Annotated in this window: 49 protein-coding genes and 3 pseudogenes (2 of these 52 only partly in view); 22 read left to right on the plus strand and 30 right to left on the minus strand. The window is 70.6% G+C overall.

The window, feature by feature from the left end; translation table 11 throughout:
* Positions 1-749 carry the 5' end (the start) of an AfsR/SARP family transcriptional regulator gene (locus tag ABN273_RS32965; RefSeq protein ID WP_349452986.1) on the minus strand. It extends 2,110 nt beyond the left edge of the window, so the window shows 749 of its 2,859 coding nt (coding positions 1-749); it begins with the start codon at positions 747-749; its stop codon lies off the left edge, out of view.
* Between the two features lie 110 nt (positions 750-859).
* On the opposite strand from ABN273_RS32965, the gene ABN273_RS32970 reads away from it, so the two are divergent.
* Together ABN273_RS32970 and ABN273_RS32975 are read left to right on the plus strand one after the other, a co-directional pair.
* Positions 860-1,627 carry an AfsR/SARP family transcriptional regulator gene (locus ABN273_RS32970; RefSeq protein ID WP_349452987.1) on the plus strand — a complete coding sequence of 256 codons (768 nt, stop codon included), beginning with the start codon at positions 860-862 and terminating at the stop codon, positions 1,625-1,627.
* Between the two features lie 200 nt (positions 1,628-1,827).
* Positions 1,828-2,835, plus strand: coding sequence for a GDSL-type esterase/lipase family protein (locus ABN273_RS32975; protein WP_349452988.1), 1,008 nt, complete (start codon positions 1,828-1,830; stop codon positions 2,833-2,835).
* A gap of 6 nt (positions 2,836-2,841) precedes the next feature.
* On the opposite strand, the gene ABN273_RS32980 is transcribed toward ABN273_RS32975, so the two are convergent.
* Positions 2,842-4,569, minus strand: coding sequence for a glycoside hydrolase family 35 protein (locus tag ABN273_RS32980; RefSeq protein WP_349452989.1), 1,728 nt, complete (start codon positions 4,567-4,569; stop codon positions 2,842-2,844).
* A gap of 118 nt (positions 4,570-4,687) precedes the next feature.
* Between ABN273_RS32980 and ABN273_RS32985 the strand changes: the two genes are divergently transcribed.
* A complete protein-coding gene (locus tag ABN273_RS32985) occupies positions 4,688-5,512 on the plus strand; it encodes a helix-turn-helix transcriptional regulator (RefSeq protein ID WP_349452990.1) in 825 nt (274 codons plus the stop codon).
* 164 nt (positions 5,513-5,676) lie between these two features.
* On the opposite strand, the gene ABN273_RS32990 is transcribed toward ABN273_RS32985, so the two are convergent.
* The gene (locus ABN273_RS32990; protein ID WP_349452991.1) at positions 5,677-6,393 is read right to left on the minus strand and encodes a hypothetical protein; all 717 of its coding nucleotides are present in this window, start codon (positions 6,391-6,393) and stop codon (positions 5,677-5,679) included.
* A gap of 514 nt (positions 6,394-6,907) precedes the next feature.
* On the opposite strand from ABN273_RS32990, the gene ABN273_RS32995 reads away from it, so the two are divergent.
* The 6 genes from ABN273_RS32995 (at position 6,908) to ABN273_RS33020 (ending at position 12,867) form a co-directional block, all read left to right on the plus strand.
* Positions 6,908-8,005, plus strand: coding sequence for a glycoside hydrolase family 16 protein (locus ABN273_RS32995; RefSeq protein WP_349452992.1), 1,098 nt, complete (start codon positions 6,908-6,910; stop codon positions 8,003-8,005).
* A gap of 324 nt (positions 8,006-8,329) precedes the next feature.
* The gene (locus tag ABN273_RS33000) at positions 8,330-8,719 is read left to right on the plus strand and encodes a hypothetical protein (protein ID WP_349452993.1); all 390 of its coding nucleotides are present in this window, start codon (positions 8,330-8,332) and stop codon (positions 8,717-8,719) included.
* 46 nt (positions 8,720-8,765) lie between these two features.
* Positions 8,766-9,779 (plus strand): LuxR C-terminal-related transcriptional regulator, encoded by a 1,014-nt coding sequence (locus ABN273_RS33005; RefSeq protein ID WP_349452994.1) that lies wholly within the window; start codon positions 8,766-8,768, stop codon positions 9,777-9,779.
* On the plus strand, positions 9,760-10,806 hold the full coding sequence (locus ABN273_RS33010; RefSeq protein WP_349452995.1) for a LuxR C-terminal-related transcriptional regulator: 1,047 nt from the start codon (positions 9,760-9,762) through the stop codon (positions 10,804-10,806). The genes ABN273_RS33005 and ABN273_RS33010 overlap by 20 nt, the downstream gene beginning before the upstream one ends.
* 55 nt (positions 10,807-10,861) lie before the next feature.
* Positions 10,862-12,196, plus strand: coding sequence for a cytochrome P450 (locus ABN273_RS33015; protein ID WP_349452996.1), 1,335 nt, complete (start codon positions 10,862-10,864; stop codon positions 12,194-12,196).
* A 128-nt stretch (positions 12,197-12,324) separates the two neighbouring features.
* The gene (locus ABN273_RS33020; protein WP_349452997.1) at positions 12,325-12,867 is read left to right on the plus strand and encodes a hypothetical protein; all 543 of its coding nucleotides are present in this window, start codon (positions 12,325-12,327) and stop codon (positions 12,865-12,867) included.
* A gap of 26 nt (positions 12,868-12,893) precedes the next feature.
* Here the strand turns inward: ABN273_RS33020 and ABN273_RS33025 are convergent, their stop codons facing one another.
* From ABN273_RS33025 to ABN273_RS33075, 11 genes are all read right to left on the minus strand, one after another.
* A complete protein-coding gene (locus ABN273_RS33025; RefSeq protein WP_349452998.1) occupies positions 12,894-14,480 on the minus strand; it encodes an alpha/beta fold hydrolase in 1,587 nt (528 codons plus the stop codon).
* Positions 14,481-14,602: 122 nt separating this feature from the next.
* Positions 14,603-16,105, minus strand: a complete 1,503-nt coding sequence (locus ABN273_RS33030) for a multicopper oxidase family protein (RefSeq protein ID WP_349452999.1) — start codon at positions 16,103-16,105, stop codon at positions 14,603-14,605.
* Positions 16,106-16,160: 55 nt separating this feature from the next.
* Positions 16,161-18,038 carry a sensor histidine kinase gene (locus ABN273_RS33035; RefSeq protein ID WP_349453000.1) on the minus strand — a complete coding sequence of 626 codons (1,878 nt, stop codon included), beginning with the start codon at positions 18,036-18,038 and terminating at the stop codon, positions 16,161-16,163.
* On the minus strand, positions 18,035-18,640 hold the full coding sequence (locus ABN273_RS33040) for a response regulator transcription factor (RefSeq protein ID WP_349453001.1): 606 nt from the start codon (positions 18,638-18,640) through the stop codon (positions 18,035-18,037). The genes ABN273_RS33035 and ABN273_RS33040 overlap by 4 nt, the downstream gene beginning before the upstream one ends.
* 110 nt (positions 18,641-18,750) lie before the next feature.
* Complete coding sequence (locus ABN273_RS33045) at positions 18,751-20,211, minus strand: three-helix bundle dimerization domain-containing protein (protein ID WP_349453002.1); 1,461 nt, start codon at positions 20,209-20,211, stop codon at positions 18,751-18,753.
* Between the two features lie 217 nt (positions 20,212-20,428).
* Positions 20,429-21,478, minus strand: coding sequence for a glycerophosphodiester phosphodiesterase family protein (locus ABN273_RS33050; protein WP_349453003.1), 1,050 nt, complete (start codon positions 21,476-21,478; stop codon positions 20,429-20,431).
* A 63-nt stretch (positions 21,479-21,541) separates the two neighbouring features.
* On the minus strand, positions 21,542-21,775 hold the full coding sequence (locus ABN273_RS33055; RefSeq protein WP_349453004.1) for a hypothetical protein: 234 nt from the start codon (positions 21,773-21,775) through the stop codon (positions 21,542-21,544).
* A 10-nt stretch (positions 21,776-21,785) separates the two neighbouring features.
* A complete protein-coding gene (locus ABN273_RS33060; RefSeq protein WP_349453005.1) occupies positions 21,786-22,898 on the minus strand; it encodes an inorganic phosphate transporter in 1,113 nt (370 codons plus the stop codon).
* Between the two features lie 142 nt (positions 22,899-23,040).
* Positions 23,041-24,312 carry a M1 family metallopeptidase gene (locus ABN273_RS33065; protein WP_349453097.1) on the minus strand — a complete coding sequence of 424 codons (1,272 nt, stop codon included), beginning with the start codon at positions 24,310-24,312 and terminating at the stop codon, positions 23,041-23,043.
* Positions 24,309-28,121 (minus strand): Pls/PosA family non-ribosomal peptide synthetase, encoded by a 3,813-nt coding sequence (locus ABN273_RS33070; protein WP_349453006.1) that lies wholly within the window; start codon positions 28,119-28,121, stop codon positions 24,309-24,311. The genes ABN273_RS33065 and ABN273_RS33070 overlap by 4 nt, the downstream gene beginning before the upstream one ends.
* A 505-nt stretch (positions 28,122-28,626) precedes the next feature.
* On the minus strand, positions 28,627-32,148 hold the full coding sequence (locus ABN273_RS33075) for an alpha-N-acetylglucosaminidase TIM-barrel domain-containing protein (RefSeq protein ID WP_349453007.1): 3,522 nt from the start codon (positions 32,146-32,148) through the stop codon (positions 28,627-28,629).
* Between the two features lie 149 nt (positions 32,149-32,297).
* Here ABN273_RS33075 and ABN273_RS33080 point away from each other — a divergent pair, with 149 nt between their 5' ends.
* A complete protein-coding gene (locus ABN273_RS33080; RefSeq protein WP_349453008.1) occupies positions 32,298-33,557 on the plus strand; it encodes an ROK family transcriptional regulator in 1,260 nt (419 codons plus the stop codon).
* Between the two features lie 159 nt (positions 33,558-33,716).
* Here ABN273_RS33080 and ABN273_RS33085 read toward each other — a convergent pair.
* Positions 33,717-33,899 (minus strand): annotated as a pseudogene (locus tag ABN273_RS33085) (molybdopterin cofactor-binding domain-containing protein); the annotation flags it as partial.
* 53 nt (positions 33,900-33,952) lie between these two features.
* On the opposite strand from ABN273_RS33085, the pseudogene ABN273_RS33090 reads away from it, so the two are divergent.
* A pseudogene (locus ABN273_RS33090) lies at positions 33,953-34,635 on the plus strand (Tn3 family transposase); the annotation flags it as partial.
* 254 nt (positions 34,636-34,889) lie between these two features.
* Here ABN273_RS33090 and ABN273_RS33095 read toward each other — a convergent pair.
* Complete coding sequence (locus tag ABN273_RS33095; RefSeq protein WP_349453009.1) at positions 34,890-35,573, minus strand: helix-turn-helix domain-containing protein; 684 nt, start codon at positions 35,571-35,573, stop codon at positions 34,890-34,892.
* Between the two features lie 274 nt (positions 35,574-35,847).
* On the opposite strand from ABN273_RS33095, the gene ABN273_RS33100 reads away from it, so the two are divergent.
* Positions 35,848-36,834 carry a hypothetical protein gene (locus tag ABN273_RS33100; protein WP_349453011.1) on the plus strand — a complete coding sequence of 329 codons (987 nt, stop codon included), beginning with the start codon at positions 35,848-35,850 and terminating at the stop codon, positions 36,832-36,834.
* A 102-nt stretch (positions 36,835-36,936) separates the two neighbouring features.
* Here ABN273_RS33100 and ABN273_RS33105 read toward each other — a convergent pair whose 3' ends face one another.
* Positions 36,937-37,086: a hypothetical protein gene (locus ABN273_RS33105; protein WP_349453012.1), complete on the minus strand. Its 150-nt coding sequence runs from the start codon at positions 37,084-37,086 to the stop codon at positions 36,937-36,939.
* A 190-nt stretch (positions 37,087-37,276) separates the two neighbouring features.
* On the opposite strand from ABN273_RS33105, the gene ABN273_RS33110 reads away from it, so the two are divergent.
* The gene (locus ABN273_RS33110) at positions 37,277-37,498 is read left to right on the plus strand and encodes a DUF4158 domain-containing protein (protein ID WP_349453013.1); all 222 of its coding nucleotides are present in this window, start codon (positions 37,277-37,279) and stop codon (positions 37,496-37,498) included.
* A 76-nt stretch (positions 37,499-37,574) separates the two neighbouring features.
* Here the strand turns inward: ABN273_RS33110 and ABN273_RS33115 are convergent, their stop codons facing one another.
* Positions 37,575-38,237, minus strand: a complete 663-nt coding sequence (locus tag ABN273_RS33115; protein ID WP_349453014.1) for a response regulator transcription factor — start codon at positions 38,235-38,237, stop codon at positions 37,575-37,577.
* Complete coding sequence (locus ABN273_RS33120; RefSeq protein WP_349453015.1) at positions 38,234-39,370, minus strand: sensor histidine kinase; 1,137 nt, start codon at positions 39,368-39,370, stop codon at positions 38,234-38,236. Before ABN273_RS33120 ends, ABN273_RS33115 begins: the two co-directional genes overlap by 4 nt.
* 142 nt (positions 39,371-39,512) lie before the next feature.
* Between ABN273_RS33120 and ABN273_RS33125 the strand changes: the two genes are divergently transcribed.
* The gene (locus tag ABN273_RS33125; RefSeq protein ID WP_349453016.1) at positions 39,513-40,610 is read left to right on the plus strand and encodes a serine hydrolase domain-containing protein; all 1,098 of its coding nucleotides are present in this window, start codon (positions 39,513-39,515) and stop codon (positions 40,608-40,610) included.
* Positions 40,604-42,103 carry an alpha/beta hydrolase gene (locus tag ABN273_RS33130; protein ID WP_349453017.1) on the plus strand — a complete coding sequence of 500 codons (1,500 nt, stop codon included), beginning with the start codon at positions 40,604-40,606 and terminating at the stop codon, positions 42,101-42,103. The genes ABN273_RS33125 and ABN273_RS33130 overlap by 7 nt, the downstream gene beginning before the upstream one ends.
* A 37-nt stretch (positions 42,104-42,140) precedes the next feature.
* Here ABN273_RS33130 and ABN273_RS33135 read toward each other — a convergent pair whose 3' ends face one another.
* Positions 42,141-42,392: a hypothetical protein gene (locus ABN273_RS33135; RefSeq protein ID WP_349453018.1), complete on the minus strand. Its 252-nt coding sequence runs from the start codon at positions 42,390-42,392 to the stop codon at positions 42,141-42,143.
* A 258-nt stretch (positions 42,393-42,650) separates the two neighbouring features.
* Entirely contained in the window at positions 42,651-43,034 is a 384-nt protein-coding gene (locus tag ABN273_RS33140) for a site-specific integrase (protein WP_349453019.1), read from the minus strand.
* A 116-nt stretch (positions 43,035-43,150) separates the two neighbouring features.
* Between ABN273_RS33140 and ABN273_RS33145 the strand changes: the two genes are divergently transcribed.
* Positions 43,151-44,083 carry a MerR family transcriptional regulator gene (locus ABN273_RS33145; RefSeq protein WP_349453020.1) on the plus strand — a complete coding sequence of 311 codons (933 nt, stop codon included), beginning with the start codon at positions 43,151-43,153 and terminating at the stop codon, positions 44,081-44,083.
* Between the two features lie 103 nt (positions 44,084-44,186).
* Here ABN273_RS33145 and ABN273_RS33150 read toward each other — a convergent pair whose 3' ends face one another.
* On the minus strand, positions 44,187-44,798 hold the full coding sequence (locus ABN273_RS33150; RefSeq protein ID WP_349453021.1) for a TetR/AcrR family transcriptional regulator: 612 nt from the start codon (positions 44,796-44,798) through the stop codon (positions 44,187-44,189).
* Between the two features lie 136 nt (positions 44,799-44,934).
* On the opposite strand from ABN273_RS33150, the gene ABN273_RS33155 reads away from it, so the two are divergent.
* Positions 44,935-45,156 carry a hypothetical protein gene (locus ABN273_RS33155; protein ID WP_349453022.1) on the plus strand — a complete coding sequence of 74 codons (222 nt, stop codon included), beginning with the start codon at positions 44,935-44,937 and terminating at the stop codon, positions 45,154-45,156.
* Entirely contained in the window at positions 45,153-46,718 is a 1,566-nt protein-coding gene (locus ABN273_RS33160; RefSeq protein ID WP_349453023.1) for a carboxylesterase/lipase family protein, read from the plus strand. Before ABN273_RS33155 ends, ABN273_RS33160 begins: the two co-directional genes overlap by 4 nt.
* Before the next feature lie 390 nt (positions 46,719-47,108).
* Here the strand turns inward: ABN273_RS33160 and ABN273_RS59720 are convergent.
* A pseudogene (locus tag ABN273_RS59720) lies at positions 47,109-47,318 on the minus strand (hypothetical protein); the annotation flags it as partial.
* Positions 47,319-47,620: 302 nt separating this feature from the next.
* Positions 47,621-48,862 (minus strand): MFS transporter, encoded by a 1,242-nt coding sequence (locus ABN273_RS33170; RefSeq protein ID WP_349453024.1) that lies wholly within the window; start codon positions 48,860-48,862, stop codon positions 47,621-47,623.
* A gap of 99 nt (positions 48,863-48,961) precedes the next feature.
* Between ABN273_RS33170 and ABN273_RS33175 the strand changes: the two genes are divergently transcribed.
* The gene (locus ABN273_RS33175; protein ID WP_349453025.1) at positions 48,962-50,047 is read left to right on the plus strand and encodes a DUF5937 family protein; all 1,086 of its coding nucleotides are present in this window, start codon (positions 48,962-48,964) and stop codon (positions 50,045-50,047) included.
* 337 nt (positions 50,048-50,384) lie between these two features.
* Here the strand turns inward: ABN273_RS33175 and ABN273_RS33185 are convergent, their stop codons facing one another.
* Positions 50,385-51,482: a zinc-dependent alcohol dehydrogenase gene (locus ABN273_RS33185; protein ID WP_349453026.1), complete on the minus strand. Its 1,098-nt coding sequence runs from the start codon at positions 51,480-51,482 to the stop codon at positions 50,385-50,387.
* Between the two features lie 26 nt (positions 51,483-51,508).
* On the opposite strand from ABN273_RS33185, the gene ABN273_RS33190 reads away from it, so the two are divergent.
* Positions 51,509-52,081 carry a TetR/AcrR family transcriptional regulator gene (locus tag ABN273_RS33190; RefSeq protein ID WP_349453027.1) on the plus strand — a complete coding sequence of 191 codons (573 nt, stop codon included), beginning with the start codon at positions 51,509-51,511 and terminating at the stop codon, positions 52,079-52,081.
* Here the strand turns inward: ABN273_RS33190 and ABN273_RS33195 are convergent.
* Both ABN273_RS33195 and ABN273_RS33200 read right to left on the minus strand, forming a co-directional pair.
* The gene (locus ABN273_RS33195) at positions 52,040-52,507 is read right to left on the minus strand and encodes a tautomerase family protein (protein WP_349453028.1); all 468 of its coding nucleotides are present in this window, start codon (positions 52,505-52,507) and stop codon (positions 52,040-52,042) included. The two genes, ABN273_RS33190 and ABN273_RS33195, sit on opposite strands and share 42 nt — an antisense overlap.
* 291 nt (positions 52,508-52,798) lie before the next feature.
* Complete coding sequence (locus tag ABN273_RS33200) at positions 52,799-53,161, minus strand: hypothetical protein (protein WP_349453029.1); 363 nt, start codon at positions 53,159-53,161, stop codon at positions 52,799-52,801.
* A gap of 188 nt (positions 53,162-53,349) precedes the next feature.
* On the opposite strand from ABN273_RS33200, the gene ABN273_RS33205 reads away from it, so the two are divergent.
* Entirely contained in the window at positions 53,350-53,907 is a 558-nt protein-coding gene (locus ABN273_RS33205; RefSeq protein ID WP_349453030.1) for a DinB family protein, read from the plus strand.
* On the opposite strand, the gene ABN273_RS33210 is transcribed toward ABN273_RS33205, so the two are convergent.
* Positions 53,908-54,120, minus strand: coding sequence for a hypothetical protein (locus ABN273_RS33210; RefSeq protein WP_349453031.1), 213 nt, complete (start codon positions 54,118-54,120; stop codon positions 53,908-53,910).
* 126 nt (positions 54,121-54,246) lie between these two features.
* Between ABN273_RS33210 and ABN273_RS33215 the strand changes: the two genes are divergently transcribed.
* On the plus strand, positions 54,247-54,411 hold the full coding sequence (locus ABN273_RS33215) for a hypothetical protein (RefSeq protein ID WP_349453032.1): 165 nt from the start codon (positions 54,247-54,249) through the stop codon (positions 54,409-54,411).
* A gap of 815 nt (positions 54,412-55,226) precedes the next feature.
* On the opposite strand, the gene ABN273_RS33220 is transcribed toward ABN273_RS33215, so the two are convergent.
* A complete protein-coding gene (locus ABN273_RS33220) occupies positions 55,227-55,409 on the minus strand; it encodes a hypothetical protein (RefSeq protein WP_349453033.1) in 183 nt (60 codons plus the stop codon).
* Positions 55,410-55,727: 318 nt separating this feature from the next.
* On the minus strand, positions 55,728-56,953 hold the 3' portion of the coding sequence (locus ABN273_RS33225) for an MFS transporter (protein WP_349453034.1). The gene runs 46 nt beyond the window's last position; 1,226 of the gene's 1,272 nt are visible here — the last part of the coding sequence; its start codon lies off the right edge, out of view — the gene reads right to left on this strand; it ends in the stop codon at positions 55,728-55,730.

Consider the following 56,953-nt stretch of genomic DNA (forward strand, 5'->3'; position numbering starts at 1 on the left):
GCGTCGAAGCGGTTGCGGCGCTCCTGTTCCCGCTGGAGGATCCCGGCCCGTGCGCGGCGCAGCTCCGGCCCCGGATCCAGGCCGAGCTCCTCGGCGAACACCCGGCACGCCTCGTCATAGGCGGCCAGTGCCTCCCTGGGTTGCCCCGAGCGGTCCAGGGCGTCGATCATCCTGCTCCACAGGGACTCGCGCAGCGGGTGTTCCGCCAGCAGCCCGCGGACCTCCCCGGCGATCAGGGCGTGCCTGCCGAGCCTGGCCAGCGTGTCGGCGTACTCCTCGAAGACGGCCAGCCGAAGCCCGTCGAGCCGGAGCCGCTCCGCCGCGATCAGCGATGACTCCGGCACGTCCGCGAGCGCCCCTGCCCGCCACAGGCCGAGGGCCTCCTGGAAGCGTCGCACGGCACGGTCCAGGTGGCCGGCCTCTGCCAGTTCCCGTGCCAGGGCGGCGAGCTGCTCGAAGACCTGGGCGTCCGACGAGGTGTCCTCGAGCCCCAGCCGGTACCCGCCCGGCTCCCTGACCAGCCCGCCGACGCCCTTCCCGCGCAGCCGGGAGATCAGCGAGTGCAGGGTGCTCTCGACACTCCGTGGCGGCGCCGTGCCCCACAGCTCATCGACCAGGCGTTCGACGGGAACGGTCCGCCCCGCTCTGATCAACAGGATCGCCAGCAGCGCACGCTGCTTGGGCGCGGTCAGCGGCACCCGTGAGCCGTCGTGCCAGAGCTCCAGAGTCCCGAGGATCCGGAATTCCACGCTGCCCCCTTGAGCGCGCAAGCCCCGCGCAAGCCTGGTCTGGCAGTTTAGATCTAGATCGGCGCCGTCCGCTAACACGGATTCGGCCTGTCCCTATTCAGGAGGTGGTCGTGCTCCCGACGTCCCGTGGACCCCAGGTCGGTCTGCTCGGCCCGGTCCAGGTCGTCCGCGGCGACGGCGTGGTCCCGGTTCCGGCACCGAAGCACCGCGTCGTTCTCGCCATCCTCGCGATCAACTCCGGCCGCCCCGTCTCGGCGGACCGGATCATCGAGGAGCTCTGGCAGGGCTCCGAGCCCAAGTTCGCCCGCAAGACGTTGCAGGGATACATCTGGCGGCTGCGCCGCGTTCTCGGCGAGGACCTGCTCACGCGAGGGGGCGGCTACGAACTGCGCGGCACCCCGCAGGGGACGGACGCCGCCCGCTTCGAGCGGCTGCTGGCCGAGGGTCAGCGGGCGCTCCGAACCCGTGCACCGAGCCTGGCCCGCGAGCGGCTGGACGCGGCGCTGGCGCTCTGGCGCGGGCCCGCGCTCGCGGACGTGCCTGCCGGCCCGATGATCCGGGCGCACGCCGACCGGCTGGAGGAGGCGCGACTGCTGGCCGTCGAAGCCATGCTGGAGGCCGATGTCGAACTCGGCAGGCAGGCGGCGACGATCCCCGTGCTTCGCGAACTCACCGCCGCGCACCCGCTGCGCGAGTCGCTGCACGCGCTGCTCATGCTCGCCTTGTACCGGTCAGGACGCCAGGTCGAGGCCCTGTCGGTGTACGCCGGCCTGCGGGCGACGCTGATCAGCGAGCAGGGCCTGGAGCCGGGCAGGGCGGTGCGGGAGCTCCATCGGAGAATCCTCGCGGCCGACCCCGCCCTCGACTGCGCGCTCTAGGCCTGCGGAGATGGTGAAACTTTCACCGGGAACGGGCCGCCGACCTGCCCGGAGGCGAACCGCCGGGCGCCGCGCAGGCAGTCTCGTTGACGATCGTTCCTGACTTCGAGTCCACTTGATCGAACCGCACCACTGCCAGGTCCTTCCCGCAGGCTCGCCCCCATCGTCGCGCCCAGAATCGGACTCTCATGAGGACACGCATGAGGACACGGCTGCTGCTGAGCTCGCTCGTCGTCGCCCTGGTCACGGCGCTCACGCCGCGAGCCGAGGCGGCGGCGGGCGACGGCTCCCCCACCGACGCCAACATCTCCTTCACCGGGCGGTGGGACACCTCCGCCGCCACCGCGTACGTGCCCTACTGGGCGGGCGCCTATCTCACCACCGGCTTCACCGGCAGGACGGTCAAGCTGAGGCAGCGCAACACCATCGACCTCTACTACAGCATCGACGGCGGCGCATGGGTCTACATCCAGAACGTGCGCGGCACGGTCAACCTCACCCCGGCGCCGCTGGCCGCGGGGAACCACACCTTACGCGTCTCCTATCGGGTCGTCGCGGGGTCCTACCACGGTGACGCCGTCTTCCAGGGCCTCGTGCTCGACCCGGGAGCCACGACGTACGCGACCGCGGTCCCGCCCAAGCTGATCGAGTTCGTCGGAGACTCCATCACCGTCGGCACGACCACCTCCAAGAACGCCCTGACCGCGTACGGCTGGCTCATCGGCGAGCGCCTCGGGGCCAGGCACACCCAGATCGCCCAGGGCGGCGCGTGCCTGGTGGCGACCGCGGACGGCTGCGTCGGCCTGGAGGCGCGCTTCCCCAAGCTGAACCCCAACGCCGACACCCCGAACTGGAACTTCTCCCGCTACCAGGCCAACGCGGTAGTGATCAACCTGGGCACCAACGACGTGGGACACGGCGTGAGCACCACGACCTTCCAGGCGTCCTACACCCACCTGCTGCAGGTGGTCAGGGCGGCGTACCCGGCGGCGGCGATCTTCGCGCTGGAGACCTTCACCAGGCGGTACGCCACGCAGACCCGGGCCGCGGTCGCCGCCCGCAACTCCGCGGGCGACGCCAACGTCTACTACGTCCCCACCGAGGGCTGGCTGACCAGCGCGAACATGTCCGACAACGTCCACCCCAACGACAGCGGCCACGTCGTCATCGCCGATCGCCTGGCGCCGATCATCGCCGGCCGGCTCTGAGCCGCGTCACCCCAGGTCTGCTTCCTCCCGGATCTCCAGGGCCGTGCCGGGCCGATCCAGCTCGAGCAGCACGATCTCGTTCTGCCCGGCCCGCAGCAGCGGCGCCGGGACGTAGAGCGTGCGCTGCGGGCCCTTGTCCCAGTAGCGGCCCAGCAGGACGCCGTTCACCCAGACGTACCCCTTGCTCCAGCCGGGCAGCGCGAGGAACGCGTCGGCGGGCTCGGCGACGTCCAGCTCGCAGCGGAAGAACGAGCGGGCCTCACCGATCACCTCCGAGCGGAACGGCACCGCCGAGACGTCGCCCAGCGGGATCGGCGTCGCGGTGCCGCCGTGCAGATACTGGTGCTGGTGCAGCACCCCGCCGAGCAGCCCCTTCCGCTCACCCATCAGCGGCCCGTAGTTCGGCCTGCCCATGGATTCCACCAGCAGTTCCACGGTGGCGGGGCCGGGCACCCGCACTTCGGGCGCCGGCTGGTCCCGCTCCAGCACCGCGACGAACTCGCCGTCCACGAAGAGGTGGGCGCGGTCGCGCAGGTCCGGCACGGTGAGCGGGTGCGGCTCGCGGGGCCCTGGCACGTCCATCCGGTAGAGCACCAGGCCGTGGTTCAGGCCCAGTTCCTCGAACGACGGCGGGACCGGGGCCGTCACCTCGGGCAGGGCGATCGCCTCCAGCGCGTCGCGCAGCCGTGCCGACGCGGTGGGCGCGAACGTCGCCGGCGGCAGGGTCGCGGGCGGCGGCGGCACGTCCGGCAGGTCCTTCGCGTAGCGCGACAGCACCTCCCGGTAGCGCCAGTACTTGTCCGTGGCGGCGCCACGCTCGTCGATCGGCGCGTCGTAGTCGTAGGACGTCACGATCGGCCGCCACTCTCCGGACGCCATCTCGCCCGTCAGGTTCGCCCCGGCCCAGGTGCCGGGGTTGCTGCCGCCGTGCGCCATGTAGAGGTTGACCGAGGCGCCTGCCGCGAGCACGCGTTCGAGCACGTCGGCGGCGTCCTCGGCGTCGCGCACGACGTGCTGCTGCCCCCAGTGGTCGAACCAGCCGCCCCACAGCTCCATGCAGAACAGCGGATCGCCGGGCCGGTGCGCGCGCAGCGTGGCGAACGCCTTCTCCGGGTCGGAGCCGAAGTTCACGGTGGCCAGCACGCCGGGGAGGGTGCCGCCGGTCAGGAACAGGTCACTGGGGCCGTCGGAGGTGAAGAGGGGGACCTCGACGCCGCGAGCGGCCAGCCCGTCGGCCAGGTGGCGCAGGTAGGCGCGGTCGGTGCCGTAGGAGCCGTACTCGTTCTCCACCTGCACCATGATCACATTGCCGCCCCGGGTGACCTGGCGGCCGGCCACCTCCGGGATGATCCGGTCGAGGTACCGGTCAACGTGCGCGAGGTATTCGGGGTCGCTCGTCCGGATCCGGCCGGTGATCCAGGCGGGCAGGCCGCCGTTGTCCCATTCAGCGCAGATGTACGGCCCCGGCCGCACGATGGCCAGCAGATCCCGCTCGGCGGCCGCGTCCAGGAACGCTCCGAGCTCCGCCACCCGGTCGAAGACGCCGGGACGGGGCTCATGCAGGTTCCAGGGCACGTAGGTCTCGACGGTGTTGAGCCCCATCGCCCTGAGCATGGCCAGGCGGTGCCGCCACTGTCCGGGGTGCACGCGGAAGTAGTGCAGCGCTCCCGACAGGACCCGGAACTCCTCCCCGTCCAGCCGGAACGCGCCCGCCTCTATCGTGAAATTACGCATTTGTCCTCTTTCGGGTAGGCTTTCGCGGTCCCGAGCATGGCCGAGCGGGCGGCGGCAGGCCATGGACAAACCGCTGGCATTTATTGGATTTGACGTGTGCGCTGGGGAGAACGGACCGATGGCGTTCCGGCAGTGGATGCGGTACCTCACACCGGACGCCCGGCACCGCCGGCTGGGGCTGGTCTGCCTCGGCGTCGGCCACCAGCAGGGCATGCTGCCCGTGGTGGGGCCGCGCGTCCTGCCCCACCACGTCGCGGTGGTCGTCGACGAGGGGTCGGGCTGGTTCTCGCAGGCGGGCGGGCCAGCCACAGAGGTGGAGGCGCCCGCGGTCATCTGGCTGCTGCCCGGCGTCGAGCACCATTACGCGCCGCGTGCCCCCGGCTGGAGCGAGTGGTTCGTGGACTTCACCGGACCCGCCGCGCACGCCTACCAGGACCTGGGCTTCGTCGATCCGGAATGTCCGGTGACACCGCTCACGACCGCCGGGCCGGCCGTGCACGCCATCGGCCGCATCGCGCAGGCCGTCCGCCGCGGCGGGCCCTACCTGGAGGTGGAGACGTCGGCCATCGTGCACGAGGTGCTCGTCGCGCTGCGGCACGCCCGCGCCGGCGAGGACCCGCTGGGCCATCCGGTCCTGGAGAGCCTGGCCCGCCATGCGTGCCTACCCGTCCCGATCTCCGAGCACGCCCGGCGCCTCGGCATGCCGCTGGCCGAGCTGCGCCGCGCCGTGCGGCGGCTGGCGGGGATCAGCCCGAAGGACTACGTGCTGTCCATCAGGCTCAACCAGGCCAAGGACCTGCTGGCCACCACCGATCTCCCCATCGCCGCCGTGGCCCGGCGGGTCGGCTACGACGACCCCGCGTACTTCACCCGGCTGTTCACCCGCCGCGCCGGCCTGCCGCCCAGCGAGTTCCGCGCCCAGCAGTATCGGGGTTTCCGGTGACGTGACCACCGCCGACCAAGACGAGAGGAGTGCCATGGTCTCCACCATTGGTGAGGGCCTTCGCATCGCCGTGCTCGGCCTGGGCGAAGCGGGCGGCGCCATCGCCGTCGACCCTCAACCGGCCCGACAGCCTGGCGGGGGCGCTCGACGGCGGCCCCGGGCCTTCATGTCCAACGCGCTGCGCTGGTTGCCGCAGCTGCGGGCGGGAGACACGGTGCGGGTGCCGTTCGCGAACGTACGATCTGCGCCGCGACGGTCGGCGGCTGCTCCAGATCGGTCAGATCGGCGGGCAACGCGCCATGCTCGCCGCGATACGCGGCGATCTGCCGGGTCCGGTTGCGGATCTCCGCCACGGTTACCCCGTCCGGCAGCAGCGCGCGCAGCGCCTGCCATTCGACATCGGTACGCGCTCGCGGGTTCTGTGGCCAGGTCGCCAGGATCGCCGCCACCAGGCGGCGGTGCAGCGCCAGCCGCAAGGTACGGGCGGCCTGCTCCTGCGCGCAGCGCACCACCCGATCACAGACATGCACGCCCACGAAGGGGATCGTGCCCCAACCCAGTCGGCGGACAGCCATCCAGCCCTTCGACGGCAACGCCCGCCCGTCCAGCCCGACCCCGCGGGCCAGCACATCCGAATCCGCCGCATTCCACCGGGAGGCAACCAGACGGGCGCTCAGATCTTGTGCCAGACCTGCCAGCCAGGCGACCCGCTGCGCCAGCAGCGGCTGAGGGACGACCTGACCGGTCTGCTCCACCACCGCGCCATGAGCGGTACAGGTCGCGGTCGCGGTGACCCTACTCAACGACCGCCCCGGTTCCGGGACTGGCCGAAGGCGACAAACGACCGCGCCGATCAGGCGCACCACAACAACCGTGGCCATGCTCGACCGCCTCCACCAGCAAGCCGCTCGACGGCATGCCGCCGAGCGGCGCTCGTATCGGCAGACGCACCACACGACCGGCACATCCTGACCGCAGACCAACCGGCACGCCCTGCACCCCCGCCCATCCCAAGCTTTCACAGTGAGTAACCGTAAGGCTACCAGCGCTTGACCCTGCTGGATAGAACATGTGAACGACACGCGCTCGTGGCCCCATGTCGCACAGCCGACGCCCGGGCCGAGAGCCGACACGGTTTGATCCAGGGGAAATCTGGGCGCGTGAGCTTGGACGGATACCTCCGCCGCATCGGCTTGACCGGTCGTACCAGGCATAGGCGCGTCCATCGGCGGCCCTCGGTCGATCCCACCGCAATGCCGCAACACCCGCGCCATCGGGTGCACACCCAGACACTTGGCTACCGCCGCCAACCTCAACAGAGCCATGGAGAGATCAAAACCGAGCCTTAGGTTCCCATAGCGAAAAGGGAGGACCGTTCAAACCCTCGCCGCGCCCGTGGCCCACCGCCCGATGACGGCGACCGCCGAGGTCCGCGCCTCCGGAACGATGGCCGTTCAAGCCTTGACCATCGCCGTACGGGACGCCGCCGGCGACATCGTCGACTTCCCCGGCGCGATCGCCACCACGCTCTCCACGACCGTGACGACCTTCAGCACGGAGCCCAGGGCCTACCCGGCGGGCACGTACACCTACTTCGTCGCCTACCTGGTCGACGACGTCTGGACGGAGCTGACCCCGCGCAAGACGTTCACCGTGGCGGCCAACCCTGTGACGTTCGACCAGGATTTCACCGGCGCGGCCGGCCTGGGGCCGAACGCCGGCCTCAGCAGCCCGGTATGGTTCAACGACCCGTGCTGGCGGCAGGCCTGCACCGGCAGCATCGCCGAGTACAAGATGGACCACGCCAAGCTCGACGGGCAGGGCAACCTCGTGCTCACCGCCGACGACCAGGTCACCCCCGGCGCCATGTGCGGCTGGAAACCCGGCACGGACCAGAGCTCCGAACCGGACCTGCCCTGCCGGTACGCCTCCGCCCGCCTCACCATGCTCGACTGGGAGCACAACGAGGGCCTGCCCTCATGGTCGCAAGCGGGAGGCCATCTGGAGGTGCGGATGAAAGCCCCGCTCGGCAAGGGCCTGTGGCCGGCGTTCTGGACGATCGGCGGGAACAACGCGCAGGCCGGCTGGCCGCCGAGCGGCGAGATCGACGTGGTGGAGACGCTCGGGAACCACCCGACGCTGGTCGAGCAGCACGCGCACGGCGGGCCGGAGGGCGGCGACATCAACTTCGGCGACAGCACCGAGCTGCCCGAGGGCGAGAGCATCGCCGACTGGCACACCTATGCCGTGGACTGGGACAACAGCGCCACCGGCTACATCAAGTGGTCGATCGACGGCGTGGTCACCCGCACCATGACCGCCGCCGCGGCCGGCTCCGCCTGGGACCTGTCCTTCCGGCACCCGCACGCCCTCATCCTCAACCTGGCGGTCGGCGGCGGTGACGGCTGGGTCGGCGACCCGGACGCCGACACGGTGTTCCCCGCGCAGCTCGTGGTGGATCACGTGCGCGCCTACCAGAAACCGCTGGCATAGAGGCGGTGACGGCAGCGCCGGGGGGCCCCGGGGGGCCGCCCCCCGGCCCCGGTGGCCCCCGGCCGGTTTCTCAGGTGGACATGCAGACGTTGCCCGTCAGACGGGTGCTCTCGACTCGCACGATCTCGATCTTCACCGTGGTCACCTCCCCCCGCATACCGCGCAGGCTGGATTGCGCTGCCACTCGTCGGGGTTTCGGTCGAGAACGGCGACTCGAAGCTGGCCGCACTGCTCGGCCTCGCGGAATCGGAACTGCGGCTCGGCCGGCTGGACAACACCTTCGGACATCTCGGCACCGCCCACCGGTTCGCCGAGGAGTCGGGCATGAGCGCCGGCCAGGTCCTGCTCGGGCTCGCCCGCGCCGAATATGTCGTACGAAACTATGACAAGGCGCGCGAACTGGCCGGCCGATCCCTTTCCCTGAGCCAGAACCACAGCCCGCTGGACATGCCGCGGCTCCATACCCTGCTGGCGGCGATCCACCTGGCGGAGGGGGCGGGTGGGGAGAGCATCCGGGCCGGTGAGCAGGCAGCGGACCTGGCCGCCCGCTCAGGACAGCGGCTGGAACAGGCCCGCGCGCTGCTGATTCTCGGACACGCCCGGCAGCTGGCCGCTGATCATGAGCGCGCGCGAATGAGCTGGCAGCAGGCGCACGAGCTGTTCACCGCCATCGGGACGCCGGAGGCGCACCTGACCGCGTCGCTCCTGCGATGACGGAAAAGGACGACGCGGGCCGGCCGGGGTGGGCGATCATGGAGGCATGCTGCGCATCCTCGGCCTGTCCGCGGCCGAGCAGGCACTCTACGAGGCGCTGGTGGAGCACTCCCCCGTCACCCTCGAAGAGCTGGACCGGCTCGCCGCCCAGCACACCCCACCGGGGCTGACCGGCGCCGCCGTCCTCAGGCTCGAGGAGCTCGGGCTGATCGCCCGGCTCCCCGAGGATCCGCCCCGGTGCGTCGTCGTCCCGCCGGAGATGGGGCTGGACGCGCTGATCCGCGAGCGGGCCCGCGAGCTGGCCGACGCCCGGCTGCGCGTCGGCCAGCTCTCCACGCGCTACCACCGGACCACGGCCGCGCAGGAGTCCGGCGGGCTGGTGGAGGTGGTCATCGGGCGGGAGGCGGTCCTGCGCCGGTTCGAACAGCTCCAGCGCGGCACGCGCCAGAAGATCCGCGTGTTCGACGCGCCGCCGTACGCGGGCGTCGTGGGCGGGAACACCCTGGAGTTCGACCTACTGAGCCGCGGCGTCGACTACCGGGTCGTGTACGACAGGCGGGCCATCGAGGTGCCGGGGACCTTGCCGGCCATCGCCGACTACGTCGCCGCCGGCGAGCAGGTCCGCGTCGGCGACGTCCCCATGAAGCTGGTGCTCAGTGACTATCCCATGGCGCTCGTGCCGCTCCGCCACGACCTGCAGATGGTCGAGTCCGCCCTCGTCGTGCACGACTCGACGCTGCTGGACGCGCTGACGGCGCTGTTCGAGATGTACTGGGAGCGGGCGGTGCCGCTGCACGTCAGCCACGGACGCGCGCAGCTGGCCGAGACCACGAGCCCGACCGGCGCGCAGCGGGACCTGCTCGCCCGGCTGGTGGCGGGCCAGACGGACAAGGCGATCGCGGCCCACCTCGGATGGAGCGACCGCACGGTACGCCGCCACGTCAGCGCGATGATGATCCAGCTGGACGCCCAGACCCGCTTCCAAGCCGGCTACCAGGCCGTCCTGCGCGGGTGGCTGACCGACGAGAAGAGCTCGCAGGATGACGCACCCACCGCATGACGGCCCCGGCGGCAGAGCCGGGCACGCACTCGGCGCGGCCGGGCTCACGCCGGACGAGGAGGCGGTGTACGAGCTGCTCGTCGACTGCTCGCCGGCCACGCCGGCCCGGGTCGCGTCACTGGGCGCGGCGGCCGGACTGCGTCCGGAGGTGCTGCCCGGCCTGCTCGGGACGCTGGAGGCCAAGGGGCTGGTCACCAGGTCCTCCGACGAGCCGCCGCGGTATTCGGCCGTCGCCCCGGAGGTCGCCCTCGACGTCCTCCTGGTCACAGCCGAACGGCAGCTGCTCCAGGCCCGCGAGCGCGCCGCCGAACTCGACCGGGCCTACCAGCGCCGCGCCACCGAACAGGCGCCTCCGGTCGTCGTCGAGGTCGTGACGGGCCACCGGGCGGTGCAGCAGCGGCACGCGCAGATGCAGCGGGCGGCATCGCACGAGTTGCGCTGCTTCTCCAAACCGCCCTACTTCGACCCACAGGGCAGCGTGGCGGCGCAGCACGAGCTGCTCGCCCAAGGCGTCACCGTACGCATGATCTACGAGCGGGAGTTCGTCGACCGGCTCGGGGCGTTGCGCCAGATCGAGACGATGATCGGGGCGGGCCAGCAGGCGCGGGTGCTGCCCAGCCTGCCCATGAAGCTCTACCTCATGGACGACCGCTTCGCGCTGCTGCTCCTGCGGCACCAGCCCGACGATCCCGACGCCGACGCCGCGCTCGTCGTCCACCCGTCAGGCCTGCTCCAGGCTTTGAGCAGGCTCTTCGAAGGCCTGTGGCAGCGGGCTCTGCCCCTGCGCCTGCGGCCGCCCGCGCCGGGCGCCGCGTCGTCCCGCACCCGCCAGCCCGGCCACGACGACGAGCGGCTGATCGCCCTGCTCGTGGCCGGGCTCACCGACGAGGCCATCGCCCGCCAGCTCGGCATCGGCTCCCGCACGGCGGAGCGCCGCATCGCGGACCTGATGAGCCGGCTCGGCGCCCACACCCGCTTCCAGGCAGGCGTCCAGGCGGCCTTCCGCCATCCCCCGGCCACGGATTGAGCTGATCTGCACCTTGCCAAGCAGGCGCTCAGGAGAGATACGTGGAGGAAGATCCATGTCCTATGGAGGAGACGTGTCGGTGATTCCCGGACCGCCCGCGCGAGGCGACGGCGGGCTGCATGACATCGCTTCCGCAGGCGGCCTGCACGCCTACCAGCTGCGGCTGCACGCTGAATACGGGCCGGTCGTACGCTTCGAGCTGCCCGGCGCGGCCTCGGCGGTCTCCGTCGCGGACCCGGTGCTGCTCGAGGCCACTGCCGGGATCAACAAGCGGCCGGAGGAGCTGTTCGAGTTCCTCGCGCCGCTGTGTGAGGCCGGTAACCTGCAGACCCTGCCGGCGGACGAGCACACGCCGTGGCGCCGCGCGGTGCTGTCCGTGCTGGCCGGCCGCCGCTCACACGAGGCCCACTTCGCCGGCCTGGCCGCGCTGGCCGGCGATCTGGCCGACCGGTGGGCGGAGCGCGCCGGCGCAGGACCGGTCGAGCTGCAGAAGGACCTGAGCGCGCTGTCGCTCCGGATGATCTGCCAGTACGCACTCGGCAACGGCGTCGACGACCCGGAAGAGGTCGTGACGGCCTTCGAGGTCGTGCTCACGGAGTACCTGGGCCGCCTGTACCAGCCCGCCGACCCGGGCACAGAGGAGCAGGGGCGAAAGCGCGCGCAGGAGGCACTGACCTACCTGCGCGCAGTCGTGAACGGCGTGCTCGCCTCCGCCCGGCCGGACGGCAACGACCTGGTCGCGGCTCTGGCCGCGGCCGGGATGAGCCCGGCCCGCATACGGGACACCGTGTTGATGATCATGCTTGCCGCCCACCACACGACCGGCGTGGCGGTCTCGTGGACCCTCCACCTGCTCTCCCGGCACCCCGCTGAGGCCGCACGCGTCACGGCGGAGATCGACCAGGTGCTGGCCGATCGTGTCATGCCCGAGTACGCCGATCTCAAACGGCTGCCCCGGCTGCAGATGGCGCTCAAGGAATCGATGCGCCTGTATCCGCCGGGTCCGTACGGGGCTCGCGAGACCACCGAGGACCTCGTCCTGGCCGGCTACGAGATCCCCGCCGGGACGACCATCTTCTACCCGTTCTGGGCCGTCCACATGAACCCGCAGTACTGGCCGGATCCCAAGGCGTTCATCCCTGGTCGTTTCGCTCCGGAGGAGGCCGCCAGGCGGCCTCGCTACTCCTACATCCCGTTCGGCCTCGGACCGCGCAGTTGCGAAGGCGCGAGCCTGGCCATGGTGGAGGCCGAACTGGTGCTGGCGATCCTGCTGAGGCGATTCCGCTTCCAGCCGGCCGCCGGGCACGACGTCGTCCCCGTCGAACGGTTCGTCTTGTGGGCCGCCGACGGCATCCGCATGAACCTGACTCCTCGATCAGCACCCCGGTGACCTGGTCCCGCCGCCCGGCCCGCGCCCGAGAGTCGTCTGCGGAGCGCGATGTCCGAATACCGCCGGGGCCGGCGGCGGGCCCGGCGTTATACCTGGTGGACAAAGCACACGGAGGGACAACGGACGACATGCCGACCCCGACACGCTCGCCGCTGGTCCGCACCTCGCGGCTCCCCGCTGCCGCACCGGCCGGGCACACCACCGCCGAACTGGCGGCGCTGTTGGACCTGCTCACCGAGCAGCGGCCCCGGATCGAGACGGTCACGCTCGGCCACGGCCGCGACGCCGCCTCTACCACCGCCGCCCAGGCTTTCGCCCGCGCCTGGCACGCTCAGGGCGGGCAGATCCTGACAGTAGTCACCTGGCCGGAGGAGGCCGCCTCCTGGCTGCGCCCGGCCACCCGCTTCGCCGCGGGCGATCCCGATGCCTGGGTCGTCGCCGGCGCCGCGCTGGGATGGGCGCAGATGAGCCGCCGCCTGCGGCACAGCACCACCTGGGACCCGGCGCGGACCTTCGCCTTCGCCTCGATCGGCGACATCGAGACCCTGCGGCTGGCCGGCCCCGGCACCCTGGACGGGTTGCGCGGGGCCTCAGCCGACGGCGGCCGCTGGCGGATCGGCCGCCACTCCATCACCCAGGACACGCCTCCGGCGCGCGACGGCTCGACGTAGAGGCGGAATGTGTAACATATGACGCACTATTGCCGGCGAACAGCCGATCCGCCATGGGGAGCCGGAGCCGCCCAGTGAAGCCGGCTCGACGGCCACGCCGGAGCCTTCCGCTTGAGCGTGGTCTCTGCTGTGCCCACGGCGCAGCGGGTGCCGGGCGGGGGCACGGCCAGCGAGATCAGGTACTGGTCGAAAATGTCCGTCTGGCACTTGTCCTTGCCGTAGATACGGTGCCCCCAGCCCTCGTAAGTGAGCAGCACCGCCTTGGGGCCGAGCTGGCGGGCCACGTTGGCGGACCAGCCGTACGGGGTGGCAGGGTCGTGCAGCGAGCTGCCGAGCAGCAGCGGAGCGCTGCCCGTGTACCGCAGCCGATGCGGCGGGTTGGTGGTGGGGTAGTTCAGGCAGATCGGCATGTCATCGATCGGGTACGGGTGATACCGCATGTCGGGGGCCAGCCGAGCGGAGCTGCGCCTGAGCGCGGCGTACTCCCGGTAGTCACGCACCCGGAGGTTGTAGTCCTGGCACAGCACCGCGGTCGGCAGCTCGGCGACCTCCCCCGCCACGGGCTGCCGGCCGGGCAGCGGCGGCAACCACTCCGGCAGCGGCCCGCCGGCCAGGGCGTTGATCACCTCGCTCAGCAGGCGCCAGTCGGGCCCCTCGTTGCCCAGCACGCCGTTGTAGATGACCTGCAGCTCGGTCATCGGGCGATCCGTCACGCCCGGGTAGTACAGCTCACCGCGTCGCGCCTTCGCCAGCAGGTCCTGCCAGATCGCGCGGATGTCACGCCCGTGCAGGACGCAACTGCTGTCGGCCTCGCACCAGGCGGCGAACTCGTCGAACCCGTCCTCGGCGGCGATCGCCTCGGTGTCGAGGAACCCCTTGACGCCGAGGCTGTGGTCCATGTTGCTGTCGAGCGCGAGCGCCCGGATCCGGCCCGGGAACAACTCGGCGTACATCTGCCCGATCAGGGTGCCGTACGAGATCCCGTAGTAGGTGAGCCGCTCCTCGCCGAGGGCGGCGCGCAGGGCGTCCAGGTCACGCGCGACGTCGGCGGAGTCGACGTGGTCGTAGAGGGGACCGGTACGGGCCCGGCAATCCTTGTGCAGCTTCCTGGTGAAGGCGTTCCAGGCGTCGAAGTCGGCCTGGCTCGCCATGACGGTGTGCGGCATCTGGTTGTACACGGACGCGGAGCAGATCACCGGGTTGCTGCGGCCCACGCCCCTGGGGTCGAAGCCGACGATGTCGAACCGCCGCTGGAGCTCCTCGGTGAAGAAGCCGGGGGCGCCGTAGGCGGCCTCCACGCCCGACCCGCCCGGGCCACCCGGGTTGATCACCAGGGAGCCGATCCGGGCGGCGGGGTCGGTGGCCTTTCGCCGGGCGACGGCGAGGTCGATGGCCGGCCCGTTCGGCTCGGACCAGTCGATCGGGACGGTCAGCGTGCCGCACTCGGCGGCGGGCTCCTCTGCACAAGGCGCCCAGGCGATGCCGCTCTGCCCGGCGGCCGCCGTGGCTCCTGCCGCGGCGGCCCCGCTCTCAGCGGCAGCGTTGGACATCGGAACGGGTAAGAGCACCAGCGCCAGGAAGGCGGCGGCGAACAGAGATGATCTTCTTCGCACGTTGCTCCGATCGTCGGTCGGACGGCCGGCCTCCGTACGTCGCGCCGGCCCGATTTCGATCATCCCAGTCCGGCGCCAGGACGGCCGCGAAACCGGCGCATGCCGGCCAGACTCGCCCGTCCCTACATGTGGTGGTGGGGGGCGGGGATCGTGCGGGAAATCTGGTTCTCGGTGCCCGGCTCCACGATCACGAACTGGCCCATCATCCCCGAGTCCTCGTGACGGAGGATGTGGCAGTGGTACATGTAGGGAGTCCGCGGATCGGTGTACCGGCCGAACTGGACGGCGAGCCGGACGGTCGTCTTCGACGGCACGTAGACGGTGTCCTTGTTGCCGGTGGCGTAGCCGGGCGGGGCTGATCCGCCCACGTCCAGGATCCGGAAGGCCACCTCGTGGATGTGGAAGTTGTGCGCGTAGACGCTGTTCTCGATCTCCCAGATCTCCGTCGCCCCGGCCGGCACCACCTCGTCGATCCGGGCGGCGTCCATCTCCTTTCCGTTGATCGCGTCGTGCCCGTTGAGCTTGAAACGCCGCACCCTGGCCCCGGCGGGCACGGCGATCGGCGCGGTGCGCGCCAGCCGCGCGGGCAACGGCTGTGAGGGGGCGAGCCGGGCGGCGGCAACGATCTTCAGCAGCTCCAGGTCACCCTCGTCGATGTCCGCGGCGCCGCCCAGGCTGCGCAGCACGACCTGCTCACCAGGGGTGAAGTCCACCACGATCTCCATCCGCTCACCAGGCGTCAGCGACACCCGGTCCGCCGTGACCGGGGCGGGCAGCAGGCCGGCGTCGTTGCCGACGACATGGAATTTCCGGCGGTCGGAGAAGACGAGGTTGTACATGCGGGCGTTGGATCCGTTCAGGATCCGGAACCGCACCCGCTCGGTGGTGACGTTGACGAACGGGTCGTAGGTGCCGTTCACCAGGATGTGGTCGCCGAGGATGCCGAAGGTGCCCTTCAGCGGGTCCCCGGCCAGGGAGCCGTCCGCGGCGAAAATCTTGTCCTGCAGGATGAGCGGGATGTCATCGACGCCGTAGCGGTCCGGCAGCTCCACCTCGACGTCGTCGTCGACGATGAACATGCCGGCGAGCCCGCGGTAGACGTGCGTGGCCGTCTTGCCGTGCGGGTGCGGGTGGTACCAGGAGGTGGCGGCGGGCTGGTCGACGGTCCACTGCGGCCGCCACGTGGCGCCCGGTTCGATCGGCTGATGTGGGCCTCCGTCCATCTTCGCCGGCAGCCGCATGCCGTGCCAGTGCACCGTGCTGGTCTCCGGCAGCCGGTTGGTGACCGCCATCTGGATCCTGTCACCCCTGGCCGCCCGGATCGTGGGTCCGAGGAACGAGCCGTTGAACCCCCACGTGGCGGTCGACGTGCCGGGCAGAATGTTCGTCTGGCCGCTCTGCATGGTGAGCTGGAACCGCCGCACGCCGCCCTTGCCGGCCTCGGGGCGGAGCAGGGGCGGGATGCGCAGCTCGGTGCGGAAGCCCGGCTTGCCGGCCGGGCGGGACGCCCCTGCCTCCGATGACGAGCCGCAGGCGGCGGTAAGACCAGCGAGCGCGGCGGTCGTCAGGAACCGCCGGCGGCTCATGCCGTGCATGGTGATCAGTCCAATTCTGTCGATCTTCATGGTTCGATCGCAGTCTGGGCCACCCGCCCGGTTCCGAACAGTCGCCGGATTCATCTCATGGCGTGAGAACTTCATGATCGGCGGGTGCTTCGGCGAGGAGCTCGAAGCGATCGCCCGCGCGGGCGACGGTGAGCTCGCCGGCCACGGCCTCAAGGCGGGCACGCAGGTTCCGCAGCCCGCTTCCGTGCCGGTGAACGGCCTGGCCCGTCCCGCCGTTCCCCACCCTGGTTGCCGGTACGGCCTGGTCCACGCCGTCGTTGACGACACGCAGCCGTACCCGCCCGCCGGCGGAGGTGAGCTCGATGCGGACCTCCGCGGGCGAGCTGTGCCTGAGCACGTTGGTCACCGCCTCGCGCAGCACCAGTGACAGGACCGCGCCGACCTGCGCCGGCGGCTCGCCGGCGCCGGTCGCCGCGGTGCCGGGCAGCGGATCGGCGGTGGTCCGGACCCGAGCGCCCGCTGCCTGCAGCGCGGCTTCGGCGGCGGCCAGTTCGTCGGCCAGCCGCAGACGAGGCACGGCGTCGCGAAGCCCGTTGGTCTCGGACCTCGCGGCGCGCACCGCGTCGGCGGCACGCTCCAGTTCCTCCCCCGCCCGCACCGGATCGGCGTCGAGCAGCCGCAGCGCCAGCTCGCTGTGGAGGATGATCGCGGTGAGTCCGCGGCCGAGCAGGTCGTGCAGGTCCCTGCCGGCTCTCAGCTGCTCCCGCAGCGCGGCCAGCTGCACCGACTCGGCCTGCGTCCGCCTGACCTCGACGACGAGCCCGGTCAGCCGGGTCAGACCGTACACACCCATGGAGGTGAACAGTGTGCTGCAGGCGAAGTAGGCTCCGGTGACCGGCCCCCACGAGAACGTGCCGCTCAGGCCGGCCACGCCGACGATCATCGTGCAGAGCAGCCAGGACACCGGTGCCGCCAGGTACAGCAGCACCGCGCCGCCCAGGAAGCCCGACACGATGAGGCCGGACTCGGCTCCGAGCGCCACGGGGAGATAGGTGGCCAGGACCTGAAGCGGCAGCGTCCAGTGCCAGCCCCTGGACCGGTCGCCCGCCCGCGCGGCGGCCAGATGCCGCAGCTGCAGGCCGAAGGTCACCGGCAGCAGGGCCACTCCGACCACTTCGCCGGCACCGAGGTGGACGTCCTGGGCGGTGAGGTTGAACACGGCCTGGCCGATGAAGATGGCGTGCACCAGGACCAGGCTGGGCATGGCGAGACGCACGACCCGCCAGTCGTAGGCGGGCAGCGCGACGGGGGGCGGGTCCGGGGCCGCGGGCAGCGAGCGCACCCGGGCCAGCGTCTCCCGTGCGATGCCGACCGCATGGGCGATCTCCCTTTTCGCCGCCTCCCCCTGCTGCGACCGGGCCCGATTCACCAGCCGCTCGGCAGTGGACAGGCTCGTCAGGAGCAGCCCGCGAGTGTGCCGCCACAACCGCAGCCGTTCCACCTCTTCGGCCCTCGCGGCGAGCTCGTCCCGCTCCTGCCGGACCTTCTCGGCCAGGCCGATGAGGTCGCTGAGGCCGTACAGCACGAGGCCGGCAGTGATCGGCGCCACGATCGAGTGGTAGACGTCCTCGGCCCCGCGGCCCAGGAGGAACGCGACGACGCCTTCGAAGGCCGCGACCAGCGCGAACAGCGCCCAGGCGCGCCGCCCCCGGACCACCAGCAGGATGGAGGCCGCGACGAACGCCGTTCCCCCGGTCCACCAGGCGTCCGGCGTGACCAGGAGGGGCAGATAGTTGACCAGCCCCTGCGCCACCAGCAGCCACGTCCGCGTGACAGGCGGCCGGCCCGGCGGGGAGATCGGCTGCTGGAGCAGGGCGACCAGCGTCACGGCGAGGACGACCAACGTGGGATCCGTGCCCCGGTCGAGGTGAGAGCTGATCCGGATCCCCCACAGGGCGCACAGGACCCAGACCAGAAGCGCGACCGGTTTCACAGCCAGCCGGCCTCTGTGGCGATCCGGACGGCGTGCAGCCGGTTGCGGGCGTGCAGCTTGGTGACGATCGCGGTGAGGTAGTTGCGCACCGTTCCCACCGACAGGAACCGTTCCCTGGCGATCTGCTCGATGTCCGCCCCCTCGGCGAAACGGCGCAGCACATCCAGCTCGCGCTCGTTGAGCGGGCTCTCCACCACCTCCAGGGCGGCCACGGCGAGCTGCGGATCGATCACCCGCTCACCCGCCGCCACCTTCCTGATCGCGTCCGCGAGCTGGTGCGGCGGAGCGTCCTTCAGCATGAACCCGGACGCCCGGGCGGCGAAGGCCCGGCGGACATTGGCGGGGCGGCCGAAGCTCGTCACGACGAGGACGCGGCACTCCGGCAGCAGGCTGCGCAGCTCGGCGGCGAGGGAAAGGCCGTCCACACCCGGCAGTTCGATGTCGAGCACGGCCACGTCGGGCACGGAGGCGAGCGCCGCGGGCACGACCTCCTCCCCCGATCCGACGTCCGCGACCACTTCGATGTCAGGCTCCAGGCCGAGCAGCGCGACCAGCGCGCCGCGCACCAGATGCATGTCCTCGGCGAGCAGTACGCGGATCATCCGTCACCCCGTTGAAACACGGACCGATTGTGCCGCATTTCGCCCACCTCGTGAGATCTTCACGAAACCGGCACGAAGATCTCACGAGGTGAGGCACGGGAGAGGGATCGCTACCCGTACGATTTGGCGACTCCGTCGAGCAGGTGCTCAAGAGTGTCATAGGCGGGGGTCTCGACCACGTCGATGAGATCCGTCGCCACGCGTACGTTGTGATCTGCGGCGACCTTGGCGAACTGGGCGGCGGCACCGGAGCGGAACCCGTGCTCGGCAGCGAGTCTCTGTAGCTCCGGGTCGGTGCTCAGCAGGCGCCCGACCCGGTCGCCGGACGCGTTGAACGGCACCAGGGTGTGCTTGGACAGCACGGTCGGTGACGGGTACATCAGCACCATCCCCGGCTTGAGCTGCCCGCGCGTGGCGGCGTCCACGAACTGCGCCTCGTAGATCCAGACCATCGGGGTCGGGCCCATGCCCACCGTGAGGTATTCCTTGAAGGGGCCCTCGGAGGTGTTGTCGGTGTAGCCCTGGCCAGTGAAGAGCTGAGACACCAGGGGGAGCACGGTCTTTTCCGCGGCGGCGCCGTGCACGATCGTGCCGTCATTCGCGACATAGCTGGCGATGGCCAAGTACATGGCCGCGGAATTCGACGTGCGCGGATCCGTCGTGGAGACCAGGATGTTCTTGCGGACGGGATAGACGGTGTTGCCCGTGAGCTGGTCCCACTGCACGTCCGTGGTGACCAGCTCCAGGTAGCGGCTGACGTCGAAGGTCAGGACGGCCCCCTGTTTCACGACGCCCGCCTTGCGCAGCAGGTCCGCGATGGGCTGGAACGTGGCGATGGCCATGGGCGAGGAGAACGGCGTGTATTTCGCACTGACGTGACGCTGGCGCTGGATCCGGTCGCCCGCCGGTGCGCTCGACGGGAACGCGAAGTCGTACTGTCCGAGGTCGATCGAGGTGGCGATCTGGCGTGAACCCGCCGGATCGACTTCGACCCTCACCCCCTTGTCCGCGAGGGCCTTCTGCACTCGTGGATCCTCGAAGAACGCCTTCTTCTCCGAGCCGATCACACCGCGCACGGTCGTGAGCGGGAGCGGGGTTTCCTCCTGCCCGGTGTTCACGACCACCACTACGGCGGCGACCACGGCCACCGCGACCACGATCAGCGCAAGAAATCCCTTACCGCGGACTTGCGCCGACTGAATTCGGGCCGGCCCGGCGACTTCCGGAGAGCGACTTCCCCCTGTGTCAGATATGTCACCGATGGCGTTAGATGTCGTTTTCTCCGTTGTCGCGGGACGAGGGTCCGGCGCGACCTCCGGGTGCAGGTCCCCGGTGACCTCCGGCGGCGCCCCGGCCCCCGCCTCCCGGTTCGCCTCCACCAGTTCCCGGCGGACGATGCGCTCGACCAGGATGGGGACGAAATCCCGGACGGGACGGCCGTCGAAACGGCGGTGGATCGTCTCCACCGCGCTCTCGACCTGCCCGGCCGGGTGAGTGCCGGCGAAAACCTGGACCAGATGGTCAGTCGCTCGACGTATCGCCTGTTCCTCGCGGAGGGTGTCGACACTCACCAGCATCTCCTCGGCTTACTCATTGGTCGGGCACCCGCGGCCTTCCGGCCCGCGCCGCGCCAACCTTATAGGGGTTTTCGGCCGAGTCGATAATCCGAGTCAAGGCTTATTCGAAATCGCAGATGACCGCCGATGCGGCCGAGCGAATTGAAGCTGTTGTTCACCTTGCCGTGGATTTAGTTCGACGAAATCAATGATGAAAGTCAGAGCTTGTTCATCAAGATGACCCGTGGCGGCGATGCCTCTTGGGCAGCTTGAACCCGCGCTCGGCCATGACCTGCCGCAGCCGATCGGGATAGTCGGTGATGATGCCGTCCACGCCGTCGTCGATGAGCTTGTTCAGCGTCGGCTCGTCGTCGATCGTCCACGGGATCACCTTGAGCCCGAGCGCGTGGGCCTGGTCGACCATGTCCTTGGTGACGTACGCCTGGTAGCCCGGGTCCGTCACCTTGCCGTTCTGCGGGAAGCCGTGCACCGGCGAGAACGCGTCCGCCCCGAACGACTTGACCGCCTTGAGCGGGTCGCCGCCGAAGGCGTCGATGTCGATGCCGCCCAGCCAGGGCGAGGCGCCGGGCTGGCCGGTCTGGAGGAAGTCGCGGTTGGTGAGGGCGACGAGCGGCAGCCGCGGCTCCAGCTCCCGCATCCGCATGAGCGCGCCCCAGTCGAAGCTCTGGATGGTGACCTGCCGCAGCATCCCGGCCCGGCGGATCTCCCGGAGCGTCACCTGGACGAACTGCTCCCTGGGCGCCGTCTCGCTGGGCGCCCCTGCCTCCACCTTGGTCTCCACGTTGAGCTTGACGTCCCGCGCCCGGTACCGGCCGACCAGCTCGAACACCTCGCGCAACGTGGCCATCGGCGCCCCCGGCACCGCCCGCTGCCCGGGGAATGCGGCCAGCGTCTGCGAACCGCAGTCCATGGTCCTGATCTGGCTGAGGGTGAGCGTGTTGACGTACTTGCCGACGTAGGGGAACTCGGGGTCGTCCGGCACGGCCGGCGCCGTGTCGCGGCACTTCGTGCCGTTGACCTTCCTGTCGTGGGTGACAACCGCCTGGCCGTCCTCGGTGATCTGCACGTCGAGCTCGAGCGTGCTGACGCCGAGCTCCAGCGCGTTCACGAACGCGGGCAACGTGCTCTCCACCACGAGCCCGAGCCCGCCCCGGTGTGCCTGGAGATCGAAGGCACGCCGCCCGTCCGCGTCCGCCACGCCCGGCACAGCCGTCACCACCAGCGCCGCCGCCACTACCGCAAGCCATCTCTTCGTATTCACATGCGAAAAGATCGGCCATCACGGGTACGGCAGGGCGTACGCGAGGTGAGCCCCGCCAGGCGGTCAGTGGAACTGCGGGACGATCAGGTAGATGCCGTACAGGACCACCGCCGTGCAGGCCGCGAAGCACAGGACAGCCGCGGCCAGCCCGCCGGCGCCGCTGCCGGTGCCTTGTTCCTGAGCGGACCGCCGGGCGGCGACCGCCAGCACGCCGAGCGAGAAGACCAGGACGATCACCACGCTCACGGCCAGGCTGACGACGAAGACCTGGCCCAGGGCGGCCCACTTGATGTCCATCGGGTTCCTCTCAGACCGCGGTCGGGACTTCGTTGACGTTGCCGGCATGGACGGGCTCGCGGCGGCCGGCCGCGTAGAGTCCCGCGGCGGCGGCGATCGCCACCAGCGCGGCGATGGTGACGCCGAGGGTGCCGGTGACGGCCACGACCGCCACGACCCCGCCGACCGCCGCGGCGGCGGGCAGGGTGAACAGCCAGGCCAGCGCCATCCGGCCGGCCACATTCCAGCGCACCTTGGCCAGCCGGCGGCCCAGCCCGGTGCCGAGGATCGCGCCGGAGACCACCTGCGTGGTCGACAGGGCGAAGCCCAGGTGAGAGGAGACCAGGATGACAGTGGTGGCACTGGACTCGGCGGCGAAGCCCTGCGGGGACTCGATCTCGGTGATCCCCCTGCCCATGGTGCGGATGATCCGCCACCCGCCCACATACGTCCCCACCCCGATCGCCAGGCCGGCGGCGGCGATCACCCACAACGGCGGGCCGGAGCCCGAGACCAGCGCGCCGGACGAGATCAGCGTGAGCGTGATGACGCCCATGGTCTTCTGCGCGTCGTTGGTGCCATGCGCCAGCGACACCAGCGACGCGGAGACGATCTGCCCGAACCGGAACGTGGTCGTCACCGACCCCTGCCGGGTCCTGGCGGTGATCGTGTACGCCAGATAGGTGCCGCTCATCGCGACGAATCCGGCGATGAGCGGCGAGGCGACCGCCGGGATGAGCACCTTCTCCAGGACCGTGCCGAAGTGCACGCCCTGGATGCCCGCGCCCACCCATACGGCGCCGATCAGCCCCCCGAACAGGGCGTGCGAGGAGCTGGACGGCAGCCCCAGCAGCCAGGTGAGCAGGTTCCACAAGATCGCGCCGATCAGCCCGGCGAACACCATCGGCGGCGTCACCAGGTGATCGTCCACGATGCCGCCCGAGATCGTCTTGGCCACCTCCACCGACAGGAACGCGCCCACGACGTTCAGCACGCCCGAGATCGCCACGGCCGCCCTGGGCCGCAGCGCGCCGGTCGCGATCGAGGTGGCCATCGCGTTGGCGGCGTCATGGAAGCCGTTGGTGAAATCGAAGACCAGCGCCGTGATGATCACAACGACGACCACGAACGTCACATGCTCCATAGGGACGGCCCCATCGTCTCGACGCCACCAGGACGTTGGGCGCCGGCTGTGAACCAGCCGTGAACCCCCGGCCGACAGGACGCCCCGGTGGGCGTATACCCCTCCTTGGGGAATCCGATACGAGCAGCGTGCCTTGTGCCCTTCAGGCAGCCGGCGGGAGAGGCTTGTCGTACAGCCAGGCGGACAGCAGCGGGCCCACCGGACGCGCCGTGTGCCGCTGGAGGTGCGCGGCCAGGTCCTGGGTGGTGACGTTCCCGTGCCGGTGGGCGGTGGTCCAGGCGCGCAGGGCGGGGAAGAACTCCGCGTCGCCCAGCGCCCGGCGCAACGCGTGCACGGTCAGCGCGCCCCGCTTGTACACGCGGTCGTCGAACAGCATGCCCACGCCGGGGTCGGCCAGCACGAAGTCCTGCGGCAGCCCGGCGAGCCGCTGGTGCCAGCGCCGGGCGTGATCGGCGGCGGACGGGCCGCCGGACGCCTCGGACCACAACCACTCGGCGTAGGTGGCGAAGCCCTCCTGCAGCCAGATGTCGCTCCAGCAGGACACCGTGAGGCTGTTGCCGAACCACTGGTGCGCCAGCTCGTGCGCGATCAACCGCTCGAACCCGCGCCGGCCGTCCACGTGATTGCGGCCGAAGATCGACATGCCCTGCGCCTCGACCGGGATGTCCAGGTCGTCGTCGGCCACGACGGCGACGTAGCCGGTGAACGGGTAGGGGCCGAACCGCTCCGTGAACACCGCCATCATCTCGCCCTGCCGGCCGAAGTCGTGCCGGACCCGGGCGCCCAGGCGCGCCGGGTGGGCCAGCCGGGCTCCCGCGACCTCGGCGACCTGATAGCGCCCGATCTGCACGCTGGCCAGGTAGCTAGCCATGGGCTCCGGCTGTTCGTAGATCCACGTCGTGGTCCCGGCCCCGCGGCGCCGGGCAGTGAGCACGCCGTTCGCGATGACCCGGTACGCAGACGCGGTCGTCACGGCGATCCGGTACGACGCCTTGTCGTCGGGCCGGTCGTTGCACGGGAACCAGGAGGGCGCCCCGATCGGCTGGCCGGCCACCAGCGCGCCGTCGGTCAGCTCCTCCCATCCCAGACCGCCCCAGGGGCTCGGCACCGGCACGGGTCCGCCCGAGTAGCGGACCTCGACGACGGCGCCGGCTCCCACGGGCAGCGGCCTGGGCAGGGTCACCCGCAGCTTGCCCCCTCCGTGCACGTGGCGGGCCGGGACCCCGTCCACGGTGACGCCCGAGACCCGGAACCGGCCGAGGTCCAGGTCGAGGACGCCGACGGGGTCGGCGGCCGACACGCTCAGCCGGGCCGTGCCGTCGAGCCGGTTGCCCGCCACCCCGTACTTCAGCGTCAGGTCGTAGTGCGACACCCCGTACCGATGGTCGCCGTGCGCGGGAAAGTACGACGTCATCGCCACGCCGAGATGGGATTGCCGAACCACCGCGTACGAGCGGGCACCGCCTCCCCACGCATGACCAGCGAGGCCGGCCCGATCGTGGTGTCGGCGCCCACCCGCGCGGCCGGCAGCACCACACCGTGCGGGCCCAGGGTCGCGCCCGACTCCAGCGTCACCGTGTCCATGCTCATGACCCGGTCGTGGAAGAGATGGGTCTGCAGGACGCAGCCCCGGTTGACGCACGCGCCGTCGCCCAGGGTCACCAGATCCGCCTCTGGCAGCCAGTACGTGTCACATGAGACCCCATGCCCGATGCGCGCCCCGAGCGAACGCAGCCACACGTTCAACGGCGCGGTCCCCAGCCACGGCTGCGCGAACCAGGGCGCCGCCAGCACCTCCACGAAGTTGTCCGCGAGCTCGTTGCGCCACACGAAGGAGCTCCACAGCGGCCGGCTGCCCGCTCTGATCCGGCCGACGAGCGCCCATTTCGCGGCCGTGGCGACCGTCGCGGCGAGGACGCCCGCGGCCAGCAGCACCACGCCGCCCAGCGCGAGCGCCACGGCGAAGCCGTAGCCTGCCGCGAGCCACTCGAAGGCGGCGGCGACCAGGACGGCGAGCGCGACCGCGCACATCGCGGGCACCACCCGGAACGCCTCGACCAGCGCCCTGGCCACCTTGTACCGGGCAGGCGGGTGATAGGTGCGGCTGCGATCGGCCTCCTCGGCGGTACGGCGCAGCTCCATGGGCGGCATGCCCACGTACGACGAGCCGGACCTGGCCTTCTTCGGCGTCGCCGACAGCACCCCGACCAGGCCGTCCTTGGGCACCTTGCGTCCGGGCGCGGTCATCCCCGAGTTGCCGAGGAAGGCGCGCTTGCCGATCCGCGCCGACGCGACACGCATCCAGCCGCCGTCCAGCTCGTACGGGGCGACCATCGTGTCGTCGGCCAGGAAGGCGCCGTCTCCGACGGACGTCATCGTGGGCAGCGCCAGGACCGTGGACAGCTCGACGCCGCGGCCCACCTTCATGCCGAGCGCCCGCAGCCACGCGGGCGTCAGGACGCTGGCGTACAGCGGGAACAGCCAGACCCGCGCCGAGGCCATCAGCCGCCCCGTCGTCCACGCCTGCCAGGCCTGGCGGCTGTGCACCGGGTGGCGGCCAGCGTGCAGGCCCATACCGAGCAGCCGCACGCTGACCAGCGTGATCAGCGCGAAGGCGGCCATGCCGGCGATCGTCGCCAGCGGCACGCCCGGCAGAGCGGCGGCCAGGGCCTGGCCGAGCGTGCGTGCGTCGCCGGCGAACCCGGCCAGGACCGCGAGCCCGGCCCCGGCCGCGACCGCCGGGAGCAGGCTGAGCACGATGGCGGTGAGCCCGTACAGTGCGGCCCAGAACCGGGAGCGGGCAGGCCGCTCCGCCGGCCGCGACCTGCGTGACTTGCCCTGCCTGAACGCCGGGGCGCCGGCCCAGAGCTGGCCCGCCGGCACGCTGCCGGCGACCGCCGATCCGGGGGCGATCTGGGCGTTCTTCCCGATTCTGGTGCCGGGCAGCAGCGTCGACCGGGAGCCGATCCTCGCGCCGGCGCCGATCCTGATCTCGCCGATGTGCAGCCGGTCGCCGTCGTACCAGTGGCCGCAGAGATCGACCTCCTGCTCGATCGACGCGCCCCTGCCCAGCTTGAGCAGCCCCGTGACGGGTGGCGGCGAGTGCAGGTCGGCGTCGCTGCCCACCTGGGCGCCCAGCAGGCGGGCGTACCACGCCAGATAGGGCGCGCCGGCCAGGTCGGGAACGCCGAGCCGCTCGGCGAACCGCTCGGCGAACCACAACCTCAGATGTACGCCGCCGCCGCGCGGATGACTGCCCGGCCGCACACCGCGCAGCAGGAGCCGGGCCACGGCCGCGGACAGGCCCATCCGCCCGGCAGGGGTGACGAACAGCAGAGCGCCCAGCGTCACCCACCACCACGACAGGGCCGGGGCCCACGCGGGCGCCAGCAGGTTGCCGAGCGCGGCGAGCAGCACGATCCAGCGCATCGCGCCGACGGTGAGCAGCGGAACCATGAGCGCCGACTGCGCCAGCGCGGCACGCCTGGGCATCGGGGTCACGGGCCGCCGTTCCGGCTCCGCCTCGCCCCGGCCCTCCAGCAGCCGCGCCAGACCGCCCAGCGTCGGCTGCGCGTACACGTCGCCCACCGCCACGTCGGGATGGTCGGCGCGCAGCATCGACACCAGCCGGGCCGCCGCCAGGCTCGTGCCGCCGTCGGCGAAGAAGTCGGCGTCCCGTCCTCGCGGCGCCACGCCGAGGATGGCGGTCCACCGTTCGGCCAGCGCCGCCTCGGCCGGGCTCAGCCCGTCGCCGGTGGTGGCGGGCGCGGCCATTGGCCAGGGCAGCGCGTCACGGTCGACCTTCCCTGAGGTCCTGGTCGGGAGCGCGTCGACCGCCGCCAGGCGCGGCACCAGGGCCGCGGGCAGCGAGTCGGCGAGCAGCACGCGTGCCTTGCCGAGGTGGTAGCCGGGCTCGGTGACGACGTAGCCGACGAGCACCTGGTGGCCGCCGCCCGCGGTGCGGACGGCCGCGGCCGCGCCCGTGACCCCGGGCAGCGCCCCCAACGCGGCCTCCACCTCGCCCAGCTCGATCCTGCGCCCGCCCAGCTTCACCGGGTCGTCGGCGCGGCCGTTGAACACCAGTCCCTGGGGGTCGGCACGTACCAGGTCACCGCTGCGGTAGGCCCGCTCCCAGCCCAGCGACGGCAGCGGCGCGTACTTCTCGGCGTCCTTGACCGGGTCCAGGTAGCGGGCCAGACCCACACCGCCGATCACCAGCTCGCCGGTCTCCCCCATCGCCACCGGCTCGCCCTCGCCGTCGCCCGTGAGCCGCGCCGCCGAGGCCACCACCGTGGCCTCGGTGGGCCCGTAGGTGTTCCACACCTCGCGCTCGGGCACGGCGAGCCGCTCGGCCAGCTCGGGCGGGCAGGCCTCCCCGCCGAAGATGAGCAACCGGATCCGGTCGAGGTGCTCGGCGGGCCACAGCGCGGCCAGCGTGGGCACGGTCGAGACCACGGTGATCCGCTGCTCCGCCAGCCAGGGCCCCAGGTCCATCCCGGTGCGTACGAGGGCTCTGGGCGCGGGCACCAGGCAGGCGCCGTGCCGCCACGCCAGCCACATCTCCTCGCAGGAGGCGTCGAAGGCCACCGACAGTCCGGCCAGCACCCGGTCGCCGGGGCCCAGCGGCCGTTCCCGCAGGAAGAGCCCCGCTTCGGCGTCCACGAACGCGGCCGCGGACCTGTGCGTCACCGCGACCCCCTTCGGCCGGCCGGTCGAGCCGGAGGTGAAGATGATCCACGCGTCGTCGTCGAGGGCGGGCGGCGAAGGGGCCGTCGCGGCGCCACCCTCGCTGCCCGCGCTGCCCTCGCTGCCACAGACCGTCAGCTCGCCGGAGATGACCGCGTCGACCTCGGCCTCGGCGAAGACCAGCGCGGCCCGTTCCGCCGGGTCATCTGCGTCGACGGGCACGTACGCGGCCCCGGCGGCGAGCACGGCGAGGATGGACAGGTACAGCTCGGCGGTTCCCGACGCGACGCGCACGCCGACCCGGTGGCCGCGGCCGATCCCCGCCGCGGCGAGCTCGGCGACGAGCCGGTCCACCTCGGCGCGCAGCGAGCGGTAGTCGAGGCGTACGGTGCCGTCGTCGATCGCGAGCGCGTGCGGGTGCAGGCGAGTGGTCTCGTCGAGGACGTCGATGAGGGTACGTGGCGGCGTCGCCAGCACGCCCGCGGGATAGATCGCGCGCGCGGTTCTGTGGCGTAAGGAGGCAGGGTTGCTGGGCAAGAGGGCTCCGTGGATCGGCGACGGCTGACACTGAAGGGTACGCGCCGTTCCCTCTTGATCGCCCACGGGGCCGGGCCCGGCAGCGCCCCGCGCTTGTCATGGACGCCTCCCGAATGGCTTCGCGAGCCGTCACGGAGTGAATGTCAGCGAGCCGCCCCGGTGGGCGCATGGGTGACTGATGGGCGGCTTTCAAGCAATCGCCGTACTTTCCCGCGTCCGTGCTCGCGCTGATCCTCGCGGCGGGGGCGGGGCTGTTCGCCGGGTCGTACTCCTACGCCATGGCCTCCCCGACCTACGGCGAGGCCGGTCAGGCCATCGAGGAGCAGCGGGTCTTCGCCGCGTTCGTGGTGCGCGGCGCCGACGCGTGTACGCGGCGCTCGGCGCGTTCGCCATCGTCGCGATCGTGGACTGGCTGCTGGGCGCGCTGGATCAACGCGCCGCTGGCTGCCGCTGGGAGCGTCGGTCAACGCCCAGCACCGCTCCCGCGATCACGAATGACGCGACATCATTGTGCCGGCGTGCCGTACACGCTGACCTCAGTGAGGTGGAACGACAGGTTGGCGGTGTTGTGCGTGCCGATCACCCGGACATAGCGGGCCTTCGCCTCAGTGGTCAGGGTGTCTCCGGCGTCGGTCGCGGCCCGGGGGCCTCGGCGGCCGCCGAGGGTGTGCCAGGTGACGCCGTCGAGGCTGCCCTCCAGCCGGTACTCGTAGTAGCGCCCGCCCCCGACATAGTTGCGCACGTTGACGCGTGAGATGTCGTTGACCGTCCCCAGGTCGACCTGCCACCAGGTGGTGTCCCAGGTCATCTGGCTGGCGAAGTACGGCGAGTTGCCCCGGTTGCCGTCGTTCGCGTGCTCCGGGCCCCGGTTCGGCTCCCAGCTCAGCGCCGTAACTGGTTTGCGGAGGCTCTGCAGCGTGTCCCGCGCGCCGTCGCGTGCGGTCGACGGGGTCGATGCGGGATCGGTCAGCACGGCGATCGCCTGCCGGCCGGTGTTCCGGTTGGCCGCGCTGACGAACAAGCCGGCGTCGAGCGTGGCGCCCGCGCCCGGGACGCGGGCCGCCCCGATCACCGACCAGTTCTCGCCGTCGCTGCTGCAGGAGCCGGTCAGCCGGTCGCCGGACTTGCCGATGCGCACGCGTACGGGTGGTGCGAACCCGCCTGCTTCGGCGTACGAGTCGAGCTGCCCGTCGCCGTCGGAATCCCAGCTGAACACGCAGCCGTGACCGGGGGTGACGGCGATGTTCGCGTAGCCGCCGGACCCGGGGGTGGCCAGCTCGTCGCTCACCACCAGCCCGGACCTGGTCCACTCCGACGATCCGTCCTGCCGCAGCACCGTGCTCGCGAGCTGCTGCCCGTCGGCCAGGGCGGCCGGGCGGTAGGCGGTGGCCAGCTCGTTGGTCTCCCGCCAGAGATCCGCGCCACCCGCCGCGATCGCGATCCCGTCTCTTGCGGGAGCGAACTCGGCCGGCGTGTTGCTCATCGTCCGGTACGACGCGGGCGCGGCTCCGGCGATCAGCAGCCGGGTCGAGGCCGTGTCCTGCCGGGCGACGTCGTCAGATCGCCAGGAAGCGGTGACGTCCAGCGCCGGGGTGCCGCCCGGCGCCTCGCCGGCGGGAACGGTCACCGTCCACGTCACGGTGAGCTTGTCGCGCGGGGCGACGTGGTCGGCGCCGGCCGGGGAGGTCGCCTGCACCTGGTATCCCTGCGGGGGATCGAGCCGGAGCGCCACCTTTCCAGTGGGCCGCAACGTGTTGTCGTTGGCGAACACGGCGGTGACCTGTACGGTCCCACCCGGCTTGACGCCCTTGCGGTCGACCCCGACGGTCACCGCGCCGTCCGGCAGCGCGGCCACCCTGCTCGCCTCGACATAGGCGTTGCCACGTGGCTCGGCGGCCAGCCGGGTGCCGGCCCTGGCCCAGTCCTGGGCCACGGCCGGCCAGTCGATCGGCTCGGGGTACTCCTTGCCCGAGCGCAGCGCGCTCTTCAAGCTGTCGAAGAACAGCTGCCACCGCTTCACGTAGTACTGCCCGACGAGGCCGTTCATCTCCCTGCGGGCGTAGTCCTGCAGCCGGGCGCCGGCGGCCCAGAGCGTGACCAGCGACTTGAGGTTGTAGTCCAGGGTCGCTGCTTCGGCCGGAGTGGCGGCCTGCCGGCGGGCCTCCTGCTGCCACACCCCGAGCAGGAAGTTCTCGTCGGTGCCCAGCAGCCGGTCCATCAGTCGCATCTGGTCCATCCACTGGCCGGTCAGGCGCTCGAACCGGCCGAGATCCTTGGCGCGGTAGGCGGCGCGGATCTTGGGTAGCTGCAGCCGGCTGTGGTTGGCCAGCACCTGCCGTGCGACGTCGACGAGGTCGTAGCGGTAGGCGCCGGAACCGCGCAGGCGCGGGTCGACCTGGAGCAGCTCGTCGAGCGCCTTGTCGAAGGTGGCGATGTCGTACTGCAGCGGGTAGCCGGTGTTCGCCAGGCCGGGCTCGTCGTCGTACAGGCCGGTGACGTGCCGTGTGTCGGCGCCGGCGGGCCAGCTGTAGACGGTGTCGAGGAGGATCTGCCATGCCGCCTTGGCGTGCGGGTCCTGGCCGCCGTACCGAGCGGTGGCGTAGTCGTCGAACCACTTGCGCATGTCGACCGGGCCGTCCTGCCACGGCATGTCGGTGAAGAACGCGACCGCGGCCGGGTTGTTGTCGATGGCCTCCGGCATCAGCGCGATGCCGTTCATCGCCGTGCCGGGCTTGCCGCGCCAGGCGTGGAACTTCTCGTTCCACAGCGTCAGCCTGGCGCCGAGGTTGAAATGACCGCCGAAGTTCCAGATGGTGCCGAACGCGTACCCGGTGCCGAAGAAGTCCTTGTCCCGGTCGGTGGTGCCGGATTCCTCGCTGATGCCGTCGACGATGAACATCTTGGTGCGGTCGATGGCCTGGAGCGTCGCCGGCAGAGGGTTGCGCTGCCAGCCCAGGATCGTCCAGAGCGCCTTGGGGTGTGCGGTGTTCAAGGCCCGCTGCACCGCTTGTGACGCCTGCGCGACGTCGACCGTTCCAGCCGTGCCGCCCTCGTGCAGCAGGTCCATCTTGTACATCGTGCTGGCACCGAACAGCCGGGTCTGCACCCGGTAGAACGTGGCGGCGACGCGCGCGAAGATCGGATCCGTCGGGTCGAGCCAGTGGGGGCGTTCGAGCTGGTTCCAGGTGCCCTGCGGGACCGTGTTGGCTCCCGCGTTGCGGACCTTGAAGTCGGTCGGCACGGTGCCGAAATAGCCGGGCAGCACGGGGACCATGCCCAGCGAACGTAGGCGGTCGGCCATCTTGCGGCCGAGTTCGATCCGTTGATCGATGAGTTGCTGGGAGATCGGGCCGTCGGTGCAGCACATGTTCTGCAGCAGCCACCAGGACTGGTGGCCCGGCTGCGGGATCCACTCGCGCATCTGCTGGTCGGAGTAGCCGAACTCCATGAAGGTGCGCTGGTAGACCGCCTCCTGGCCCTCGTAGACGAGCACCTCGTTGATGCCGTGCAGCGCGAGGACGTCGATCCGCCGCTGCCACTCCGGCCAGCTCAGATACGCCCCCGCGTAGCCCTGGTTGGTGTCGTTGAGGGCGAAGCGGTGATCCACCGAGGAGTCCTTGGCGATGGGCGCCGCGGGTAAGGGGAGGCGCTGGGGCAGGTCGACCTGGGAGCCGTTGATCGAGACGTCGGCGTGTGCCACCTGGCGCAGGTAGTGGCCGAACCCGGTCAGCTGAACCGCGGGCGTCGTGCCGGCGACGACGAGGCGGCCGTTCTCGGCGTACACCTCGAACCGGTCCCGGCCCGCGCCCTTGTCGATCGCGCGCAGGGTGACCTGCTTGGCGCGCGATGTCCCGATCAACCGTTCCAGGGCCTGCGCCGCCGGGCTGTCGAGCCGGGCAGCCGCCTCGGCCACTGCCCTGGGCTGGGGGACGAACGGGGCGGCGAGCATCGTGAGCAGGACGGCGAGCACTGTCAGGTATCGCGGTAAAAGGACCGCGGGGCTCTGCGGTTCGCGGGACCGGGTCATCGGGGCGGCCACCTCCGAGGGGGGTGAGTAAGGGGGCCTATTATGTAAAGACTTTTCGTAAACTCTCTGCGAAATATACTGAGCCGCAGGCGACCGAAAGGTCAAGATCTCGCGACAGATGTTCATGAAACGGACAGCGAGGGGCGCGGATGCAGGAGGAACGGCCGGCGGGTACGCCGGTGCTGCGCAGGATGAACCGGGCCGCGGTGCTCGACGCAGTCCGGCGGCGCGCGCCCGAGCCGGTGCGGTTGGCCGAACTCACCCGGCTGACCGAGCTCACCCGCCCGACGGTCGCCCAGGCCGTGGAGGACCTGCTGGCCGCCGGCTGGCTGCGGCAGCACGCACCGCGGCCAGGCGGCGGACGCGCCACGGTGGGCAGACCGGCGACGCGGTTCTCGCTGAACGGCCGTGCGGCGCCCGTGCTCGGCCTGGACGTCGGCCCGCACACCGTGACGGCGGGGATCGCCGACCTGGCCGGTGAGCGCCTCGCGGTGATTCGCCGGGCGGTCAGTCGTCGTGGCGCTCGGCACCTGCTCGAGGCGGTCGATGAGGCGACGGGTGCGGCTCTGGCGACGGCCGGCCTGGCCGCCGAGCAGATCACGGCGGTCACCGCGGCGACGCCGGGCATCGTCGAGGTGACCACCGGCAGAGTGCTGTTCGCCCCGAGTGTGCCGGGCTGGTCGGAGATCGACCTCGCCGGCCGCCTGCGGGCCCGTTTCAGGTGCGCGGTCACGGTGGAGAACGACGCGAACCTGGCCGCGCTGGCGGCCGCCCACCAGCGCACCGGCGCGGGCACCCTGCTCGCGGTCCAGTGGGGCGAGCGGCTCGGAGCCGGTGTCGTCATCGACGGGCGGCTGCATCGGGGGGCGGGCCAGGCAGGTGAGATCGGCTTCATCCGTCCGAACGCTCACCTTCCGGACGCTCACCTTCCGGACGCTCACCTTCCGGACGCTCACCTTCCGGACGCTCACCTTCCGGACGCGGCCGGGGACGGTCGTGGGCCGTTGGAGCGCGCGATCGGCGCCGAGGCGATCGTCGATCTCGCCCGCCGCCGCGCCGCTGAGCATCCGGAGTCCGGGCTCGCCCGCGCGACGGACGCGGCTGCCGTCTTCGCGGCCGCCGCCGGGGGCGATCCGATCGCCGCCGAGGTCGTCGACCGGGTCGCCGCCGTCTTCGCCGAGGCGGTCGCGCCCGTTGTGCTTGTGCTGTCCCCGCACGCGATAGTGATCGGCGGTGGCATCGCCCGAGCCGGCGCGGTCTTGCTGGAGGCGATCGCACGGCACCTCGAAGACCTGCCCCTCACCCCGCCAAGCGTGGAATTGTCGGAGCTGGCCGAGGGCACTGTGCTCACCGGCGCGATCCAGATGGCCCTGGACGAGGTGTGGCGCAACACCCTGACCGTCTGCTGACCTCCGGAAGCGCGGCGTCTCCCCGCTGACGACCACCCAGGCCGCCACGGCCGCCGCCGCTCCGACGATGCCGAACTCGCCGACGCCGCGGGCGCCGAGATCGCTCAGCAGCGTGTCTGGATAATCCAGGAACTCCACATCTATCGGAGGAATGTCGGCGTTGGCGGGGACCAGGTAGTCGGCCATCGTGGCGTTGCCGAACCGGCCCGTCTCCGGCTCGATCCGCAGACCCTCCAGCAGCGCCTGACCGATCCCCATGACGATGCCGCCGACGATCTGGCTGCGGGCCGTCCTGGCGTTGACGATCGTGCCCGCGTCCACCACGGCGCTAGGTCGCGGCACCGCCGGCGCTTGGGAGGATCTGGTGTTCAAGAACGACAAGCGTCGCGATCGCCATCGCGAACGCGACGTTCACCGCCCGGGACGTGGAGTTGTGGGGCGAGGGCACGACCACCGTCGCCTCCGACTCCACGCACGTGCGCCTACGACCAGAACATCTTCACCGAGTGGCATTCGCGGTACGGAGGTCGCGGCATCCTCATCTACTGGCAGAACTACGACCAGATGATCAAGTACGCGACCGCGATCAAACAGGGGCACCGCCTCCACCGAGGCGATCCTGCGCCGCTTCACCGAATCCGCCTCCCACCCGACCTACCAGGCCATGCTGGAGGTCGGCCGTGCGCAGAAGACCATCTTCGTCGCCCGCTACCTCCGTCTCCGGGAACTACAGCGGGAGATCCAGGAAGGGCTCAACGTGGTGGAGTCCTCCAACGGCGCAAACTCGGTGATCTTCTACGGCAAGGGCGGCGACATCTCCACCAACCGGCGCGAGGAACTGGAGATGAGCGTCTTGTGCCTGCGGATCCTGCAGGCCGCGCTCGTGTACATCAACACCCTGATGCTGCAAGACGTCCTGGCCGATCCGGAGTGGGCCAAACTACTCAAGCCCGCCGACCGGCGCGGGCTGACGCCGCCGTTCTGGCAGCACGTCCAGCCCTACGGCGAGGTACGGCTGGACGTCGCCAAGCGGCTGGCACTGAGCGGGGATGTCGCGCAGCCGGGCAGCCTGGAGTAGGTCACGATCGCGTCGTAGTCCGATGCGCGCGAACTCGGCAGGCGGTTGAGCAGTAGCGGCGGCGACGTCCCGTCGCAGGCTGGCTGACGGTCAGCCCGCATGCGGGAGCCTCGCACGGAGTTTCGTTACATGGTGCCGCTGGCGTGGCGCTGCGTGCGGGAGTTTCGTTACGGAGTCGTACAGGGCCTCGTGGGCGTTGAGGGGGCGATCGGACGACAGCACTTGAAATCCGGGGCACAATCCCTGCGGTCTGATCACGGTGGGAGGTCACGCCAGCGTTCGGCCGACGCCAGAGCGTCCAGGCTGATCCGCTCCAGGAACGCACCGCCCCTGGCCAGGCGGCGTCCCACTGGCGTGTCGAGCCCGAGCGTCTGCCCCGCCGCCTTCGTGATCTCCGCCGCCGCGAGTGTCTGCCGCGAGCTGATCACCGTCGAGTGGTACCAGGCGTCGTCGTCGACCACGTAGACGTCGCGCCGTCGCTGCGGATCACGCTCGCGCCTGATCAGGCCCTGCCGGGTCAGGTAGCCCACGGCCATGGAGATCGAGGCGGGACTGACTTTCAGCCCGCGCGACAGTTCGGCCGCGGTGAGCCTGCCGTCCTCGCTCAGCCACAGGCCGATGAGCACGCGTGCCATCATTTTCGGCAGGCCCATCCCGATCGCCATCTCGACGGCTCCCTCTTCCACCTCGAAGACCTTGCGGTCCTGGGGTTCGGCCTCGGGCGAACGGGTCGGGGTGCCGCGCCGCGCCTGCCGCGTTGCCGCCTGGTGCGCCCGCTCGGGCCGGTAGTCGCCGGGGCCGCCGTTGCGGCCGACCTCGCGGCTGATCGTCGAGGTCGGCCGGTCCAGTCGCCTGGCGATCTCGGCGTAGGAGCGGCCTTCGGCCAGGCCGGTCGCGATGCGCTGGCGGTCCTGCCGGGTCAACCTTCCTTCTGACATGACACCACTATTGCGTTCGGTGCCACACAATGCAACGTTTCATTGCATTCAGCTTCATCGTCAACGCATCAATTAATCGCCCTTGACATGCACTTATGCGTATCGATTGATTGACGGAATTTCTGAAAGCAACGTAGCTTTCAATCATGTCGAACACGTACTATCGCGACGATCCGGTCACTCCGTCCCTCGACCGCGGACCCGCCTGTCCCTTCGATCCCGCCCCTTCGCTCACCGCCCTGCGCGCAGAGCTCTACAACTGGTGAGGGCAGACGTGTTCAAGCGCATTCTTCCAGCGCTGGGCCTGCTGATTCTCGCGCCGCTGGTCGGTGAGTATCTGCTGGGCAACGTCGCCATCAGCGCCCTGCCGATGATCATCGGGCTGATCCCACTCTATGGCGGTGGCGCGCTGTTGATCCGTGAGGTCGCACGCCGGTGGCGGCTGGGGTGGCCGGGGATCATTCTGCTCGGGCTCGCTTATGCCGTGATCGAGGAGGGCCTGCTCACCCGGTCGCTGTTCGATCCCGACTACGTCGGGTTGCGGTTGCTCGACTATGGGTTCATTCCGGCGCTGGGCATCGGCGCCTACTGGACCGTGCTCGTTCTGGCCATCCATGGGGTGTGGAGCATCGCGGTGCCGATCTCGATGGTAGAGGCGGGCTCACGCCGGCCGGACACGCCCTGGCTCGGCAAGGTCGGCCTCACTGTGTCAGCCGTCCTGTTCCTGCTAGGCGGCGCGGCGCCCATCGCCCTGGCAGGTCCGGCTCTTTACCCGCTGTCGGCCGCTCAGATTATCTGGACGCTGATCGCGGCCGTCGCCCTGATCATCGCCGCGTTCCTGTCCGTTCGATTCCGCCGCCCCCTTCTCCCGGCCACGCCGGCCAGCCCGTGGACCGTCTTCCTGATCACCATCGCGGCCGGGCTGGCGTTCTGGCTCCCCAGTTTGCTCGCCCTGGTGGGGATCAAGCTGGAGTCCATCGTGCCCGCGTGGATCACGGTCGGCTTCTACCTCGTGCTCTACGCCACGATGACGCTGCTCATCCTGCGCTGGTCCCGGCGCATGGGCTGGAGACCCTGGCACAGGTTCGCCCTGGGAGCCGCCGGCCTGGTCACCTACGCCTGGCACGGCTTCCCTCAGCCGCCGAGTTTCCCAGCGCCCGCGAATGTGGACCTCATGGGCAACGCGGTCTTCGCGCTGGCCGCCCTCGGGCTGCTCGCCTTTGTGGTGGTACGGCTCCGCCGCACCGCTCCGCCAACTTGATCTTTAACCTTGGCGCTTGCGAGATCGCTCCAGATTTCGTAAGAACAAGCTCAGCTTGGCCTTGCCGGCGTAGTAGGTGACCGGGGCAACACCGTGCTCCTTCTACGCCGAGACCGGCTTGTCGGGATCGAGGTGGCGGTAGATCGTGGCGCGGCCCTCGACGATGAGTTCGCGGAGGAACTCGTCGAAGGCGCCGCAGCGATCGGGCACCTGCCACCAGAGGAGTTCGAAGCTCTCTACTACGCTCAACACCAGCCCAACGAACCCGCCGGAATCAACCGTTGAGGTCTCCATCGAAGTCGGGGCGCTTCATGAGTCGCCAGTGGTCATCCTCTGGTCCGGAATGGACTCGATCATGGGCGTCGTCTCCTGCCGTGGTGTGCCGAGTTGGTAGGACAACGAGTCGGGGAAGACTTCGTCCAGCAAGTTCGTTCGCGAGCGGTTGAAGGTGACCTATGAGCCGGCTCGGGTCCGGCGGATCGCCGAGGAGGCGATCCGCCGGGAGGCCCAGAGCAAGGACAACCCAGCGGATCTGATCAGTGTGGCGTTGAATGCGTTGGTCCGCGAGCGGTGTGAGCTGCCCGGCTACACCACGTCGGACTCGATGGCCTCGGCGATCCACACCGAGGTGAACACGGGCATGTTCACTGTCCCAGCCACGTGATCAGGACTCCGAACGGGCCCGGGTGGCTGCCGGGCGAATCCGGCGTGGAGGCCCGGGCCAGTGCGGGAAGAGCTGGTCAACCCGGCCGGTCCAGCAGGCCGGCGTTGTGGGCGAGCAGGGCGGCCTGCACGCGGTTTGTGGCGCCGAGCCGGGCGAAGATCCGGTTGAGGCGACTCTTGACGGTCGCCGCGGTCAGGCCGAGTTCCGCGCCGATCTCGGCGTTCGACATGCCCTCCGCGACCAGCAGCAGTACGTCCATCTCACGCCGGGTGAGCAGTTCCAGCCGATCGTCGGCGCCGGGCGGCGGGGTGGCGATGAAGCTGCGGATGAGGCGTTGCGTCACGGAGGGAGCGAGCATGGCCTCACCCCGCACGACGGTGCGGATGGCGTCGGCGAGATGGTCGGGGGAGGTGTTCTTGAGCAGGAACCCGCTCGCGCCAGCCCGGAGCGCGGAGTGCACGTACTCGTCCAGGTCGAACGTGGTGAGCACGATCACGCGGGGCCGCGGCTCGGGGTGCGGCCACTGGCGCAGGACGCGTTCGGTGGCCTCCACGCCGGTCGCGCGGGGCATCCGCACGTCCATGACGATCACGTCCGGTCGGTGGGCGAACGTGGCGGCCACGGCCTGTTCGCCGTCGGCGGCCACCGCCACCACGCGCAGGTCGTCGTGGCGGTCGACGACCATCCGCAGCGCGCTGCGGACCATCTCCTGGTCGTCGGCGATGAGTACCCGGATCATGTCCGCTCCGCCGTGGGCAGGACGGCCCTGACCCGCCAGCCGTCCCGGTGGGGGCCCGCCTCGAGGGTGCCGCCATACAGAGCAGCGCGTTCCCTGAGCCCGATCATGCCTAGTCCGGAGCCGCTCTCGGCCTCGTGCCCGTGGGCCCTCGGGCCGTTGGTGACGGTGATCGTCAGCGGCGCCTGGGTCAGGCAGACCTCAACGTCGGTCGGCCCGGCGTGCTTGACCACGTTGGTGAGCGCCTCCTGAATGATCCGGTACGCGGACGTCTCGACCGAAGAGCTCAGCCCCTGGGGGAGGCTCGCCGGGCCGGTAACGCGGCATCCAGCCACCTCCACAATCTTGATCAGCCGGTCCAGGTCAGCCAGAGACGCCCGGGGTTCGATCTCCTCGGCGCCGTCGGCCAGCAAGCCGATGATGCGCCGCATGTCCTCCAGCGCTTGATCGGCGGTGGCAGCGATCAGCCGGGCCTGCTCGCTGCCCTCGACGGTACGGGCGGTGAGCGCGATCGCGCTCACCTGGCCTGCTACGACGTCGTGCAGGTCACCGGCGATGCGGGCTCGTTCGGTGAGCACCGCGTGGCGGGCGTTGAGCTCCCGCCCGGCGCGGAGCCGCTCGGCCAGTTCACGCAGTCTCGCCGCGTCCTCGTGAGCACGGCGCCGCTCGTTCCCGGCCAGCCACACGCACACGGGTATCCCGAACAGGAAGGCCGTCAGCGCCGTCCCCTCCAGAACAACCTCGGCCACAGCGGCACCGGACGCCGCCGTACGCGCGAGTTCCGGAACGGCCAACACGGTGCCCACGATCGCAGCGGCGACCAGGCTGCGCGGCCGAGCCGTCCACCGTGCGGCCGAGTACAGCGAGATCATCACGAAGATCATCCCGATCTGCCCCGTCATGTGGGCCCCCACGGTGAACAACCAGACGCAATACCCGGCCACGACCCCGCAGAAGGAGACCCACGGGCGGGTCCGCCGCCACGCCAGCGGCAGCGTCGGCAGGCACATCGCCGCGCCCAGGAGCGCCGCCTGTCCTGTCGACGGGACCGGCCCGATCGCCAGCCAGCCCCCGATGTGCCACACCGAGCAGCCGACGGCCAGTGCGGCGTCGGCCCGGAAGGGATGCTTCGTCATTCCCCTGGATCTATCACGGTGCGATCGGGGCGACGCGACCAAAGTCGCGCGGCGGTTGGTTCCGCAGCATGAGGACCCGGGCGTCGTGACTCCCTAGTGTCGGGAACCCGATCAACGACGGCCCGGCCCGCAAGGAGGCACGTTGCGAGAACCCGAGATCGACCGTCGGCGCTTTCTCGCCGTTTCGGCGGCAGCACCCACCGCTCTGGCGTTGGCCCACCCGTCCTCCCGCCCGTCGTCGCGGACGACCCCCGCCCAGCGCACGCTCCACGACCTGGTCGCCCGGGACGGCCTGCCGGGGGCGCAGGCCGTCATCACCACCCCTGACGGGCGGAGCGTGGAAATCGTCAGCGGGGCCGGGGACCTGCGCACCGGCCGGCCCTTCCCGCGCCTGGCGCGGATCCGGATCGCCAGCAACACCAAGGCGTTCACCGCTACCGCCGTCCTTCAACTCATCGCCGAGGGGCGCGTCGCTCTCGACCGGCCGATCTCTCGCTACCTGCCAGAGATCGACAGCGACGCGACCGTGCGGCAGGTCCTGCGCCACCAGAGCGGGTTTCACGACTTCGCCCACGACGTCACGGAGCACTCGCGGGGCCACTACCGGGCCGCCGACCTGGTCGCCGCTGCGCTGCGCCACCCGCCGGCGTTCGCTCCGGGAACGCGCTGGGAGTACTGCAACACCAACTACCTGGTCGCCGGGCTGCTCATCGAGCGCGTTACCGGCCGGCCGGCGGATGAGGAGATCACCCGCCGGGTCATCCGACCGCTCGCGCTCCGGCACACGTACTGGCCCGGCTACCCCGAGCAGACCCTGCGGGGGCCACACGCCCGCGCGTACAGGCCGCCCGGTCACACCGAGGTGAGGTGGATCAACACCTCCGTCGTGGGGACGGCCGGGGCGCTGGTCTCCACCGGCCAGGACCTGAATCGTTTTTTCACCGCACTGCTCGCCGGGCGCCTGCTGCCGTCCGCGGAGCTGGCCGAGATGCGCCGTACGGTGCCCGCCGACATCGCCGAGGGAGCGGAATGCGGCCTCGGGCTGATCCGCTTCCCGCTCCCGGGCGGCGGGACGTTCTGGGGCCACGGCGGGACGATCGAGGGCACCCGGACCAGGGGCGGCGTCACCGACGGGGGCTTGGCGGTCAACGTCACCGTCAACGAGATCTCCACCGATCCGAACGGGTCGCAGCACGTCGTCGATGCTGCGGCCACCATCCTGAGGAGTTGCAGATGCTGACCACCGCGATCGCGGCCGCCCTCACGCTGGGCCTGGCCGGCGTGCCGGCCGCCGGGCAGACGGCTGCGGGCCCGATGGCCCGCTACACCGGCCAGGCCGTCCAATGGAAGACCTGCCAGGACGCCGACTTGGCCAAGGCAGGCGCCCGCTGCACAGACATCACCGTGCCGCTCGACTACCGCGACCCGGCGGGCCGCACGATCACCGTGGCGATCTCGCGGCTGGCGGCCACCTCCGGGGACCGGATCGGCGTCCTGATGCACGGCACCGGCGGCGGTCCCGGCGGACGCGGCCTCAACGGCCCCCTACTCACCTCCGCCGCCATGGGCCCCGCACTCGCCGGGCGGTACGACCTGATTGGCATGGACCCGCGCGGAGTAGGTCGCAGTACCCGGCTCAACTGTCGGCTGGCCGGGGAATGGCTCCGGTCGGCCGGGCTGGACCGCGCGGGCTTCGAGCGCACCGTCAAGTACGAAAAGGAGCAGGTGGCGCGCTGCCAGAAGCGGCACGCCGACCTTCTGCCTCACATCACCACCCGGAACACGGCCCGCGACATGGATCTGATCCGGACCTTGCTGAAGGCCCCGAAGTTGTCCTACATCGGGACCTCGTACGGCACCTACCTGGGCGCCGTCTACACCCAGATGTTCCCCACCAAGGTCGATCGCGTCGTGCTCGACAGCGCGCTCGACCCGGCCCGCTATCCGGTGCGGACGTTTCCCGGCATAGGCGCGGCCAACGAGCGCTACCTCGACGCCTGGGCCTCCTGGACGGCCGGACGCGACGCCGAGTACGGGCTCGGCGGCACCAGGCGGAAGGTGCGCGCGACGGTCGAGGGGATCATCGCGCGGGCCGCCCGCAAGCCGCTGATACTCGGCGACCATCGAGCCGACGAGCACATCATCCCCTCGATTCTCGCCGGAATCCTCTCCGACGACCGCTACTTCGCACAGCAGGCCGGCATCGTACGAGAACTGCACCGGGCCGCCAAGGGCCAACACGTCGAACCGTCCGGTACGTTGAAGGAGTACCTGAGCCCGCCCGACGCCGACCTCGACAACGCCCTGTCGATGAACGTCGCCGTCTTCTGCGGCGACGCGCCCGCGCCCCGCGACCCCGAGTGGTACTGGCGCAACATCCAGCGCAGCCGCGCCGCCCAGCCGGTGTACGGGCCGCTGGCCAACACCGTGTTCCCCTGCGCCTTCTGGCCGGCAGCGCCCCTGGAGGCGCCCACCAAGGTCCGCAACAACCGGCCGGCGATGATCGTCCAGTCCACGGGCGACACCCGCACCGTGTACGAGGGCGCCGCCGCCCTGCACCGCGCGCTCCCCGCCTCTCGCATGGTCACGCTGCGGAACGTCCGCCGCCACGGGCTCTACGGCATGTACCCCAACCGTTGCGTCACCGAGGCGGTCAACGCCTACCTGGCCTCAGGGGAGCTCCCCAAGACCGACGTGACCTGCAACAGGGAGGCCACGGCTCAACCGCAGTAGGCACAGCGCTGCCGAAGTCGACCCGACGGCGGAAGTGTCAACCCAACGGCTGATCTTTGTTGTTGACGTGCTCAGGGGTTGGCGACGGTGAGGCCATCGAAAGCGATCGATGCGGGCACGAACCCTGGACGGATCGGTCGCCTGTCCGGGTTGCGGGGTGGAGACGGCGCGCGCGCAGGCCATCACGAATGAACAGCCTGCGCCGGCCGAACAGCTCGCCGGCGCGGCCGCCGGCGAGCCGGCCGGCCAGTGGCGGGCCGCCGAAGGCCAGGGCGTAGGCGGTGAACACCAGTCCAGGCCAGGCTCGCGCGTCCGCGATCACCTGGTCCTGCTGCCACCCTGGCAGGCCACGGCAGCAGGCCGAAACGGCATCTGGGTGGTGCTGGCCACCGCGTTCCAACGCCGATCACACGTGACACGCGGCGAATGTGATCTGCCTCACAGCCGGCCGCGCTCGCGCAGGTGCGGCCGGAGTACGACAGAAACACACCGCGTGGTGAAGGCGCCTTGGTGTCAGTGCTTGCGCCGTCGGGCAGCGGGGTCGTGCTCAGCGGTGATGCGGGCGGAGGTCTCCTCGCCCAGGCCGTACGTAGCGGCCGAGGCTGGCCAGGTGCTGGTGGCGGGACTTGGCCTGCAGCTCGGGGGTGGTGCGGCCGGCGGCGGCCAGGTAGGTCAACGCCGAGTGGCGCAACTGATGCAGCGTCCAGCCGTCGCCGTGCGGGTCGAGCTCGGCGGAGGCGGTCTTGAACAGGTACTCGGCGCGGGTAGGACAGGCGGTCGCGTCCGGCGACGGGGCAGACGTCGGCGGCCGCGGGCGCGCGGCGGCCCGAGGCAGGAGCGCGCCGGTCGGCCAGGAACACCGGACAACGTGCGCCGCTTCGGCGATTACGTCTACGACCTGAACGCGCCCCTGGAGGGCATGGAAGTCCACCTCGATCTCGGAGAGGCCGAGGCGACGTGAAGCCGCATCTCCACTGCGAGCAGCCCTCGCAGGAAGTCCTGGTCCCCAGTTGAGTCTCCAGCGGGGGGAGACGTCAAGCTGAGGACATGGACAGCGACATGCTCTATTCCATCGGAGAACTATCCCGCAGGACCGGCTTGACGGTGAAAACCATCCGGTTCTACTCCGACAAGGGCATTGTCCCGCCGACCGACCGGAGCCCGGCGGGCTACCGGCTGTACGGCCTCGACGCACTCGCACGCCTTGGCCTGGCCCGCGCGCTGCGCGATCTCGGGCTCGACCTGGCGACCGTGCACAAGGTGCTGGAGCAGGAGGCGTCCATACCGGACGTCATGGAAGCATGCGCCGACGCCCTGGACGTACAGATCCAAACCCTCCGTCTGCGCCGGGCAGTACTACGAGCACTCGCCAGACGCGACCCCACCACCATGGAGATGGACCTCATGCACCGACTCGCCACGCTCTCCCAGGCCGAACGACGCCGGCTGATAGACGACTTCATCGACGACGCCTTCAGGGATCTTCACGCCAACCCCGAGTTCGTGACCCTGATGCGATCGGCCATGCCCGAGCTGCCCGACGACCCCTCACCCGAACAGGTCGAGGCCTGGGTGGAACTCGCCGAACTCTGCCAGAACGCAGACTTTCGTAGCGCGCTACGCCGCGCAGCCGAAGACCAGGCGCAAGAGCCTTCCCCGCACGACGGCAGGAGGGTGCACGACGGTCTCGACCAAGCGATGCGTGCGCGCATCGACGAAGCCGTATCCGCCGGCGTCCTCCCAGCCTCCGCCAGCACCGTACCCCTTACCGACTTGCTAGGCAGCCTCTACGCCGACGCGTTCGAGCGTACTGACGACGGCGATCTGCGCCGCTGGCTCCTCGCCCGCCTGCAGATATCCGCCGATCCGCACGCCGAGCGCTACTGGCAGCTCCTGGCGACGATCAATGGGTGGCCTGTTTCACCGGCACTCGCTCCCGTTTACACCTGGTTCACCATGGCTCTGCACCGAGAGCGATGACCCGGACAACCCGCGCGCCGCACCAGGGTGGGGCACAGTCGCTCCTCACCCGACCGCGGCGGGCTCGGCGGGTGACGGGCGCGGATGGGTTGCGGAGGTGGGGTCATGCAGAGTTGGTCGTGGTGAAGACGCGGGCAAGCTGGTGGTCGATCATGGCTACGGCGTCCTCGGCGGACCGCTGCCTCAGCAGAACGCTCGACTGCATCCCCTCGGCGCCTGCCACCAGGAACGCGGCCTCGGCCGCGGCGTTGATGTTCAGGAGCACCTGGCCGGACTCCTGCCCTTGCACGAGCAGGCCGGCGACCAGGTTCTCCAGCGCACGCGGTGCGTCTTGGGCGACCTTGGCCAGGGCGGGGTCGGTCAGGAAGCGGACGAAGTAGGCGGCGTACACCAGGTGCCGGCTGCGCCGTTCCTCATCCAGCGGGAGCAGCTCGAACAGCACTCCGCGCACGATCGCGTGCATGCCAGGCGCTTCGCCGAGCTTTGCGAGGCGTTCGCGGGCCCGCTGCTCGGCATCGTCGTTGAGGATCTCCAGCGCGCCGAGCAGCAGCTCATCGCGGGTGCCGAAGTAGTACTGCAGCAGCCGGGCGGAAACCCCGGCCTCCGCGGCGACCTGCCTCAGGGTGACGTCTTCCAGGCCACCGCGGGTGGCTAGGCGCCAGACGGCTTCTGCGATCTGGCGGCGGCGCTGGTCGTGGTCCGCCTGTCGTGGCATGCCATCCGTCCTCGCGACTCGTTTGTGGTGCGATCGTACCAAGACCGATGTTATGGTTCGATCGCACCACAACCTGTGGAGGGCGTGTTCACGCCTGCCGTCACGGCCCTTCGGGGCGATGGGAGACAAAGCACACATGAAGCACGTCACCATGCTGATCATTGGCATGTTGCTGCTGGTCCTGGGAGCACAAGGTGCCATCCGGCTGCTCGCCGACCACGACAACGCCGGGCTGCTCGCATGGCTGCCCGGCGGATTCGCGGTGTGGCTGGCGTGTTACGCGGTGGCCGCCATCGCCGGAGCATTTCTGGCCGGTTGGGGCAGCAAGAAGGCCAAGCAAAGCGGGCACGGGCGATGACCGGCCGCACACCAGCACCGGCCGCGATCCTCGCCCTGCTGGCAAGCGCATGGATGCTCGTGGCGGGCGGCACCCCCGCCCATGCCGACGACATCTCCGACCCAGTCGTCGTGACGGCGTCGGGCAAGGTCCAGGGCACGAATCAGAATGGGGTCCGCCGCTTTCGCGGCATCCCGTACGCCGCCTCGCCCACCGGAGAGCGGCGCTGGCAGCCACCCCAGCCGGCGAGTTCCTGGACCGGCACCCGCGACGCGACGAAGGCAGGACCGGCGTGCATGCAGCCGGAGGCGCCTGATATGCCGAAGGGCACCCCGCAGAGCGAAGACTGCCTGACCCTGGAGGTGACCACACCCGTCCGGCCCGGCAAGGGGCGGCCGGTCATGGTCTGGGCGCCCGGCGGCGGTTTCATCACCGGCGCCGGCTCGATCTACGACCCGGCCCGGCTGGTCAAGGCCGGAGACATCGTGGTCGTGATGGTCAACTACCGGCTCGGCGTGTTCGGCTTCTTCGCCCACCCCGAGCTCGGCGACAGCAGTAACTTCGGCCTGCAGGACCAGGTGGCGGCGCTGCGCTGGGTGCGCGCCAACATCGCCGCGTTCGGCGGGGATCCCGGCAGGGTCACCCTCGCCGGAGCCTCGGCCGGCGCGATGAGCACCTGCACCCTCATGACCTCACCGGCCGCCCGGGGCCTGTTCCACCGGGCGATCGTCCAGAGTGGATCGTGCCGCACCAGCCACCCGGCCGGAGCGATGGGCGAGGGCATGCCCGCGATCTCCTCCTGGCACCCGATCGACACGATCCGAGGCGCCGGCCAGGCCCTGGCCGAGCAGTTGGCCTGCACCGACGTGGCCTGCCTGCGCCGCAAGAGCGCCGGTGAGCTGCTGCCGTACACCGCCCAGTTCCCGCTACTCGCCTACGGCACCAGCCTCCTCCCGCAAGAGCCGGCCACGGTCTTCGCCGCAGGCAAGCAGGCGGCTATACCGCTGCTGCAAGGCAACACCCGCGACGAGCACGTCGAGTTCACCCTGGCCGTCTACCCGAACGGCATCACGGCCGGCCAGTACCCGGCCCTGCTCAAAACCGCCTTCGAGCCGACCGCACCACGTGTCGAGCGACGTTACCCGGCGCGGCGCTTCCCCTCACCCACCGCGGCGGCCAGCCGCGTGTTCAGCGACAGCGGCTGGATCTGCCCCTCCTGGAAGTCCGGCCGTGAGCACGCCAGGAAAGCGCGCACCTACGCCTACGTCTTCGCCGATCCGTCCGCGCCCACCCCCAGCGGACAGTCCCTGCCTGTCCATGTCCGCCCCGCGACCGCGCACGGAGCCGAGACCTTCTACCTGTTCGACTTCCCCGATAGCTCAGGTCTCACCACCGACCAGCGGCGCCTGGCCGCCCGGATCGTCGGCTACTGGACCCGGTTCGTCCGGACCGGCGACCCCAACGGGGCGGGCAGCACGACCTGGCCCCGTCTCGACACCGCCGACCGCGCGCTCAACCTCGCTCCGGAGTCGGTACAACCGATCAACATGAAGAACGCCCACCACTGCGGTCTCTGGTTCTGACGGCTGGATCTCGACCGAGACGCCTCAGCGTGAAAGCTTCCGAGATTAACGCCATCTCGGAAGTACACTCCCAGGGGTGACTTCCGAGATTGCGCATAGCGCGGCGGGGCAGGAGCCTGGATCCGCTTCCGAGTAAGAAGCGCCGTCCGGGCGCCCGCCCCACCCGGCTCCCGCCCGCCCCCGCCAAGCACTGACCACCTTCGCCGACAGCAGCCGCCACAGCAGCACATGGGCAGCCGAGATCTATGCCGCCGCTCGCGCCCGTGGCAAGCGCCACCCGCACGCCATCCGCATCCTCGCCCGCGCCTGGATCCGCGTCATCTGGGCCTGCTGGCGCGACGGCACACCCTACAACCCGGAAACCCACCAAAAGACCACAAAACGCCACCCTTAGCAGGGAGCGGTTGACTCAGGAATCTCGTTGCGGCCCGGGCCGCGCCGGGTCAACACGGGATTCTTACGATCATCCCTTGATCCGATGGCCAATACCGATATGCGCGCCGTTGCGGGGGCGTCATCCAGCGTCCAGTCCTCACAGCGCTTGCCGGGGAAGATCGGGCAGGCGTCGCCGCAGCCCATGGTGATCACCGCGTCGGAGGCGCCATGTCCAGCCCTACGGCGAGGTGCGGCTCGACATGGCCAAGCGCCTGCCTCTCGGTGAGACCACCGGTCCAGGCGGTCGAGCAGTACCGGCGTCGCCGAGGCCCGCGCCCTGCTCGACGAGCACACCGCCCTGCGCGGACCGGGCACGAGCTGGGACCTGCATGAGTACCGCCACTCCGCCCTGACCCATCTCGGCGAACAGGGTGCCTCGCTGTTGATGCTGATGGCGAAGTCCCGGCGCAAGAAGCCGGAGAACGTCCGCCGCTACTTCAAGCCGTCCCCCGAGGCGATCGCCGAGCTCACGAGCCTGCTCGCGCCTGGCGGCGGCAATCGCTGAGCCGCGTTCCTTGATCCTTCTCGGCGGCGACGGCGGAGGCGGACAGGAGCGTCGCACCAGCGAGGCCGCCCCAGAGGGCGGCCGAGCCGTGGGAGGCGAGAGCGGTGATCACCGCCGGGGAGACGGCGAGGCCGAAGCCCGTGGAGAGCTGGAAGCGGGCGAGGGCGCGTCCCAGGAGATGGGCCGGGGCGAGGGCGGTGACGAGCGCGGTGGCGCTGCCGGCATAGATGATCTCGCCGATGGTGCAGGCCACGGACACCGTGGCGACGGCCGGGGCACCCCAACCGTGTCCCAGCGAGGTGGCCGCGAGGAAGCCGAGGTAGGACGCGGTGAGGACCACGCCGGCGAGAGCCAGCACGGTCCGCCGGGGGAAGCGGGACATCAGGACGGTGACCGGAACCTGCAGGGTGACCACCAGCACCGTGTTGGCCACGAAGATGATTGCCGACCACACCGGGGAGGCGTGCATCTGTGTCACCAGGACCAGGGGGAGCGCGATTTCGGGAACGTTGAGGCAGAAGACGTAGATCACGTTGGCGGCCAGCAGCGCGCGCATCCGGGGTGCGGGCTCGTCGTCCCTGTCCTTGGCCGCGGCAGCGGCCGGATGAGCGTGCACGTGGACCGACCATGCCAAGGCCGCCGCGGCGAGGTATGCGAGCCCGGTGACGGCTGCCAGCGCCTGCACTGCGGTGGTGCCGCCCGCCAGGCACGCGGTGGCGAGGAGTGCGCCCGCGCCCAGGCCGGCGTTGCGCAGGGCGCGGGTTGCCGCGAGTGCGGCGTCGCGTTCGCGGCCGTGGGCGACCGTGGCCACGAGGGCCGCATGGGCGGCCGGCCATGCCTGGTTGCCGATGCCGAGGAAGAGTGCCGCTGTCGCGAACAGCCAGACGTTCCCCGCCGGGGTGGCCAGCAGCAGCGCCACGCCCAGCACCCGCACCAGCATCGACGCTGCCACGACCGTGCTGCGTGCGCCCCGGTCCAGCCATCGGCCGACCGCGGGCATGCACACCAGACCCACGACGACGCCGACCGTCATGGCGATGCCGGTGGCCGGCGCGGACAGCCTCAGCACCATCACCCCGTAGAGCAGCAGGAAGGGCCGCAACAGGCCGGTGCCGAGCGCGTCCACGGCCAGGGCGACGGCATAGCGGGGGCCTCCGCAGGCACGGACGAGGGCGCGGGGCCGGATCTTGGTGGTGGTTGCCATGGCGTCAACAGTGCGTTCGGCCGCCGGGCCGACTGTGTCGATTGACGGAGAGCGTCAATCGACGCGGTCGTCGGCCGTCCGACCAGCGAGGATGAGGGGATGACGTTGAGGATCGACATCGGCGGCCTGCCGTCCGGGCGAGTGCGGTTCGCCGCCTCCCCGCTGGCCGAGCTGACCGCGATGCTGCACGTGCTGGCCGAACCCGGGCATCACCCGCAGCTCGCCGGCTGGGCCGGGGACGTCTGGGCTGGGCTGCGGCCGGAGCTGGCAGAGCGGCTCAGGGAGGCGGAGTTCCTCTGGCGTTCCTCACGAGCCGATTTCCTGGTCCCCGCGCGTCCTCGGCTGACCCTCGCCGAGGAGCTGGACGATGTGGACCGGATCGACGATGAAACCTATGTGACCGCCGCGCTCATCACCACGTGCGGCAGCAACCGGGTCCACTTCTCCGCGCCGTCACCGCTCACCGACGCGACAGCGCGCGAGCGGGCCCTGGACCTGGCCCAGGCCCGCGGCGCGCTGCAGGAGGCCTTCGCGGAACGGCTGCTCGCGGACCCGGCCGCTGTGCGGGCGCGGGTGCGTCACACCCTCGAACAGTGCGCCGAGGCCTTCTTCGACGCCGCCTGGACGGGCGTCGCCGTGCAACTCGCCACCGACCTGCGCCTGAAGAACGACCTGCTGAAGCACCAGGGCATCGGGGCGGCACTCGCGTCAATCTCCAGCGCCGTCACCCTGGCGCCGGACGGCAACTGCATCATCGTGGACAAGCTGCAGGACAATGCGACCGCCGCCCACGGTACCGGGGTCACCTTCCTCCCCAGCGTCTTCGGCCGCCCGCACCTGGTGGTGGTCCACGCGCCCGGGTGGCAGCCGGTGGTGCAGTACCCCGTCGCCGAGGCAAGTCCATCGGAGCCGGTATCGCTGGAAACGGTCACGCTACGTCTGGAGGCACTCGCGCATCCGGTACGGCTGCGGCTGCTGCGCACCCTGGCCCGCGGCCCGCACACCACCGGTGAGCTGGCCCACGCCTGGGAACTTTCACCCCCGGAGGTTTCCCGCCACCTCGCTGTCCTGCGCCGCGCGGGCCTGCTCACGGCCCGGCGGCACGGTCGTTACGTCCGTTACACCGTCAATCTGCCCGAGCTGACGGCGCTGGGCGCCGACCTGCTGACGGCCGTACTGCGCTGAGTAGCTTCGGTCGGGCGCGCTCGAGCTCCTCTGCCGTCCATCATGGCCACGAGGGTCAGGCACGACAGCACCCGCCCGCCGTCCACGTGCACGGTGCAGGCCCCGCACTGCCCGCAGTCGCAGCCCTTTCTACGTGCCGGTCAGCTCCAGCCGCTCCCGCAGGGTGTCGGGCAGCGTCGTCCGTGGGTCCACGCGGAGCCGCTCGGCGGTTCCGTTCACCATGAACGCCACCTCGACCGTGCCGTCCGCGGCCTGTCCCGGCAAGCGCCGCCGGAAGAGATCAGCGGTTACTTCCTCCGATGACTGGCGGCGCGTGCAGCAGCCTCAAGATCAGTCCTCAATCCCCGTTGAGCGGATCGCGCCGCAGCACGAGCTTGGTGGTTCGGGCGCGATACGCCTCGGGTGCCTGATCCCACTCGGCGGTCAGCGTGGTGACGCGTTCGGCGGGGAAGCCGGTGCGACGCATCGATTCCAGCAGCTCGGGCAGGATCGCGCGGGTGTGGGAGACGCCCAGGTGGAGGGTGGCGTCGGTCACGTACATACGCATCAGCGGCACCCGGGTGCCGGTCGCCAGGTAGTAGCCGACCGCGGTGCAGATGCCTCCGGGCGCCAGAGCGCGCATGGCCTGCCGTACCCCCGAAGCCGTGGAAGTGGCTTCGACGGCGACGTCGTAATCGCCTTCGGCTCGGGCGGGAGTGCGGGCGCCGAGGGAGGCGGCGAGTTGCCTGCGGTGCGGGCTGCGGTCCACGTAGTCCACGACCGCGGCGCCGTGGGCGGCCGCCAGTCCGGCCGCGTACAGCCCGATGCTCCTGGCGCCGCCGCCGAGGATCAGGACCCGGCCGCCGGGCCGTACCCGGAGTGGCTGCACGACGGCTCGCCAGGCGTCTGCCAGGTTGTCACTGGCGGCAGCCACGCGCAGCGCGGGGATGCCGTCAGGGACGGGGACGAGCATGTGGTTGGCGTACGGCACGCGGAACCGGTCGGCGATCATCCCGCCCCATGGGCCGCAGGAGGGGCCGAAGCCGTAGGCGGCCAGGGTGCCGGCAGCGCGGGCGCACTTGGCGGTCAGCCCCCGCAGGCAGCGTGGGCAGGTGCCGCAGGAGACCGCCCACGGCACGATCACCCGCTGGCCGATGGTCACGGCGGTCACGTCGGGTCCGGTCTCGACGACCTCGGCGACACATTCGTGGCCGATCGAGAAGGGGCCCTTGAAGGGCACCGGACCGACGATGTTCGCCACGACCGGGTCGATCAGGCCGAGGGCCAGGCCGGTCTGCATGACACGTGATACGGGGCGGTGGATCGGCACGGTGTCGCCGTCGCAGCGGCCGGCGATGAAGGGGCGGACGATGACGTCGTCGGGTTCACACAGCCGGGGCTCCGCGGCCTCGTGCCAGGCCAGTCTGCCGCTGCGCTCGAATCTCAGCTCACGCATGCTATCCCTGCTATTACGATCGTTATATGGCAAGTTCACGGGATCGGGTCGTCATGGGGGCGGCCGATCTGATCCGGCGACGGGGGCTGGCTGGCAGCACCGTCCGCGATCTGGCCGCGCACTCCGGGGCTCCGCTGGGCTCGACCTACCACTACTTCCCCCGCGGCAAGCAACAACTGGCCGCAGAGGCCGTACGGTATGCCGGTGACCTGGTGTCCACGGCGCTGGCGGGCGAGCTGGCGGCAGGGCCCGTGGCCGGGTTGCGCGCCTTCCTGGCCTTGTGGCGGCAGACGGTGCTCGACAGCGACTTCCGCGCGGGCTGCCCGGTGCTGGCCGTGGCGGTCGAGGAGCCTCCCGCCGAGGGCGAGGCCGAGGCGATCGCCGCCGCTGCCGCCGTCTTCGCAGCCTGGGAGAGGCTCCTGGTCGAGGCGCTGCGCGAACACGGCGTCGCGGACGCCGGACCGCTGGCCACCCTGATCGTCGCCTCAGTGGAGGGCACGGTGGCCATGTGCCGGGCCAAGCGTGACATCCAGCCGCTGGACGACGTCGCGGCCCAGCTAGAGCAGCTGCTTACGGATCGCCTCGGCTCGCTCGGCTGAGAAGACGCCGCTGTCGAGCAGATCCAGGATCGACAGCACGCCGCCCCGCGAGCCCCAGCTGCCCTCCTCGATCACCCGGAAGTTCACCCACCACCCCGGCGGGGCCTGTTCCAGCCCGCACGCCTCAGCCATGGCCGCCAGAACCCGCGTGATCACGTCTGCGCGGACGTCCGGGGCCCAGTCGGCCTCCATGACGGCCACGTCGATGTGCATGGCGTCGGCTCCCGAGTCGCTGAGCAGGGCGCCGCCGATGGCCATCATGTCCGGCGCGGACTCGGCGAAGTGCACCTGGAAGCCCGCCCGGGCGGCCTCGACGAACCGGCCGACCTCAGGCACCAGGACAGCGTCGGTAAGCGTGCGGGCCAGCCTGCGACGCTGCTCGCCGGTGAGCCGTCCGGCGGGTGCGGTAACGGTGATGACGGTCATTGGCCTGCTCCTTCTATGACGCTCGTTATATTCCAACTATAACGAGCGTCATAGAGAACTCTGAGCAGCTGAACCGCCATCGTGACGGAGACGGCAATAGCCGGGTCCCCGGTGCCGCCCGCAGTGGTCCCCGAGCAGCACCTGTCCGCTCGCGCCGCCAGGTCAGGAGCAGGTTTCGGGCCGGTTGCGACGTCCATACGCCGGCCGGACACGCGGCCGCCAGGATCCGGTGGGTCGGTCAGGTACAAACGACACAACCTCGATCCCAGCGGCCAGCCGTTCGAATTTGACTCAGCGGCTGAGGCCGGGCCCGCGGTCGACGTCGCGGCTGGGGGGCGGCCGGTATGCCTGGCGGCGCTCACGCTCGCGCTGCAGCCCGGGCATCGGGCGGGTGGGGTCATCACCGCGGGTGGCAGCCTCGCGCTGGCGTCGGGCGTGCTCGGCGCGGGCGGCGCGTTCGAGCTCGCGGCGGTCGAGCGGCAGGCCAGCGCGCCGCCGGCGCTCGCCGTGGAGGGCGGCCAGCTCTTGCTGGGCGAGCTGGTGGGCGTGGCGGGCGCGGTGCGTGGCGTCGTCGACGTGGCAGGCCCGGGCCCAGCCCATCCAGCGCGCGCTGCAGATCGGCCTCGCGCCGGCTGAGCTGGCGGAGCTGCTCACGACCGTCGAGGACGCTCTGGCGAGTCTGCTAGCTGGTCAGCCGCTTGAAGGTCTGTAAGCCACGTGAGGCAAGTAGGGCTGTCCGCGATGGCGCCGGTGGACTGTTGAGGGGTCAGTTGATCCACCCAGTACTGCGGCATCGACCCGTGATCCCCGCCGGAGCCAGCGGAGTCTGTCAACATGTCCTGATGAACGTATCTCGATGCGATTTGCTGCGCTGGCAGTTCGACTTCACCTGGTCGTTGTTCGATTACCACCTGGAACGCCTGCAACCTGCGGACTTTCTGTGGGAACCCGCCACTCTTTGCTGGACTGTGCGCCCCGACGCCACTGGAACATGGGTGCCCGACTGGGCGGAGACCGAGCCCGATCCCGTCCCGGTTCCCACCATCGGCTGGTTGAGCTGGCATATCGGTTGGTGGTGGAGTGTGACCATCGATCACGCTCAGGGACGCAAGCCTCGGGACAGGACCGAGATCACCTGGCCGGGTGATGGAACGAGCGCCGTCGCATGGTTGCGTGATCTCCGCGCCACTTGGCTGACCGAGCTGGATCGCCTCACCGACGCCGACCTGGACGCCCCGGCGCCCCCCTTCCCTTGGCCACAGGACTCTGAGCACACCGTCGCCCACGTGATCGCCTGGGTCAACTCCGAGCTGATGAAGAACGTCAGCGAAATAGGCCAGCTTCGCATGCTGCGAGCCGCGTTCTCGGAGCGAGTTCTTCTCAACCTGGGATCGATCTGATCAGCCTGCCGCCGGCTCGGTGAACCGGGCTTCCAGGTCGGCGGTCATCTGCGTGAGCAGGCTGGTGTTCTCCTGCCGGACCGCCTGCGGCCCGACCTTGTCGATGCCGGCAACTTTCGTGATGCACTCGTCGGCAGCCTGGGCCATCGTGGCGAACTCCTTGCGGGCGATCGAATGGGGGTTTGCGGCCTCGAAGGTGGTGGCGCGGTGCATTCCTTGACCGATGTCATCGCCGCTCGTGCGGCGGACATCGCGTCGCGGGCGCTGAACTCATCGCCGTGTCCGTGGCGCATGTAGCGGGTGACAGAGATCCGGCGCCGGGCAGGGTCGGTCGAGGGCATGAACCTTTCCAGGCGGTCGCCCCGGTTGGCCGCGATCAGGCGGACGAGGCGGACGGCCCTCGCCACCTGCGCCAACGGGCTGGCCCTGCAGCCGCCGGCACGGTCCCAGATGACCGGTCCGTTGGCGGCGTACCTGGTCAACGGGCCGCTCAACATCGCCTGATCCCGAGCGTCCTCGCCCCGGACCACGACCCGCCGTCCTGCCCCCCGGAGCAAGGGCTGGTAGACCCCGGCACGCTCCGACCGCCCGGGCCGGGCGGAGCCGCGTACGCCCGGCCCACCGGACGCAGATGATCAGCACTATCTGCGATAGCAGCATCCTGTTGCGGCTACCGCCAATGTCCGGTCCGATCCTCCCCGAAGGCCATCCCCTCAGAGGGCGGGTCGCGGGGTGTGCCCTGGCATGGCGAAGGCTTCCCATGCGTCGGTCGGCACGGGAAGCCTTGAAAGGGAAGGATCGTCAGCGTGAGGGCGCGGCGGCGAGCACGTCCTCGGTCACCATCACCGGGCGTCCGCCGACGCGGCCAGCAGCGCGGGGCGGCGTCCAGGCCCTCCAGGGTGCGCTCCTGAATCAGGTCGCGCTCCGTCTCGGCGGCCATGGCCGCGACCATGAACAGCATCTTGTCCGCGATGCTCTGCCCGTTGGGCTTGTGGATGCCGGCGCAGATGCCGGTCAGGATGTGCAGGTTGATGCCGCGCGGGGCCAGGGCGGCCTGCAGCTTGGGGCGGTCCTTGCGGCGGGTTGAGATGGTCTCCTCGACGATCTCGCGGCAGTCGGCGGCGTTCAGCAGCTCCAGCTGCGCGGCGTGGTCCTGGCCTCGCAGGTATCCCCATTCGATGCCCAGCCGGTAGGGGTGTCACCGAGGTGAGCCCAGAAGCCGCCACTTGTTGGTCTTGGAACCCGGACGGCTCGTTACGGGGTGTCGCCCGCGAGGGTGCTGACACGGTTCGCGTACTCGCGACGGGCCTTGCGCTGTGCTAAGTCGGCGACCTTGCCCGGCATGTCGAGGACGACCGGCAGTTCCGGGGGCGGGTGCCCGTGTCGGCGGCCGTGTGCTCGGGCAGGAGGTCGGCGACGGCGGTACGGATGGCGCCGCGGCTGACGTGGTGGTCGCGGGCCAGACCGGCGATTGACTGGCCGCCCAGGTACGCGGCGCGCACGGCGATCGCCTTCGCTGCCGTGACGGCCGGGCGTCGACCTGAAGTGTGTTTCCCGGGCGAACGCTCTTAGGGGCGTGGAGGATGCGGGGGCGGGGCCGGCATGCGTACCAGGGTTCATAGATCTCCAACTCGAGCCGACGGACGTCCTCACCACCGGGGCTGGAGTTCTTGTTTCAGCCGCCGGTGAACACGCGGCCGTCCGGCATCAGGAGGGCGGTCGAGTGGTAGTTGCGGGGGATCCTGGCCCTGGCGAACGGTTGCTGGTCCCACGTCCAGCCTGCGGCGGTGCGCACCGGCCGTTGCTCGAGATGGTCTGTTTCAGGATGCCTTCTGGTCGGCGGCCTTCTCGATCTCGGTGGTCACCCGTGCCCCTCGGAAGAGCACCGGGAGCCACAGGAGACATGCCAGCAGGGGGACCGCGGCGTAGGTGGCCATGCCCACACTGGAGCCCAACCCGTCCATGAGCGCGCCGAGGATGAGATAGCCGATGCCGATGAGCGCCGACTCCACGAATGCGATCATCGACAGCAGGCTCGCCCGGTGGCGCGACGGCACTGCCTCGTTGAACACGTTGTCCACGATCACGGCGGTGATCTCGGGAATTCCGGCCAGGGCCAGGAACGCGGCGATGGTGACCCAGACAAGGCCGAGGCCGCTCAGGCCGAGCGCCACGGCGAGCGTCACAAGAGACACCGGGACGATGGCCCGATACCCGATGCGCCGGTCCGCGCGGTCCGACAGCAATGGAGTGAGCCCGCCGGCGAAGAATCCCGCCGATATGACCACGCTGACCAATGCGGTGCCCGCTCCCTGATCGGAGAGGGTCTTCTGCGTAAAAATGATGTACGGCGTCAAAGTCGCATGCATCAATCCGGACACCACGACAAGCGTCACGAGCGCCGGCGTGGCGACCCGAAGCATCGCCCGCCATGCTGTGGCGTCGCCGTGCTCCTCCTCGGCTCCGTCCTGCTCGTCCACCGCGTCCGCGCCGCGGATCTCGGGCACCCGTGACATCAACACCACCACGGCCAGGACGAGGCACGCCGCCGAACCGACGTAGACGACTCCCCAGGAAATCTGCTGCAGTTGGCCGCCGAGGACGATGGCGGCTCCCGAGGTGACCGTCCCGAGCATGGTGAACCGGGACTTGATCTTGACGTAGCTGGCCGTTGCACCACGACGCACGAGCAGGTCGTACAGCAGGGCGGTGTCCGAACCGGACACACATGCCATGCCCACGCCCTGCCCGATGAACAGCGCCAGGAACACCCAGTAGTTGGAGAACGCCAGCTGACCGAGCAGACATCCAGCTATCAGCACCTGGCCGATCACGATGCCGGCGCGCCTGCCGATTCGGTCAGCGATGACTCCCGTCGGCAACTCCGCAAGTCCGCTGACCAGGTAGAGCAGTGTCTGCAGTAGGGCCACTTGCCCGGCGGAGAAGCCTTGCTGCTGAAGGAAGAGGACGAATACGCCGCGCTGGAACAGCGTGTTGGCGAGCACGGCGTACACGTAGAACGGGCGCGTGACACTTCGTGCTGCAT

Origin of the sequence: Nonomuraea sp. B19D2 (genome assembly GCF_040137845.1) — a bacterium.
In the GTDB taxonomy this organism is placed as follows: domain Bacteria; phylum Actinomycetota; class Actinomycetes; order Streptosporangiales; family Streptosporangiaceae; genus Nonomuraea.

Excerpts from the sequence above, each read along its gene's own strand:
- ABN273_RS33065 (WP_349453097.1), bottom strand. The coding sequence starts at position 24,312 with ATGACGTCGTACTTTCCCGCGCACGGCGACCATCGGTACGGGGTGTCG.
- ABN273_RS33155 (WP_349453022.1), top strand. The coding sequence starts at position 44,935 with ATGAAGCACGTCACCATGCTGATCATTGGCATGTTGCTGCTGGTCCTG.
- ABN273_RS33145 (WP_349453020.1), top strand. The coding sequence starts at position 43,151 with ATGGACAGCGACATGCTCTATTCCATCGGAGAACTATCCCGCAGGACC.
- ABN273_RS33210 (WP_349453031.1), bottom strand. The coding sequence starts at position 54,120 with ATGCACCGCGCCACCACCTTCGAGGCCGCAAACCCCCATTCGATCGCC.
- ABN273_RS33060 (WP_349453005.1), bottom strand. The coding sequence starts at position 22,898 with ATGGAGCATGTGACGTTCGTGGTCGTCGTTGTGATCATCACGGCGCTG.
- ABN273_RS33205 (WP_349453030.1), top strand. The coding sequence starts at position 53,350 with ATGAACGTATCTCGATGCGATTTGCTGCGCTGGCAGTTCGACTTCACC.
- ABN273_RS33175 (WP_349453025.1), top strand. The coding sequence starts at position 48,962 with ATGACGTTGAGGATCGACATCGGCGGCCTGCCGTCCGGGCGAGTGCGG.
- ABN273_RS32975 (WP_349452988.1), top strand. The coding sequence starts at position 1,828 with ATGAGGACACGGCTGCTGCTGAGCTCGCTCGTCGTCGCCCTGGTCACG.
- ABN273_RS33130 (WP_349453017.1), top strand. The coding sequence starts at position 40,604 with ATGCTGACCACCGCGATCGCGGCCGCCCTCACGCTGGGCCTGGCCGGC.
- ABN273_RS33120 (WP_349453015.1), bottom strand. The coding sequence starts at position 39,370 with ATGACGAAGCATCCCTTCCGGGCCGACGCCGCACTGGCCGTCGGCTGC.
- ABN273_RS33075 (WP_349453007.1), bottom strand. The coding sequence starts at position 32,148 with ATGACCCGGTCCCGCGAACCGCAGAGCCCCGCGGTCCTTTTACCGCGA.
- ABN273_RS33055 (WP_349453004.1), bottom strand. The coding sequence starts at position 21,775 with ATGGACATCAAGTGGGCCGCCCTGGGCCAGGTCTTCGTCGTCAGCCTG.
- ABN273_RS33195 (WP_349453028.1), bottom strand. The coding sequence starts at position 52,507 with ATGACCGTCATCACCGTTACCGCACCCGCCGGACGGCTCACCGGCGAG.
- ABN273_RS33160 (WP_349453023.1), top strand. The coding sequence starts at position 45,153 with ATGACCGGCCGCACACCAGCACCGGCCGCGATCCTCGCCCTGCTGGCA.
- ABN273_RS33095 (WP_349453009.1), bottom strand. The coding sequence starts at position 35,573 with ATGTCAGAAGGAAGGTTGACCCGGCAGGACCGCCAGCGCATCGCGACC.
- ABN273_RS33215 (WP_349453032.1), top strand. The coding sequence starts at position 54,247 with ATGAACCTTTCCAGGCGGTCGCCCCGGTTGGCCGCGATCAGGCGGACG.
- ABN273_RS33080 (WP_349453008.1), top strand. The coding sequence starts at position 32,298 with ATGCAGGAGGAACGGCCGGCGGGTACGCCGGTGCTGCGCAGGATGAAC.
- ABN273_RS33115 (WP_349453014.1), bottom strand. The coding sequence starts at position 38,237 with ATGATCCGGGTACTCATCGCCGACGACCAGGAGATGGTCCGCAGCGCG.
- ABN273_RS33005 (WP_349452994.1), top strand. The coding sequence starts at position 8,766 with ATGCTGCGCATCCTCGGCCTGTCCGCGGCCGAGCAGGCACTCTACGAG.
- ABN273_RS32980 (WP_349452989.1), bottom strand. The coding sequence starts at position 4,569 with ATGCGTAATTTCACGATAGAGGCGGGCGCGTTCCGGCTGGACGGGGAG.
- ABN273_RS33040 (WP_349453001.1), bottom strand. The coding sequence starts at position 18,640 with ATGATCCGCGTACTGCTCGCCGAGGACATGCATCTGGTGCGCGGCGCG.
- ABN273_RS33015 (WP_349452996.1), top strand. The coding sequence starts at position 10,862 with ATGTCCTATGGAGGAGACGTGTCGGTGATTCCCGGACCGCCCGCGCGA.
- ABN273_RS33010 (WP_349452995.1), top strand. The coding sequence starts at position 9,760 with ATGACGCACCCACCGCATGACGGCCCCGGCGGCAGAGCCGGGCACGCA.
- ABN273_RS33190 (WP_349453027.1), top strand. The coding sequence starts at position 51,509 with ATGGCAAGTTCACGGGATCGGGTCGTCATGGGGGCGGCCGATCTGATC.
- ABN273_RS33020 (WP_349452997.1), top strand. The coding sequence starts at position 12,325 with ATGCCGACCCCGACACGCTCGCCGCTGGTCCGCACCTCGCGGCTCCCC.
- ABN273_RS32990 (WP_349452991.1), bottom strand. The coding sequence starts at position 6,393 with ATGGCCACGGTTGTTGTGGTGCGCCTGATCGGCGCGGTCGTTTGTCGC.
- ABN273_RS33150 (WP_349453021.1), bottom strand. The coding sequence starts at position 44,798 with ATGCCACGACAGGCGGACCACGACCAGCGCCGCCGCCAGATCGCAGAA.
- ABN273_RS33170 (WP_349453024.1), bottom strand. The coding sequence starts at position 48,862 with ATGGCAACCACCACCAAGATCCGGCCCCGCGCCCTCGTCCGTGCCTGC.
- ABN273_RS32985 (WP_349452990.1), top strand. The coding sequence starts at position 4,688 with ATGGCGTTCCGGCAGTGGATGCGGTACCTCACACCGGACGCCCGGCAC.
- ABN273_RS33185 (WP_349453026.1), bottom strand. The coding sequence starts at position 51,482 with ATGCGTGAGCTGAGATTCGAGCGCAGCGGCAGACTGGCCTGGCACGAG.
- ABN273_RS33030 (WP_349452999.1), bottom strand. The coding sequence starts at position 16,105 with ATGAAGATCGACAGAATTGGACTGATCACCATGCACGGCATGAGCCGC.
- ABN273_RS33000 (WP_349452993.1), top strand. The coding sequence starts at position 8,330 with ATGAGCGCCGGCCAGGTCCTGCTCGGGCTCGCCCGCGCCGAATATGTC.